Below are 56,680 nucleotides of genomic sequence, written 5' to 3'. Positions count from 1 at the left end.
GTGCTCGCGGTGCTGGGGGCCATCCTCGCGGCGGTGTACTTCGTCATCGGCCGGCGCGTGCGCGAGGCGCTGTCGCTGGGGACGTACGTGGGCGTGGTGTACTCGGTGGCGGCGGTGGCGCTGATGGGGTCGCACCTCTTCGTGGACACGCCGCTCACGGGCTTCACGCCGCGCACCTGGGCCGTGCTCGCGGGGCTGGCGCTGGTGCCGCAGCTCATCGGCCACTCGCTGCTCAATGCCTCCCTGCGCCACCTGTCCACGCCCTTCGTCGCGGTGTCCACCCTGGGTGAGCCGGTGCTGGCCACGCTGTGGGCGGTGCCACTGCTGGGCGAGAAGCCCGACTGGGTGCAGCTCGTCGGCGGGGGCATGGCCCTGGTGGGCGTGGTGCTGATGGCCCGCGAAGAGGCCCTGCGCCAGCCCGCCCCGCCGGACATGGTGCCCGCGGCGGACTGAGGCGCGGGCGCCCGCACGCCTCATTCAACAGGCGTGCGGGCGTCAGTCACTGCCGGCCTTCGACTCCGCCTTTTCCTACTCCAGCGTCAGGGCCGGGGGCTGGGAGAAGCCCCTCATCATGGGCGCGTCCGGTCCGCCGTTGCGCACGCACTCGCCGCTGATGGGCTCGCTGAGGGAACAGCCCGCCGCGGGGTTGCCCCACTTCTGCGTGATGTTGAGCCACTCCAGGCTTCCGCTGTACGTGCCCATCGGCTGCCAGGGGAAGACCACCGGCCGCACCCACCCATCCCAGGGGATGCCGCGGTCCGTGTCGTCGGCGAGGAAGTCCCCGTTGTCGAGGTGCTCGTAAACGTGCCGGGCCGGCTCCTGGTAGAAGCCATGCGAGCCCAGCGCCGCGTAGAGCTCCGGGTGCCAGCCCAGGATGGCCATCCACTTGGACCCGAACAGCTCGGTCTGCCCTCCCGAGTGCTGGCTCATGTACACCTGATGCGGTCGGCCATCGATGAACCGCAGGGTCATGTGCTCCCAGTCGCCCACGTGGTTGCCAAACGTGGAGTAGGCGCCCAGGCATCCGCCCCACTCCGTGTACAGGCCGATGCACACCCGCTTGCCATTGTTGTACGGGTAGAAGGCCCAATAGATGATGTCGGTGATGTGCGTGGGCTGGCCGTTGGACGTGCGCTGGACGACCTCCACGTAGAGCGGCACGTGGACCTGGTCCGGCCGGCGGCCATCGAGGAACGCCGGGTCCGTGCAGGAGTCACAGCCCAGGGCCTGGTTGGTCACCAGGTAGCCGTTGTCCGGGTGCACGTTGGCCAGGAAGTGCTCGACCGAGGAGGGCAGGTAGTACTCCCCGCTGTGCAGCCAGATGCGGGGCGCGAACTGGAGCGCCGTCTGCCCATCGGTGGGCAGCCCCCTCAGCTCCGGATTGGCGGTGGCGCTCTTGTTGAGGACCCAGAAGCGGTTGGGGTCGGCAGCGCCGTAGTGGTTCTGGCCCTTGAAGGTGGACAGGCTCAGCCCCCGGTAGTCTCGGGGATCCGACTGCGACAGGTTCACGTCGAAGTCCGCGCCAGAGCCCGCGTCGTCCCACACATAGTTGGGGGTGCCCGGGAGCACGTACTCGCCCTTCACGCACCGGATGAGGTCGGTGGAGGGCTTGTCGTAGCCCAGCGTGGTGACGGTGCCGATGCAGATGTAGCCCGGGGCAGGCACCGGGTCCCAGAAGGAGACGTCATGGGAGCCCCCCGAGCCCCAGTCGCTCCAGATCCACTGATAGTCGGTCGGACGCGCGAGCACGTCCCCCTCGCCGGAGACCACGAAGCTCATCCGGGGCGCGTCGTCATGCGTGGGCACGGCCACATCTCCGAGTGAGTAGTAGCCCGGATACTGGCTGAGGTCCGCGCGGTAGATGGCCACGTCGCCGTCGGACTCCGTGCCGTAGTCGTCGTAGATCCAGTTGAACCGGGTCGCCGCCTGGACCCGGAGGCGCAGCGGGAAGCGCAGCAGCGCCCCCTCCGCGCTGACCGTGAACTCGGCACGCTGGCCGGCGGTGGCGGTCGCCGCGACCAGCTTGTAGGTCCCCGCTGCCAGCGTACGGGTGATTCGCGCGTGGGTGCCGCCTTCGCTGTTGTCATCCTCCGCGAGCACGGCGCCGTTCGCGTCCAGCAGGTAGAGATAGGCATTGGCGGTCGAGGTGAGCTTGAAGGTCACCTCCTCGCTCATGCCGGTGACGTCCACGAGGAGCTGCCGGTTGGCCGAGGTGGACGGGAGCCGCCCGCCGGAGCTGCTCCAGTGGCCATACAGGACGTTACCGGCGCGCACGCTCGTCCCGGGTTGCTGGGTGGCGAAGACCTGGACCTCGGCGAGGCTCAGGGCATTGGTGCCGTCGAGCTGCACGCGGACGTACCGGGCCGAGCGGTTGATGGCGAAGGTGGACTTCGTCGGCGCGATGCCCATCATGGGGTAGTCCTGCCAGTTCGTCCCGTCGTCGGAGACGCGTACCTTGAAGCTCTGGAGCCGGTCCCAGCAGCAGTCCGTGCGGTTGTAGAGGACCACGGATGAGATGGGGTGCGAGCCCTGGAGGTCGACCTGCCACCAGGGCTGGGCCTCGGTGTTGGTGTGGGTGACCGAGCCGGAGTGGTAGGCGCCGTTGGTGGAGCCGTCCACCGCGAGCGCCGCCCCGCCGCCGCCGAGGGGGTAGTTGCTCGATTGCGTCGCCGGCTTGCCGAGCGCGAGGTTGGGGGCCTGGAAGACCTGGACCTCGGCGAGGCTCAGGGCATTGGTGCCGTCGAGCTGCACGCGGACATACCGGGCCGGGCGGTTGATGGTGAAGGTGGTCTGCGCCGGTGCGATGCCCGTGAAGGGGGAGTCCTGCCAGCTCATCCCGTCCTCGGAGACGCGCACCTTGAAGTTCTGGAGCCGGTCCGAGCAGCAGTCGGTGCGGTTGTAGAGGACCACGGTGGAGATGGCATACGAGCCCTGGAGGTCGACCTGCCACCAGGGTTGGGCCTCGACGTTGGTGTGGGTGACCGAGCCGGCGCCCCAGACGCCGTTGGTGGAGCCATCCACCGCGAGCTCCGCCGGGCCGCCGTGGGGGGAGATGCTCGACTGCATCGCCGGCTTGCCGAGCGCGAGGTTGGGCGGGGTGTTCACGGCCTGCTGCACGCTGGCACCGGGGCCGTCGTCGAGCAGCTCGGCAGAGGTGGGGACCTCCACCTCCGGGGAGCACGCGCCGAGCAGCGCGGCTCCCGCGAGCCATTTGAGCCAGGGGAGTTTGAACATTCGAGTGAGGGGCATGTGACGACCTGTGGTGTGGGGGACGTACGGCCGCTGGTGGCCGGCGAGCTGCCGGCGTGCCGCGACCGCGCGGCGCAGCCCCAGAGCAGCCGGCGTGCCACGGCCTGGCACACGGGACGCACCAGGGACCGGCGCCCCCTGAGGCCGGGGCCGCGGGCCATTTCCACGCGTGGAATCCGACGGGCGACGCGTGGAAGTGCCGTGGGAAGTCTGCTTTGTTCCGGGACGTGTCCTCCCAGCCCCGTCCCCCGGCGTGGGACCACTCCACGGCCGATGTCTCGAGAAGCCCGCTCACCGCGGAGGGCTCCCGGCTCGTCCCCGCGCTGACCCTCGCCGCGCACCCGCAGGCGCACCGCGTCGGTGAGCGGCTGTTGCTGGAGGCTCTGGCCGCGGGCCGCCCGGTGCACCTGTCCCGCAACGAGCCGGACTTCCTGCGGCCCGGGGGGGCGCTCGGCCTGCACCTGGCGGACCCCTTCCTGAGCCGCAAGCCGCTCGTCTTCGCGCCGGGCGCGCAGGAGGGCGGCATCCGGCTGGAGCCGAGCGAGGGTTGCCGCGTGGCCGTCGGCGGCGAGGTGCTGCGCGAGCCCTGGGAGCTGTCGGCCGGTGAGGTGGCCGCGGGCGTGCCGCTGGAGCTGGCCGGGCGCGTGCTGCTGGTGCTGCACCTGGCCGACCCCGCGGCGAGCGAGGCGGAGGACGGGCTGGGCATGGTGGGCAGCAGCGCGGGGCTCCAGCGCGTGCGCCAGCACATCACCCAGGTGGCGGACCTCGACGTGCCGGTGCTCATCCGAGGCGAGACGGGCTCCGGCAAGGAGCTGATTGCCCAGGCCATCCACCGGCACAGCACGCGCAGGGACAAGCCCTTCGTCAGTGTCAATCTGGGCGCCATTCCCCGCGAGCTGGCGGCCGCGGAGCTGTTCGGCGCGCGCAAGGGCGCCTTCACCGGTGCGGTGAGAGACCAGCCCGGCTTCTTCCAGGCCGCCCATGAGGGGACGCTGTTCCTGGACGAGGTGGGCGAGGCGCCCCCCGAGGTGCAGGTGATGCTGCTGCGGGTGCTGGAGACGGGGCAGCTCTACCCCGTGGGCGAGCGCACGCCCGTCACCGTCGACGTGCGGCTCGTCGCCGCGACGGATGCGCACCTGGAGCGGCAGATACAGGAGGGGCGCTTCAAGGAGCCGCTGCTGCACCGGCTGGCCGGCTACTCCATCCGCGTGCCGCCGCTGCGGGAGCGGCGGGAGGACATCGGGCTGCTGTTCCACCACTTCGCCCGCGCGGAGCTGGAGGCGCTGGGGGAGGCCTGGCGCCTCAAGCCCGAGGAGCCCCTCGCCGAGCCCTGGCTCCCGCCGGCGCTGGCCGCGCGCCTGGTGGGCCACCGGTGGTCAGGCAACATCCGCGAGCTGCGCAACATGGTGCGGCAGCTCGTCATCGGCAACCGGGGCCGGCCGTGCCTGCGGCTCGACGCCCAGCTCGAGCAGGAGCTGGCCCTGGCGAAGGCGTCTCGCCCGGGACGCCCCGCCAACGCCCCGCCTCCGGTCGAGGCCCCGGCCGTGCCTCGCCGCAAGCCCTCCGAGATTTCCGAGGCGGAGCTGCTGGCCGCCCTCCAGGAGAACGACTGGGACTTCCAGGCCGCCGCCGACCGGCTCCGCATCCACCGGTCCTCCATCTACGACTTGATAGACAAGAGCCCGAACCTGCGGACCGCCAGCGAGCTGAGCCCGGAGGAAATCACCCGCTGCTTCCACGAGTGCCAGGGGGACCTCGACGCGATGACCCGGCGCCTCCAGGTATCGAAGCGGGCGCTGGGGCGTCGCGTGAAGGAGCTCGGCCTCGCCTAGCGGGCGAAAGGGAGGCGGAATTGCACTTGCAACCCGGAGGTTGAATTGCCGGTATATCCGGTATTCATCATTAAGACTGACCTGGGAGGCAGCGCGATGAATCAGAGAGACGTGGTGCGGAGTCGTGGGCCCGGAGGGGCGCGGCGCGGTGCGTGGCAGGCCCTGGCCCGCTTCGTGTTGCCGGGACTGATGCTGGGGCTGCCGCTCGCCGGGCTCGTGATGGGCGAGCCGTCAGAGGCCGCGCAGGAGCCGCTGCCGCCGGACCCGTGGCCTCTCAAGTGCGAGAGGTACCACGACGTGGTGGTGGTCGACTTCCGCGGGGAGGGAATCGCCTTCCTGCCGGACCGGTGTCTCAATCTGGGGGGCACGGTCCGGTTCATCAACCACTGCAAGGACAAGACCCTCGTCAAGGTGACGGGACATGGGCCGGATCGCGGCCTGTTGTTGCCTGTCCACGGGGAGGACAACCTGGTCCTCAAGAGGCCAGGCGTCTACACAATCACTGTCGCCGATGGGTGTCCCGAGCTGCCCCAGGACTCCAGGACCGGGACGCTGGAGGTGGCAACGGACCCTGGCCCCTGAAGCGTCGGCGTCGCGCTGCGCCGGAGGTTCAGCGCGAGGGCCCGGCTTCTTCACGCAGGCTCGCGCGAAGCCGCAGCGCGTCCGCCCAGCGGGGGCGCGCGGCCAGCACCTCGTCCGCCAGGGCGAGGCCGCGCTCCAGGGCGGGGCGCGGCTCCAGCCCTGACGTCCTCCGCCAGGCGGCCCACTCGCGGCAGAAGTGGCCGAAGGCGACGCGGTAGTCCAGGCGCCGGGGCTCCAGCTCGAGCGCCTTCTCGAAGGCGCGCGCGGCCTCCTCGAAGTCCTCGGGGCGTGCCCGCCGCTGGCGCGCGAGCCAGCGAGCCCGCAGGCCCTGCACCTCGCCCTGGGCGAGCCAGGCCAGGGGTTCCCGGGCGCCGCGCTCGAAGGCCTGGCGCAGGGCCGCCTCGGCCCGGTCGAGGCTCCTGCGCGGCTCCCCCGCATGCTCCAGCTCGAAGGCCGCCCGCCGGGCGTGGACGCGGGCCAGGCTGGCCGGGTAGTGCGCGCCGCCCGGGAGCAACGCGCTGGCCTCCTGGTAGGCCGCTTCGGCCGCCTGGAGGTCGGGGCGTGGGTCTTCCCCGGAGCGCGCGCGGAAGGTGGCGCGCTCGGCGAGGGCCTCGCCGACGTTGTGGTGGCCAAAGCCCTGCTGGGGGGCGACCTCGATGGCCAGCCGCGCGGCCCGCACCGCCTGCTCGAGCAGGGGGAAGGGAGCGTCGCCGTGGTCCCACGCCTCCCGCGCCTGCTCGAGGAGGACCGCGCTCCGGCCGTTGTGGAGCTGCGCAATCCGGGCGTTGATGGCGAGGCCACCGTCGAAGAACTCCAGGGCGGTGGTCAGGTCGGGCCGGGCCTCCTCTCCCTGGCTCCGTCGCCGCCGGGCGAGCTCCAGGTGCAGCGTGCCCCCCAGGAAGTAGGGCACGTAGTTGCGCGGGTTGAGCTTGCGCGAGGTGTCGAGCGCGGCCCGGGCCTGCTCCAGGTCCTCCAGGGGCGCCGTGGCGCGCGACTGCGTGGCGCGGGTGAGGTAGGCGATGCCCAGGTTGATCCACGCGTCCGGCAGCCGCTCGTCGAGCCGGATGGCCTCGCGGTAGGACGCGATGGCCTCTCCGCGAGCAATGCGCGAGTCCTCTCCCTGCTCGTCCTCGTAGTCCGCCTGGATTTTGAAGACGAGGCCGCAGGTGGCGTGGAACTCGTAGTCCTGGTCCGTCGCGGGGATGGACTCCAGCAGCTCCACGGCCTGGCGGAGCGGCGCATGGGGGTCCAGGCCCCGGGCCTGGAGGGAGCGGGCCCGGCGCCACAGGCTGTGGACCTGCTCCATCCGCGCCCTGGGCGGCTCGGGCGTCAGGTGCATGGCGGCGCGCGCGGCCGAGAGGGCCTTCTCGAGGGGCTCCTCCACGTCACCGCCCCGGCTCAGGCGGTACTCCGCCAGCCGGTTGTGGAAGCGCGCTTCCAGGACGCGGGCGAGTCCGAAGTCCGGGTCCGCCTGGAGCGCGCGGGCGACGGCCTCCAGTCCTCGGGTGAAGGGGGGCAGGACGTCCCCCTGGCTGTAGAGCTCCATCACCATCACCGTGTACTCGAGCCTCGCCAGGGACCTGTGGACCTCGGGCACGCTCTCGCCGGTGGCGGCGGCGGCGGTATAGGCGCGGCGGCCGGCCTCGAAGTCGGCCAGCGCGCCCTCGCGGTCGCCCTGGTTCCACCGCCGGGTGGCGCGGGCCTGGAGGATGTCGCCGCGGAGCAGGGGGGCCTCGTGGAACCAGGGGAGGCGGTCCTTCATCGCGTCGAGCCGGGTGAGGGCCTCGTCCAGCCGGTCTTCGTAGAAGGCCAGCAGCGCCGCCACGTACTCGGGGGAGGGCACGTCGGCGCCGTGGCTCTGGCGCAGCCACTCCAGGGCGGGCGCGCGGTACTGGCGCTGGATGTCCTGCTTGCGCGACTCGCGCTGCTCCGGAGCGCGCAGGCGCTCGGCCTCCAGGAGTTGCTCCTGGTACAGGTGCCCCATGACGAGGGCCAGGGACCAGGCGACGCGGGGCTCGCGGAAGCCATGGCTCCAGGCGGCCTCCAGGTGCTCGCGGGCCAGGGGCTCGTCGCCGAGCGCCAGCGCGCCGCGCCCCAGCGCGTAGTGGCCGGGGCCCAGGGCCCGCGCGCCGGCCTCGTGAATCTCGGCCTCCAGCGCGCGCATGTGTCCGCGCAGGGCCTCGCGGTCGGCACGGGTGTCGTGGAGCTGGGAGAGGCCGGAGTAGCGGGCCAGGGCCTCGAGCCGCTCGACGCGCTCGGTGAACCTGCGTGAGAGGTGCTCGCGCAGGCGAGCCTCCTGGCGGGTGAGGGCGACCTGGACGGCGGCGAGCGTCACGGCGAGCAGGGCCAGGGCGGCCACGCCCACCACGATGCGGTGCTTGCGGAGCCTCTTGCGCAGCCGGTAGCCCGGGCCGGTGGGGCGCGCCCGCACGGGCTCGCCGCCGAGGAAGCGGTCCAGGTCCTCGGCCAGGGCGCGCGCCGAGTCGTAGCGGGCATCGCGCTCCTTCTCCAGGCACTTGAGGACGATGGCCTCCAGGTCCACCGGCAGGGCCGGGTCGAGCGCGCGCGGCGGGCGGGGCTCGAGGGTGGAGATGTTGCTGAGCACCTCCAGCCCGTTGTCACCCGGAATGGGCGGCTGGCCCGTCAGGAGGGTGTAGAGCGTGGCGCCCAGGCTGTAGACGTCGGCGCGCCGGTCCAGCCGGGACACCTCGCCTCGGGCCTGCTCGGGGGCCATGTAGTGCGGGGTGCCGAGCACGGCGCCGGTGGCGGTGAGGCCCTGCTCCTTCCAGTCGCGGGCCAGCCCGAAGTCCATGACATAGGGCTTGAGGCGGCCATCCTCGCTGCGCTCGACGAGGATGTTGCCGGGCTTGAGGTCGCGGTGGATGAGTCCGGCCCGGTGGGCGGCGTGGACTCCCTCTGCGGCATCCCGGAGCAGCAGGGCCATCTGCTCCACGGTGAGCTGGCCCGCGAGCTGGTTCAGCGGGAGTCCATCCACGTACTGCATGGCGATGAAGGCGTGTCCCTGGACTTCGCCCACCTCGTACACCTGGCAGACGCGCTCGTGCTCGACACGGGCCTGGGCACGGGCTTCGGAGAGCACGCGCCGGGTGAGCCCGGGGTCTCCATCGCGGACGAACTTGAGGGCGGCATGGCGGCGCAGCCGCGGGTCATAGGCGAGGAAGACCTGGCCCATGCCGCCCTGGCCGAGGAAGCGCACCCCCTGGTAGCGCTCCCAGCCGGGCACGGGGAAGACAGGAGCCTCAGGAGAAGGAGGCCGGGGTGCGGGGAGGCCCTCCAGGGTGGGAGCACCCGCTGCTCCGTCCCCGACGGCCCCGCTCATGGCTCGCACTCCCGTGGACACACCACGGCCTCAATCTACCTGTCTTCGAGCCGGGCGAGGCGACCGGACGAGCGCGCGAGTCCTCCTGTCACGTCACGGCCAGTCCGAGGGCGCTGCGGTGGAGGGGGATTCAGCGCTTCGGCTTGTCCACCGGGCGCTCGGAGCGGTGCTCGTCGTCGGCCGGCGCTTCGCTCCCGGCGATGTCCGCCGTGGTTATCGCCTTGCTGCCAAAGCGCTCGGCAATCTTGTCGAGCGCCGCGTTCAGCTTCGCGGCGCGCGGCGGCGCCGCCGGGAAGAGGCCCAGCTGCGGAGGCACCTCGTCCAACTGCACGCTCACTCCGGTGAGGCGGATGGGCTTGCCCTCATGTGAGCGCTCCATCAGCTCCAGCGCCGTGCGGTAGAGCGTCTGTCCGTCGTCCGTGGCCTCGCGCAGCGTGGTGCGCCGGGTGATGAGCGTGAAGTCCGCGAACTTCAGCTTGAGCTGCACCACGCGGCCCTTCACTCCCGCTCGCCGCAGCCGCCGGCCCACGCGCAGCGCCTGAGAGTGCACGTGGGGCTTCAGCGCGTCCACCCCGGTGAGGTCCTCCTCGAAGGTGTCCTCCGCGCCCACGCTCTTGGCGGCCCGGTCCGGCACCACCTCGCGCACGTCGATGCCCTGGGACAATTCCCACAGGTGCCGTCCGCTGGAGCCGAGTCGCTCCTCCAGCCAGTCCGGCTCGCGCGCCGCCACGTCGCCAATCGTCCGCAGCCCGGCGACCTTGAGTGCCTCTTCCGTCTTCGGCCCCACGCCCCACAGGCGCGACACCGGCAGCGCCGCGAGGAAGGCCACCGTCTCCTCCGGTCGCACCTCACGCTGGCCGTTGGGCTTGGCCAGGTCCGAGGCAATCTTCGCCACGAACTTCACCGTGGCGATGCCCGCCGAGGCCGGCAGCGACAGCTCGTCGGCAATCTCCTTGCGGATGCGCCGGGCGATGTCCGCGGGCGAGCCGAACAGACCCACCGAGGCCGTCACGTCGAGGAAGGCCTCGTCCAGGGACAGCGGCTCGATGAGCGGCGTGTAGCGCTCGAAGATGGCGAAGACGTGCTCGCTGGCCTCGGCGTACGCGGAGAAGCGCGGCTTCACCACGATGGCGTGTGGCGCGGCCTTGAGGGCACGGGCCATGGGCATGGCGCTGCGCACGCCGAAGGGGCGGACCTCGTAGGAGGCGGCGACGACGACGCCCCGCTGTGCATGGCCGCCGACGATGATCGGCTTGCCCCGCAGGGTCGGGTTGTCCCGCTGCTCCACGGACGCATAGAAGGCGTCCATATCCACGTGGATGATGGCTCGCATCGTGTGAGTCACTGTAACGGTCCCCTCTGACGCTCCATGGACGCCGAAATGAAGACCCTGACCGAGTACCTGTGGTTCGAGACGAAGGCGCGGCGCGAGCTGGTGCGCCTCACCGACACGGTGTCAGCGCTGCTCCGCAAGAGCGGTATCCAGGAGGGAATGGTGCTCGTCTCCGCCATGCACATCACCGCGGGCGTGTTCGTCAACGACGACGAGCCCGGCCTCCATGAGGACATCTGGGAGTGGCTCCAGGAGCTCGCGCCCTCCGGTCCCGACTACCGCCACCACCGCACCGGCGAGGACAACGGCGACGCCCACCTGAAGTCGATGCTCGTGCACCACCAGGTCATCATCCCCGTCACCGCGGGGAAGCTGGACCTGGGGCCGTGGCAGCAGGTGTTCTACGCCGAGTTCGACGGACAGCGCCGAAAGCGCGTCATCGTGAAGGTGATGGGCGCGTAGGGCTACACCCTGAAGGGGCGTGTCCGCGAAGAGGACGTGGCAGGTAAGGCGGGGCGGGGAGGGCAGGGCCCCGGGCGGGACACCCTCTGCCGGAAGGAACGTTCATTCCGCCGGAACCCGGGTCCGCCGCGCGGCCCCGGGCGGGACCCCCGCTGTCGGAAGGAACGTTCATTCCACCGGAGCCCGGTGCCGCCGCGAGGCCGCCAGGTCGAACCAGCCCGGAGGGAGCCCGGGGCCACCGCGAGGCCGACGTGTCGAATCAGCCCGGAGGGAGCCCGGTGCCGCCGCGAGGCCGGTGTGCCGGCTCAGCCCTGCTGCTCGCCCGGGGGCAGCGGCAGGCCCAGGCGCTCCAGCTCCGCGCGCAGCTCCGGCGGCAGGGGGCTGTTCACCCTCAACTGCTGCTGCGTCTCCGGGTGGGGCAGCGACAGCGAGCGCGCGTGCAGGAAGAAGCGCCCCAGGCCCGGCGCCTCACGCCCGCCGTACAGCGCGTCCCCGACGATGGGCGCCCCGACGCCCGCCAGGTGCGCGCGCACCTGGTGCAGCACGCCGGTGAGAATCTGCACCTCCACGAGGCTGTAGTCGCCCGTGCGAGCCAGCACCGTGAAGCGGGACACCGCGTCGCGCGCGTCCTCGGCTCCCTGGGGCGCGGGCTCCACGCGGTCCGGGTGACGCGGGTGGTGGCGCAGCGGCACATCGATGTCGCCCTCGTCCGCCAGCGGCCCCGTCACCAACGCCACGTAGCGCTTGTCCACCGTGCGTCCGCCGAAGGCCTCGCGCACCGCGGTCCAGGCCTCGCGCGTGCGCGCCGCCACGACGACGCCGGAGGTCTCCACGTCCAGCCGGTGGCACAGCCCGCCCTCGCGCGGATCCAACGAGGCCTGCGCGCACTCGGGGTAGCGGGCCACCAGCGCGTTGGCCACCGTGCCCGTCTCTCCGGACTGCAGCGGATGCGAGGGCCGGCCCGCGGGCTTGTCCACGAACACCAGCGCCGAGTCCTCGTGCAGTACCACCAGCGGGAAGTCCGCGTCCGGCACCGCCTCGCGCGACTCCTCCTCGACTTCCACGGCGATGCGCTGGCCGGCCTCCAGCGTGAGGCCCTTCTTCGCGGTGCGGCCGTTCACCTTCACCGCGCCGGCTTCGAAGATGCGCTTGAGGCGCGCGCGCGACAGGCCCAGCGCTTCGCCGATGAACAGGTCCACCCGCTGGCCCGCCTTGTCGGCGTCCACGGTGAGGGTGTGCAGCTTGGGAGGATTCACTCGGACAGGGCCTCGTAGACTTCCTCGGCCGTCTGGAACCGGTCGTCCGGCTCCTTGCGGATGAGGCGGTGGGCCACGCGCGCCAGCTGCGGGTCCCCGTGAAGGTTCAGCGCCAGCACCGGTGGCGGCTCCGTCTCCAGCACCTGACGCCAGAGCTCGTGCGGCGTCTTCGCGTCGAAGGGGGGCCGCCCGCTGAGCAGCTCATAGAGGATGACTCCGAGGCTGTACAGGTCGGAGCGTCCGTCCAGCGGCTCGCCCAGAATCTGCTCCGGGGCCATGTACCGGTAGGTGCCCACCAGCTTGCCGGCCTCGGTAATCGCCACGTCGTCCGCGAGGAACTTGGCCAGGCCGAAGTCCATCAGCCGCACCTGCCGGTCCTCGTCCACCATGATGTTGGACGGCTTGAGGTCGCGGTGGACCAGCCCGTGGCCGTGGATGTAGGCCAGCGCCTCGCAGACCTGGAGCATGGCGTCCTTCAGCCGCCCCATGCGCTCGGGCCGGTTGAGCTCCTCCGCGCGGACCACCTGGATGCGGTCCTCCACCTCCGGCTTCCTGGGCGCGGGGGGCGGCGGGGCGAGGGTCTCCAGCGAGTCGTCCGAGTCGTACGCGGCCGAGAGCCCTCCGGACAGGCCGCCGCCTGCATAGCTGGCCAGGTCCTCGCTCGGGGCCTCGTCGGAGAAGGCGGCCAGGCCGAAGACGGCCTCGCCGCTGTGCTCCGACTCGGAGGCGCTCTCGCTGCCGGTGCCGAAGTCGTCATCCTCGGTGCGGCGCACGGACAGGGGGCTGCGCGGGTAGCCAGGGCTGGAGAGCAGGTCCTCCCCGCTCATGTCCAGATAGTGACGGAGGGTGAGCCCCTCGATGAGCTCCATGGCCAGGTACGGCCAGCCCTGGTGGACGCCGGACTCGAAGACCTTCACCACGTTGGGGTGGGACAGGTCCGCGAGCGTCTCGAACTCGCGGGCGAGTCTGCGCGCGGCACGAGCGTCCAGCGCGGGGCCGGCTGAGAGCAGCTTCAGCGCGACCTCGTCGTTGGTTCGGCGGTCCAGGGCCCGGTACACGGTCCCGGCCCCGCCACTGCCAAGCGTCTCCAGGACGCGGTAGGGACCAATGACCTTCGGGGGCATGGATGCGGGGATCCTACGGAGCGCGTCGGGTCAGGGTCAAACGCGTTGTACGCCCGTTTGCCTGGAGTTGGGCAGAGCGAGCCCCGGGTGGGTTTCACTTTTCCGCCAAACCTGGGAGAACCCGGTTCCAAATGCAATTAGGGAAGTACCAGCTCGTTCGGAAGCTCGCCACGGGGGGCATGGCGGAGGTCTATCTCGCGAAGGCCGCCGGGCCGATGGGCTTCGAGAAGACGCTCGTGCTCAAGCGCATCCTCCCTCACCTGGCGGAGGACCCGGCGTTCGTGGAGATGTTCCTCGGCGAGGCCAAGCTGGCGGCCCAGCTCGAGCACCCGAACATCGTCCAGATCTTCGACTTCGGCGAGGCCGAGGGCAGCTTCTTCCTGGCGATGGAACTCATCGACGGGCCCAACCTGCGCAAGCTGGTGAAGCGCGCGCAGGAGACGCCGTTGCCGCCGGCCATCTGCGCGAAGCTGGTGGCGTCCGCGGCGGAGGGGCTCGCGTACGCGCACGAGTTCAGGGATCCGGCCACGGGCGAGCCGCTGGGGCTGATTCACCGCGACGTGAGCCCGGACAACGTCCTGGTGTCGAGGCAGGGCGCGGTGAAGGTGGTGGACTTCGGCATCGCCAAGGTGGCGGGGCAGGGGCACCGCACGCAGACGGGCGTGGTGAAGGGCAAGGTGGCGTACATGCCACCCGAGCAGCTCCAGACGAAGCCGCTGGACCGGCGGGTGGACGTCTATGCGCTCGGGGTGGTGCTGTACGAGCTGCTCACAGGGAAACGGCCGTTCGACGCGACGACGGACGTGAGCATGATGCAGGCGATTCTCTTCGAGCAGTTCATCCCCGCCGCGCAGCGGAGGCCGGACCTGCCGGCGGCGCTGCAGCAGGTGCTGGACAAGGCGCTCACGAAGGACCGGGACAAGCGCTACCCGGACTGCCGCGCACTGCAAGGCGACCTGGAGCGGTTCGTGATGTCCACCGGCGAGTCGGTGGGCGCGTACCAGGTGGCGCAGTTCGTGTCGCAGTGGATGGCGGAGGGTGGCGGCGGGCCCGTGGGCGTGACGCCGCAGGCGGCGGCGGCGCCACGGGTGCAGACGGGAGGGCCGAAGCCGGCGACCGCGAAGTCCATGGTGGCGCCGGTGGAGCCGGCCGTGGAATCCACGTCGCCGACGACGCCGATGCCGATGCCGATGCCTTCCGTGGTGCGGGAGGCGGCGCATCGGAGCGCGGCGGCGCGGCCGACCATCGAGGAGCGTGTGGTGAGCGGCCCCTCGGCGCGACCCACGATCCAGGAGCGGGCGATGCCGGCGCCTGGGCAGGAGCGGGCGCCCTCGCGGTCCAGGTCGGACAGATATGCGGTGCCGGCGCTGGCGGCAGTGGAAGGCCGTTCCACGGATGATGCGCGGAAGGCACAGGAAGCCGCGGTCATGGCGACGCAGCCGCTGCCTGCCCTTCAACCGGCACCGGCTCCCGTGGGCTCCGCCGCGAAGGTGGACGCGGAGGATTTCGTGCACACGCGGAGCGCGGAGCTCTCCGCGCCCCGGCCGGTGCGCAAGGGCTCGCGGAGTACGGTCATCGCGGTGGCGGTGGGCGGGGCGTTGCTCGCGTTGGGCGGTGCCATTGTGGTGTTGGGTTCGGGCTCGGGTGGCGCGGTCCCGGTGGCCGTGAAGCCGTTGCCGGAGCCGGCTGCACCTGTGGAGAAGGTGGCCGCTCCGGTGGTCGCGACTCCGCCTCCGGCGGTGGTCGTGTCACCTGCTCCCGTGGCTCCGTCGTCGGGGAACAGCGTGGCGGAGAGCGCGGTCGCGCAGGCTGGCACTTCCGCTGCTCACGAGGGCAGCAAGCCCGTGACGGCGCCTGTGCCCGTGCCGCCGACCGGCAAGGCTGCGACTCCAGCCGCTCCTGCTCCCGCGCCGGTGGTGATGAGCGTCGAGGAGAAGAAGCCGTCGACCCCGGCGCGTCCTCGGCCGACGGCACGCCCGGCGGCCTCCACTGCCAAGGGCACCTTGGAGTTCCGCATCCGGCCCTATGCTGTCGTATCCCTCAATGGGAAGGTGCTGGGGCAGACGCCGTTCGATGACCCTCACGAGGTGCCCGTGGGCAAACACACCCTGCGGCTCGTGAACAAGGAACTGCAGAAGGACGTCACGAGGACCATCGAGGTGAAGGCGAACCAGCCCACCGTGTTCAAGCTGAACCTGGAAGCGGAGTAGGGCGGTCTTTCGTCGCGGCGCCGCTGAGCCGCGTCACTGGGGCCACTGTGGCCAGTGGAGGATGACTCCGTTCTCGCCCACCACCCAGAGGTCCGCAGGGCTGGTACCGGCGATGTCTTTGAGCCGGAGGCTTGTGTCCTCGAAGACCAACTCCCATTGCTGGCCGTTGTAGCGGTAGATGCGGCCATTGTAGGCGGTGGCGTAGGCCGAGGACGCGCCGAAGGCGACGACGGAGGTCAGAGTCTCGGTGTTGGTGCTGGGAAAGCTCATCTTGCTCCAACTTGTTCCATTCCATCTCAGGACGGAGTTCGACTCGCCGACCGCGAAGGCGACCTTCTCGTTCACGACCCACACGCCATTGAGGCGGGCCAGCCCGGTGATGGACTGCACGTACTCCGTCTGCCACTGACCGCTGGTCGCGTTGAAGCGGTAGATGCGCGGCTCGGGCACCGTTGACCCCGACCCCGGATCGTAACCGCCTACGGCGAAGAGCGCGGCGCGGGAGACTCCGTGGACATCGTGAAGCGGGGCCACGCCCGTGGTGCCGTAGGTCACGGTGCTGCCACCATCCCAGATGAACGTGGAGCCGCTCGACATGACGGGGGAATCCAAGGTGACTCCGTGAAGCTCGAGGCTAGTTCCATTCCTGATGCCGACCAGTCCTCGGACATCACGGTCGATGTCATGCATCTGGCTGCAGTTCGGGTTCGTCCTGTCCTGGTAGACAAGCCTGCCCCCGATGGAACCGAAATAGCTGCGGCCATTGTTGGCCTCGTCTACCCACAAGGTGTTCCAGCCGCTGTTGGTGGGTGTGCAGCCGGTTGTCGTTGTTTGGAAGGTGTTGCTTCCTGGCGTCAGCCTGCCGCGGGCGTCGACTAAACCTACGACTCCCACGCCACCGGGAACCACGCTGAAGACGGATCGCCACTCCTGGGCGCCTGAGCCCACCGTGCGCTGTGCCCAGATGGGTCCACCGGTGGGGCAGACCGCAGCGGCCTCAGGCTGGTTGTCGCAGTTGTTGTCGAGCCCGTCACACAACTCCGGGGCGTTGGGGCGGGTGAAGGGATTGCCGTCATCGCAGTCGCTTCCCTGAGGCGCAAAGCCCGCCTGAGGCGCACAGGTTTGCTGCCTCCCGGAACTCTGGCCATATCCATCTCCGTCATCGTCCGGGTACCAGGCGGGAATCGGCTGGGAGACCACGCAGGTGGTCTCGGTGCCGGCCGAATTGCACCGCATCTCCCCCGCGCACTGGCTGGCTACGTCGGTGCACGGCGTTCCGAGCTGTGGAAAAGTCTCGTCACCCGGTCCGTCGCAGTCGTTGTCCCTTCCATCGCAGAGTTCCGGGGCGCCGGCGTACACGGTGGCGTTTCCGTCGTCGCAGTCATCATGCAGGCCAGTGACGTAGCCAGCCGGCACGCCGGCGCAGAAGGGCACGGCGAAGGCGTCCTGATCACCGTGACCGTCCCGGTCCACATCCGGCCAGGCCAGCGTGTTGGCACCAGTGACGAAGCAGACCACCGCGCCGTTGTCGCCACACTGGCGCGTGCCCTCACAGCTGCCGCCTTCCGTGCAGGTCTGGCCCAGACGGAGCTCCTCCTGGTCCGATTGGCTGTTGCAGTTGTCGTCCACCCCATTGCAGCGCTCTTCCGCCACGCCCGGGTTGATGGTGGGGTTCGTGTCATTGCAGTCAGTGCCGCCGCTGAGTGCTGACACGTAACCGTCCTGGTCCTCGTCCGTCGCGGTCAGTTGCAGTGCGGCAGTGGTCACTCCTCCCTGCCTCAGGATGACTCGCGCCGACTGGAGCACCGCAGGGTTGCCATCCAGCGCGTCGCAGGTGCGCTCAAAGGCGCTGGCCTCCACCTCGACCTCGGTGCCCCACGCCGCCGGTGGGCGCACGGCCACGATGAGCGCGCCACCGGTGGGCTCGCCACGGCCCACCACCTGAGCGGAGAGTTCCTGGCTCGTATGCTCATCGCGAGCCAGCACACGCACGCAGGCAGGACGGAAACCCTGATAGCTGACGGTCAGCTTCACGGCCCGGCATGCCGATGTGTTTTCTCCCAGCACCGCATCGGCCGCGCCCCCCGCGCCCTCGACGGGGTTGAGAGGACTGTCGCACTCTCCATGAAGCTCCTCGAGGCTCGGCACGGTGCAGGACATACCCAGCAGCAACAGGAGGGCGGCGGCTGCGCGAATCATGGTGACACCTCCGCCTCGTGCACTGTCTCTCCGCCGGTGAACCAGGTGATGACTGCGCCTGCGGCGGCGGTGACCGCGACGCCGAAGAGGATGTTGGCCGCGAGCGCCTGTCCCCGCGCCTCATCCAGGCGGGTGAGCTGATCCTCGGTATGGCTGGCGGCGCGCGCGTCCTGAATGTTGCCCTGCGAGCGAAGGCCGAAATAGCTGCCCGCGCCTCCAGCCACCACGCCTGCTCCCAGCAGGATTGTAGGAAGGGAGCGGAAACGGCGGGTTCGCTGCTCGTTCAGCGACGGCACGCCCAGGTCCACTCCAGGGGCAGGTTCGGGAGCTGTGGGATTGGGCGCCGCAACCCGTTCCGGTTCCCGTGTTGGGGGCAGGGTCGGCCTGTCCATGGGAGGAGGGGGGAGTTGCAGGGGCTGCGCCTTCGCGCGGGCCTGAGCCTCTCGCTCGGTGCGCACCTCCGCGCGAACGGCTTCGAAGTCACGCTCCACCTTGGGGGAGACCTTCACCGGAAGGCGTGCATCCAGCTTGAGGGACAGGGCCTCGCGAAAGGCCGTGAGCGACCGAGGACGCTGACCGAGGTCCGCCAGCACGACGCCCTCGTACAGCGCCACCTGGGCCCGCTCGTCGTCCGTCTTCGCCAGCGTCTTCGTCTGTGCCAGCGCGTCGAGGGCCTGTTCGTATTCCAGTTCCTCGTAGAGCCGCGCCGCTGTCTGCAAGCGGTCTTGGAGCGCGTCTTCCTTGGCTGAAGTGTTCAGTACGGCGGGCGCGGAGCGCTGCGCGAACGCTCGCCCCGGCAGCACCAGGACTAGGCCCAGGAGCAGGGTGCGAGCGGAAATTCCCCAGAAATTGACGCTTTCCATGCAATCCAACTCTACCACGCGGGGCGAGGGGCTCAGTGCCCGGGCTCCTCGGGCTCTCATGAGTCTGGATGGCAGTCGCTACTCCAACTCCTTCCGTCTGGCTTTCCGTCGCGAAGCTGTGCGGCCGTGTGTCGCCAGGATTCCGGTTGCCAGCTTCACCAACCGGTTGCGCAGTGCCTCCGGCGCAAGCACTTCGAAGCCGCCGCCCACTTCACAGAGCTGCGACACCGCAATCGTCTCACGCTCGAAGTCCACGGTGACGTTCTTGAAGCCATCCCGCGTCCTCGGTGCCGCCTCGAAGCGCGCGCGGTCGGCGGGAGGCCGTATCCCCTTCAGCGTCTCCTCTGCCTCCGCCGTGAGTCGCAGCGTGACTTCATAGCTCGCCCGCTTCTCCGCGAACCGCTTGCACCACTGCCGCCAGAACGCCGGCAAGTCAAACCGCGCCGGGCGCGTGAAAGTCTCCGACAGCAACCGTACTCCCTCCACCCGTGAGCCCCGGTAGACGCGCGGCTCCTCGCCATTCCCCGCGACGAGGTACCAGCGGTCCGCCTTGATGACGAGCGCGTATGGGTCCACCACGCGCTTGCCGCGCTGGCCCTCGAAGTCCCGGTACGTCAGCGACACCCGGCGGTCCTGCCACACCGCATCTCGCAGCACGGCCAGGTGGGGCACGGGCTCGCGCTCTGCGAACCACGAGGACGCGTCCACATGGAGCCGCTGTCTCGCGTACTCCAGCGCGGGCTGCTGGATGGCCGGCAGCGCCGCCGCCAGCTTCACCATGCCCGTACGCAGTGGCGCCGACAGCCCCAGGTCCTCCAACGCCCCCGGAGCCCCCACCGTCGCCAGCGCATGCAGCTCCGCCCGCGTCAGCCCGGTGAGCTGCGTGCGCCACCCCTCCATCAACGCCACTCCACCGGTCGCTCCACGCGTCGCGTACACCGGCACGCCCGCGCTGGAGAGCGCATCCAGGTCCCGATGAATCGTGCGCTCGGACACCTGGAGCTCACGCGCAAGCTCGCCCGCCGTCATCTTCGGACGGCTCTGGAGCAGCAGGGTCAGACTGACGAGTCGGTCGGCACGCATCTCTCGAATCCAGCGCGGAGTGTACGCCGGGAATCATGACAGCAGATGTCATGATTCCCTCCATAGGGTGCTCGCACCACCATCGCGAACCTCCCGGTTCCCAAGGAGCTTGAGCCCATGAAGCCACTCGAAGGCCGTATCGCACTCGTCGCCGGAGCCACGCGTGGAGCGGGGAGGGGAATCGCCACCATGCTTGGTGAGGCCGGTGCCACCGTGTACTGCACGGGGCGCAGTGCCCGGGGGCGGCCTGCCTCCGGCCCCAATCGCCCGGAGACCATCGACGAAACGGCGGAGCTGGTCGACGCACGCGGCGGCCGTGGCATCGCCGTGCGCGTGGACCACTCCGTGGAGGAAGAAGTCATCGCCCTGGTCGAACGCATCCGCCGCGAGCAGGGCCGGCTGGACATCCTGGTGAATGACATCTGGGGCGGTGAGCAGCTCGTCGAGTTCGGCCCTCCCTTCTGGAAGCAGTCCGCCGCGAAGGGGCAGCTCATGTTCGAGCGCGCCGTCTTCACGCACCTCCTCACGAACCGCCATGCCGTGCCGCTCATGGTGGAGAAGAACCAGGGGCTCATCGTCGAAGTCACCGACGGCAACCACTTCGGCTACCGGGGAAGCCTCTGGTACGACCTGGTGAAGATGACCGTCATCCGCCTGGCCTTCGGCATGTCCCGGGAGCTGCGCCGCACGAAAGTCACCGCGCTCGCCGTGACGCCCGGCTTCCTGCGCTCGGAGGAGATGCTGGAGCACTTCGGCGTGACGGAGGCGAACTGGCGCGACGGCGCGAAGGTGATGCCTGACTTCATCTGCTCGGAGACTCCGTTCTTCGTGGGGCGCGCCGTCGCCGCGCTCGCCGCAGATCCGAACGTGGGCGCGAAGGCCGGCCGTGTCTTCGCCTCCTGGGACCTCGCGCGCGAGTACAACTTCACCGACGTGGACGGCTCGCAGCCGCACTGGGCCGAGCACTTCGCGCGCACCTACGGCAAGCCGTATTCCATCGCCGACGAGGCTGCATATGCCTCGTGGCTCGACAGCTCCATCGAGGTGGTCAAGCCCGACTGGCCCAGCTACTGAACAGGCGCGTGCCTACTCCGCCCCACATCCTCGAAGCCGCTCCGCCGCTCACCCCCACCGAGCGACCGGCCAGGGCCCCCGAGTGACGGTTGGGCCACGCGCCCGTGGACGCAGCGCGGCGGCGTCGATAGGGTGCGCGGCTCAATGGAACGCCCCTCCGCGGTATCCGCCCTCGAGCTTCAGGTGAAGTCCCGGCCTGTGCCTCGTCATGTGGGCATCATCATGGATGGCAACGGCCGCTGGGCGGAGTCCCGGGGCCTGCCGCGGCTGGAGGGCCACCGCGAGGGCAGTGCCAGCGTGCGCGAGGTCACCCGCACCGCGCGCCGTCTGGGCATCCAGGCCCTCACGCTCTACGCCTTCTCCTCCCAGAACTGGGCCCGTCCCGCCGACGAGGTCGCCGGCCTCATGGAGCTGCTCCGCGACTACCTGGAGCGCGAGCGCCCCGAAATCCTCGACAACAGCATCCGCCTCAACGCCGTGGGCGATGTGGAGCGGCTGCCCCGCTACGTGCGCGAGCCGTTGGACAGGCTGATCGCCGACTCGGCGCACAACACCGGCATGGTGCTGTCGCTGGCGCTGTCCTATGGCGGGCGTGAGGAAATCCTCCACGCCGCCACGCGCATGGCCGAGGCCATCGCCAAGGGCGAGCTGACCGCGGGCCGCGTCGAGGAGCAGGACTTCGAGCGGTTCCTCTGGACGAACGGGCTGCCGCCGCTGGACCTGGTGGTGCGCACCAGCGGCGAGCAGCGCGTGTCCAACTTCCTTCTCTGGCAGGTGGCGTACGCGGAGCTGTGCTTCACGGACGCCCTGTGGCCGGACTTCCGCACCGAGGAGTTCCTCCGCTGCGTGTCGCAGTTCCAGCAGCGTGAGCGGCGCTTCGGACTCACTTCCGCCCAGGTGAAGCGGGAGGATCCTCCCCAGCGGGCCAAGGCTTGAACGACAAGAACCGAAACCTCGTCATCCGCGCCGTCTCGGCAGTGACCCTGCTGCCCCTGGTGCTGCTGCTGCTCTACCTGGGCGGCATCTGGAGCGCCGGGCTGCTGGCCCTGGCCGCTGCCGCCTGCGTGGGGGAGTACTACCTCATCGTCCAGAAGCGGCTGACGGTGGCCGCCTGGGTGGGGATGCTCACCGCCGCGGTGCTGCCCTTCCTTCCGCTGAGGGACGCCGCCCGCACGGGCGAGACGGCCTTCTGGCTGACGGTGGCGTTCTCGTTCTTCGCGTGGATCTACCACCTCTTCAAGGGCCCCCTGGCCGAGGCCCCCACGCGCACCGCCCACCTGGTCAACGGTTTCCTGTACGGCGCGGTGGGCCTCACCGCCCTGTCCGCCCTGCGCCTGCTGCCTGACGATGGCCTGGCGTGGGTCATCTGTGCGCTGGTCATCACCTGGGCCAACGACACCGCCGCCTACTTCTTCGGCCGCTTCCTGGGGAAGCACAAGCTCTACCCCGAGGTGAGCCCCAACAAGACGTGGGAGGGGTTCTTCGGGGGCATGGTCGGCTCGGTGGGCGGCATGTTCATCGCCAAGGCGGGCTTCTTCCCCGTCTTCACCGTGTGGGACTGTGTGCTGCTGGGCGTGGCCGGCGGAATCCTCGGCCCCGTCGGGGACTTGTGCGAGTCCATGCTCAAGCGGGCCTACGGCGTGAAGGACTCGGGCTTCCTCATCCCCGGGCACGGCGGCGTCCTGGACCGCATCGATGCGCTGTTGTTCAACGCCCCCCTGGTGTTCGTCTACGTGCAGTTCGTGCGCGGCCTCCTCCCGTAACTCCGCGCACTTCCGCCCGCCTGCCTGCTTGGCGGGCCGCGATGTGCGTTGTCCGTCCGGGCGCCCACGATTACTGTTGCGCCCATGCTCCAGACCGTCCAAAACGCTGGGTTCTTCATCCTGTTGCTGGGCGTGCTCGTCACGGTCCACGAGCTGGGCCACTTCCTGGTGGCGAAGGCCTGTGGGGTGAAGGTCCTCAAGTTCTCCATCGGCTTCGGTCCGAAGCTGATGGGGTTCACCAGGGGCGAGACGGAGTACCAGATTGCCCTGCTGCCCCTGGGCGGCTTCGTGAAGATGGCGGGAGACCTGCCCCACGAGGAGCTCAGCCCGGAGGAGGCCAGCCGCGGGTTCCTCGCGCAGCCCCCCTGGAAGCGCGGGCTCATCGTCCTGGCCGGGCCGGCCTTCAACCTCATCTTCCCGGTCCTCATCTACTTCTTCGTCTACCTGGGCCCGCACCAGGCAACCTCCACCCTGGTGGGCAACGTCAACCCGGGCATGCCCGCCGTCGCCGCCGGCATCCGCCCCGGTGACAGGGTGCTGGCCGTGGATGGCGTGGAGGTGCGCACCTTCGACGACATGCGCGACGCCTTCGTCGGGCGCTTCGAGCGGCCCGTTCCCGTGGTGGTGGACCGGGATGGCAAGCAGCTCACCCTGCAGGTGACGCCGGTGAAGCACGTCGAGTCGTCGCCCATCGACACGGTGGAGCGCGGCCAAATCGGCGTGGAGCCGGTGTCCCGGCCGGCGCTGGTGGGCGTGCCCCGGGGCTCCGTCGCGGAGCAGACCGGCCTGCGCACCTTCGACCGCGTCCTCTCCGTCAATGGGGTGGGCATCAAGGACGAGGCGCGGCTGCACCAGGCGGTGAACAAGCACCCGGAGGGCACGCCGCTGCAGCTCACCGTGCGGCGCCTGGACCCGGTGCAGGCGGGCGCGGTGACGGGGCGCGTTCCCCAGGTGCTCCAGTTCACGGTGCCCAAGCAGGCGGGCGAGGGCATGGCGGCGCTCGGCGCCGAGGGCGTGGACCTCTACCTGGCGACGGTGGCTCCGGGCAGCGCAGCCCAGAAGGCCGGCATCCAGCCGGGGGACCGCGTCGTCTCCATCAACGGGGAGCCGCTGCTGTCCTTCCACCAGCTGGCCACGAAGCTCAACGCGATGAAGGAGCAGCCCTTCACGCTGTCGTGGCGCGGCGCGGGCGGCGAGCGCACGGAGAAGCTGGCGCAGGCGCCGCTGGAGACGGTGGACCGCACAGGCACGCCGACCAAGGCGGTGGCGCTGGGCGTGCTCAACTGGGGGCTGACGGCCGCGGACTCGCCCGTGCTGGACGAGGTGACGGTGCACCTGGGCCCGGGCGCGGCCTTCAAGGAAGCGGCGCTCATCGTCCCGAAAATCGTCGGGCAGATGGTGAAGGTCATCGGCGGGCTCTTCGTGGGCAAAGTGCCGCTGAACACCGTGGGCGGGCCCATCATGATGTACCAGTTGGCGGGCAAGAGCGCCGAGCAGGGCCTGGACAGCTTCCTCCACCTGATGGCCATCATCTCCATCAATCTGGGAGTGATGAACCTGCTGCCCATTCCCGTGCTGGACGGCTTCCACCTGCTGTCCGCCGCGTGGGAGGGAATTCGCCGCCGCCCCATTCCCGTTCGTGTTCGCGAGGTGGCCAACATGGTGGGCCTGGCGCTGCTCATCATGTTGATGCTGCTCGCCGTGTCCAACGACGTCATGCGCTAGAGGTGCCATGCGAGGAAGCGCCGTCGCCTTCATCCTGGGGTTGAGCATGCTCGGCGCATGCGCCCCTCGCGCCGCGAAGCCCCAGCCGCCGGAGACGACGTCCGCGCGGCAGACCCCGACGTCCACCGGCTCGTCGGGCGTGACGAAGCGCGAGCAGATGCCGCGCACCTACGTGGGCGAGGGACTGGCCTCCTTCTACGGCCCGGGCCTGCACGGCCGCCCCACCGCGAGCGGGGAGAAGTTCAACCAGAACGCCCTCACCGCCGCGCACCGCAAGCTGCGCTTCGGCTCCTGCCTGCGCGTGGTGAACATGGAGAACGGCAAGCAGGTGGAGGTCCGGGTGAATGACCGGGGGCCCTTCATCGAGGGGCGCATCATCGACCTGTCCAAGGCCGCCGCGGCGAAGCTGGGCATGCTGGACAAGGGCGTGACGCGGGTGCGGCTGTACCGCTGCGAGACGCCCGTCTCGGAGATTCCCCGGGCATCGTGGGCCGTGCCGGTGTAGGGAGCGGGCCCATGTTCCTCTCGCTGGACACCTCCACGCTGACCCTGTCGCTCGCCCTGGTGGAGCGTGAGCCGTCCGAGCGAGGGCCCTCCGGAAGCCTGCGCGTGCTGGAGCACGTGGTGGTGGGTCCGCCCCAGAAGCAGAGCGAGGCGCTGCCCGGCGTCGTGGGGGAGTTGCTCGCGCGGCATGGCGTGAAGCTGGCGGACCTGGAGGGGCTGGCCGTGGGCCTGGGCCCAGGCTCCTTCACGGGGCTGCGCATCGGCCTGGCCACGGTGAAGTCGCTGGCGTACGCGACGGGACTCAAGGTGGCCGGGGCGTCGTCGCTGGCGGCGGTGGCGCTGGAGGGCCCGGAGGACGTGCCGCTGTACTGCCTGGCCGTGGCGCGCAGGGACGACCTGTACCTGGGCGCGTACGTGCGGCGGGGCGGGACGGTGGAGGCGCTGGAGCCGGAGACGGCCATGTCCCCCCAGGAGGTGGCCGCGCGCCTGGCCGCCGAGCCCCGCGCGCTGGCGCTGGGGCCCGCGCTGACGGACTACCGCGCCGCGCTGGAGTCGCACGGGGTGGCGCCCCAGCGGCTGCTGGCGGGGCCGGCGTTCCCCTCGGCGGTGGAGTTGGCGCGGCTGGTGCGCTTCCCGGAGGAGCGCTCGCTGCAGGCGCTCTTCGCGCTGGAGCCGCACTACGTGCGCGCCTCCGAGCCGGAGCGCAACCCGAAGTTCCCCCCGCTGCCCGGGCCGGCGCCGACGGCGCGTTTGAAGGAAGACTGACGCTCTGCCCTCGCGGCGCTCGCCCGCGCGTGCGCGGTGACGTAAAGGACGCGCCATGAGAGACGACCTGAAGATTGGCGTGGTGGGTGCCACCGGCGTGGTGGGCCGCGAGGCGCTGGCCGCGCTGTACGCGCAGGACGTGCCCGCCGAGCGCGTGCGTGCCTTCGGCTCCGAGCGCTCGAAGGGGCTCGACGTGGAGTACGGCGAGGACTCGCTCGAGGTGGAGCGGGCCACGCCGGAAGCCTTCCGGGGGCTGGGGCTGGTGCTGCTGGCCACGCCGGCCGAGGCGTCGCGCACGCTGGCGCCGGCCGCGCAGGCCGCGGGCGCGTGGGTGGTGGACGCCAGCTCCGCCTTCCGGAGCGACGGCAACGTGCCCCTGGTGCTGCCGGGCTTCAACGCCGAGGCGCTGGGCGCCGGCTTCACCTTCAAGGGCCGCGTGGTGTGCCTGCCGGGCGCCGTCACCTCGGCCGTGGTGCACGTGGTGGAGCCGCTGCGCCGGGCCTTCGGCGTGGTGCGCGCGCAGGTGACGGCGATGATGAGCGTGTCCAGCGCGGGTGTGCGCGGGGTGGCGGAACTGGAGAAGCAGACGGCGGACCTGCTCTCCGGGCGCGAGCCGGAGCCCCAGGCCTTCCCCCACCGCGTGGGCTTCAACCTGGTGCCCCAGGTGGGCGGCTTCATGGTGAACTCGCCCTGGACGGAGGAGGAGGGCGGCTGGACGCTCGAGGCCGCGCGCCTGTTCTCCTCCCGAGGCGAGGTGCCCGTCATCGCCGGCACCGCGGTGCAGGTGCCCACCTTCCACGGCCACGGCATCACCCTCAACGTGCAGCTCAAGAAGGCCGGCCCGGTGGAGCAGGTGCGCGCCGCCCTCAAGACGTCGCCCGCCCTCAAGGTGCTGGACGCCCCCGGCGAGCGCATCTACCCCATGCCCATGCTTGTCATGTCGGACCCCGCCGTGCACGTGGGCCGGGTGCGGGCCTTCCCCCAGGCCCCCGAGTGGGTGACGCTCTTCGCCGCCGTGGACAACGCCAGCCGGGGCGCCGGCCTCAACCTGGTGGAGGCCGGGCTGAAGCTCGCCGAGCGCCCCGCCTGACAAAATGGCAAACCCCCGCTCACGGCCTTGCCTGTTTGGCGGGGCGGGGGGCTCCCCCCGAGGGGAAACAGGCCAGCCAGGAAGGGGTTGTGGGTGGCCTCCCGCTTGCTAGCGTGCGCGTACCCATGCGTTTCCTACTCGTTGGTCTCCTGCTCTTCGCGTCGACCGCCCTGGGGCAGACCCTGACCCTGACGGTCAACAACACTCCCACCACCAACCAGCCCCTCGGCCTCAACAGCTTGGACTGCGACCGGGACCTGGACCTGGACTGGACCTTCGCGGGGGTGGCCTGTGAGCCGCTGCAGCTCTGGGTCACCACGTCCGGCTCCTGTAGGGAAGAGCCCGCGACTGGCGACTACGTGCTGGAGGACGTGCCGGAGGCGAACGTCAGCACCCCGGGCACCGTGGTGCGCTCCATCGACGTGAGCCGCCTGCCCATCTTCTCGGGGACGGATGGCGGCACGGGGACGTGTGAGACCGCCAGCGTGGAGCAGACGATGCGCGTCTGTGGCGCCACCTTCGTGGCCAACGCCCTGAACCCCACCGCCTGCGACGTGTCCGTCAAGGTGAGCACGGCCCCCCTGCTGCGCTTCGACACCAAGGCGCCTCCCAAGCCCGCCATCTCCGCTGTGTCCGCGCGCGACTCGGCGTTGGGCGTCACCGTGACGGCGGAGAGTGACACCACCGTGAAGGTGTCCGCCTATCCGCTGGACGCCGACGGCGGGGTCGGCACCGAGGTGTCCAGCGACGAGACGACGTCTACCGAGGGTACCGCGGAGCTGTTGGGACTGGAGAACGGGGTGACCTATCGCGTCGTCGCGGTGGCGACGGACGTGGCGAAGAACGCCAGCGAGCCGTCGGACCCGAGCGAGGGCACGCCTGTCGCGAGCAATGGCTTCTACGGGGGCTATCTGGGCGCGGGTGGCGACGAGACGGGCGGGTGTGGCGCGACGGGCGGAGGCATCGCGGGTGGCGCGGTGCTGGCCGCCCTGGGGTTCTGGTTGTCGAGGAGGAAGCAGTCATGAGTCGGGCAACGGCCCTCGGTTTCGCGGCGCTCCTGGCCGCGCTTCCCGCATGGGGACAGGATTCAGCGGTGGTGGAGGAGGAAGTGTCGCTGCAGTCGCCGCGCACGGGCGGAGTCGCGTTCCGGCTGGGCGGGTACAGGCCGCTCGTCGACGAGGAGGAGGGGCTCAACGGCACGCCGTACAAGGACACCTTCGGTGATGCCTCGCTGCTGCTGTTCGAGGCGGAGCTGCAGCGCTACTTCTACCAGGGCTTCGGCACGGCGGGCATCGGGCTGTCCGCTGGCTACGGGGAGAAGTTCGCGCCCGCGAGGCTGGCCAGCGGTGCCGCGGCGGGGGAGCAGACGGCCATCAAGGTCATCCCGCTGGGCGTCAACGCCTTCTACAAGTTCGACTACGCCGCCTTCGAGTGGGGAATCCCCCTGGTGCCGTACGGCAAGCTGGGCCTCATCTACACGCCGTGGTGGATTACCAAGGGCAGCTCCACCGAGACGGTGGGCGGCAACAAGGGCTCCGGCGGCAAGTGGGGCTGGGGCGCCACCGGCGGCTTGGCCTTCATGCTCGACGTGCTGGAGCCGCGTTTCGCACGTGACTTCGACTCGGACCTCGGGGTGAACCACAGCTACCTCTTCGCCGAGTACACGTACGCGGATGTGAACAATTTCGGCGCGGGCGGGCTCAACCTGTCGAGCCGGCGCTGGATGTTCGGACTGGCCCTGGACTACTAAGCGGCTCATGCCGCTTGCCCCACGCCCCTCCGTCCCGCTGGTCGCGCTCCTGCTGCTGACTGCCGCCGTGGGCCCTGGGGCCTCCGGCTGCAAGCGGGCGGTGCGGCCGGAGCTGGGTCAGGACCGCACGGTGGAGGCGGGCGTGCCGGTGGAGCTCGGCTCGCGCGAGGAGGGCGCGGAGGCCGTCACCTGGGAGCTGGGTGACGGCACCGCGCTCCAGCAGGCCGCGCGGCTGTCCCATGCCTATGCGCGGCCGGGCGCGTACACCGTGCGCGCGCTGCACAAGGGCGAGGAGGTCGGCCGCGTCCAGCTGTCCGTGGTGCCCCGGCCGGTGCTGCGCGCGGTGCCCGCGGGCGCGCAGACGGCGCTGTGGATGCCCCGGCTGCGCGGCGGCGTGGAGCCGCTGGTGGACTTCTACGAGCGGCTCATCGGCCCGGAGAACGCGCGGCGCTCGCTGGAGGAGGCCCCGTTGGTGTCGCTGGTGCTGCGCGGCCTGGACGGCGGCCCCAGCGTCGTGGACCCCGAAGAGGGCTTCGGCTTCTTCCTGCTGCCGGGCTTCGACGGCGTGGTGGCGCTGCTGGGCATCCAGGAGCCGGCCGAGGCGATGGACGCCGTGGTGCGCGAGCTGGAGGAAGCGGGCCACCGGGTGCTGCCCCAGGAGGACGGCTCGGCGCGGGTGGTGCCCGGGGACGGTGGCCCGCCCCTGCTGCTGTTCGTGGACCGGGGCTACCTCTACCTGGCCGTGCCGGAGAGCCCGGACGCGCCGGAGGAGGGCGAGCCGATGCAGGCGCAGCTCGTGGTGTCCCCGGACCCGGAAGTCGCCCGTCGCGCGGTGATGGGGCTCACCGGGCCCGGTCTGTCCGAGGAGCCGCTGCTGGGCGAGCTGCGCGGGAAGGTGGCCGAGGGCAGCGTGTACCTGTACTCGGGGGCGCGCCCGGAGCCGGAAGAGGAGGAGGGCCCCGTGCGCGGCTTCTTCGCGTCGCTGGGCGTGGGGCCGGAGCAGCTGGAGCTGGATGGCTTCCTCGCCTCGTCCCGTCCGCTGTGGCAGAGCGCGGGCGCTCCGGCGTCGGCCCTGCTGGAGCAGGCGGCATCAGGCCCCATGGCGGCGGCGCAGCTGTCCGTGCCTCCCGAGGAGCTGGCGAAGCTGGCCTTCGGCTCGCCGGGCTCTCCGCGCCGTGAGCGCACGCTCGAGCTGTGGCGTCAGGAGGGCCTGGACGCGGAGGCGCTGCTGAAGGCGCTGCGCGGCGACGTGGCGATGCTGGTGTACTTCGACGCGCCGGCCTTCTTCCGCAACTTCATCCGCAACAAGCGGCCGGAGCCCAAGGGCACCGTGGTGGTGGAGGCGGGCATCACCTCCGCGGAGGCGGTGCGGGGGCTCGTCGACAAGCAGCTCCAGGACCTGTCCCTGGGCTTCACCACGCAGAGCCTGCCGGACGGCGTGCTCTACCGGACGAAGGTACGGGAGCAGCCGGTGGAGCTGCGCATCACCGCGCAGCGGGCCACGCTGCTGGCCGGCGAGCAGCTGGAGGGGCGCCCGCGCGGAGACGTGGGCACGGCGCTGCGCGAGCGCTTCGGCGGCCAGGCGTTCGGCGCGGGGCACGTGTCGGTGATGCTGGACCTGGGGCAGCTGCGCGCGGACCTGCAGGCGCCGGAGGAGGTGCCGGGCGTGCCCTCGGGGCAGCTCGACGCGGCGCAGGCCTTCACCGGGGCGCTGCTGGAGCAGCTCACGCCGCTGGACTCGGCGTTCCTGGACCTCTCGCTGGCGGAGGGCGGGGCCCGGCTCAAGGGGCGCGTCTCCCTGCGCGGCGCGCGGGAGGTCTCGCGTTGAGCGGGAGCGGGAGTGTCACCGTCCTCTTCTTCGCCGCGGCCCGCGAGCGCGCGGGTGGTGCGCGCGCGGTGCTGGAGGTGCCCGAGGGCGCGCTCGTGAGGGACGTGCTGCGGCTGCTCACCGAGCGGCACCCGGCGCTGGCGCCACTGCTGCCGCACCTGCGCGTGGCGGTGGACCAGGAGTTCGTGGGCCCGGAGGCGCCGGTGCGCCCGGGCGCGGAGGTGGCGCTGATTCCGCCGGTGGCGGGTGGCTCGCCCGGGCTGTTCTCCGTGGTGGACCGGCCGCTGCGGCTGGAGGACGTGGTGGAGGCGGTGGGCGGCGAGGCGTACGGCGGGCTGGTGACGTTCAGCGGCTCCGTGCGCAACCAGACGAAGGGCCGGCGCGTGCTGCGGCTGGAGTACGAGGCCTACGCGCCCATGGCGGAGAAGAAGCTGGCGGAGATTGGCGCGGAGGTGGCGTCACAGTGGCCCGGGACGCGGCTGGCCATCGTCCACCGCGTGGGCACGCTGGTGCCGGGGGAGCTGGCCGTGGTCATCGCCGCGGCGGCACCCCACCGGAAGGAGGCCTTCCGCGGCTGTGAGCACGCGATTGAGCGGCTCAAGCAGGACGTGCCCATCTGGAAGAAGGAGTTCTTCGAGGACGGCGAGGTCTGGGTGGGCCTGGGGCCCTGACCTCAGCGCACGCGGAAGAAGCCGGGGAGGTTGGTGTTGGTGCCGCCATCCGCCTGCTGGGCGCGCTCGGTGTCGGTGAGCGGGCGCGCTGGCGTGTCCACACCCAGGGCCTTGCGGCGCTCGGCTTCCTTCTCGGCCGCCATCTTCAGGGCGCGCGCGTTGGCCTCGGCCTTGCGCTCCGGCGTCGGGCCCGCGATGAGGAAGCCCACCGGCAGGCTGAGGAAGAGGGCGCTGACAATCACGAGCCAGCCGAAGTCCTTCCACTGGAGCCGGCCCACGCGCTCCTTCACCACGGAGTCCTGCACCACCAGGGAGAGGTGTCCCTCGGAGAGGCGCAGCGTCATGCCGTCGGCCAGCTCCACGGAGGTGCGGCCATCCTGCCTGCGCAGCGCTGTCTCGGGGATGGTGCCGAAGACGTCACCGCGCACCTTGCGCTCCGTGCGCACGGCGGGGGGCAGATGGATGCGCCAGCCGCGCTCGGTGCGCTCGGCCAGGAGGAAGGGCTCCTCCGGAAGCGTGAAGCCGTAGAGCGGCATCGGGGCCTTCTCGTCCGGAGCGGCGTGGACGCTGGCCTGCTCGGGGCCGTAGCTCCAGGCCTCGGACAGGTTGGTGCCCCAGTACAGCTCGCAGTACAGCCCTCCGCTCGGCTTGGTGCTCGTCACGCGCTGAAGCATAGGTCCCTTCACCGGCCGTCGCCCCTCGAAGTGAGGGGGGACGTCTCGCGGACGACTTCCTTTGCCCGCCAGGCTCCTGGACAGCCGGGGAGGTGCGGAGGTTCCAGGGAAGGGAGCGCCCGCGGCTGACGCTACGGCGGCGGGTCGGCCGCCGTCGCCGGAGGCTGGCTGCCCTGGTCCGGTGTCGAGGCATCCGCTGTCGCGGCGCCACTCGCGACTGTTCCCGCATCCGGGGCGGGGGCCACTGCCTGCGCCGGTGTCGAGGCGTCCGGTGTCGCGACGACGCTCGCGACAGTCCCCGCATCCGAGGTGGGGGCCACCGCTTGCGCTGGTGTCGAGGCATCCGGTGTCGCAGCGACACTCACAGCCGTCCCCGCATCCGAAGCGGGGGCCACCGCCGGCCGCGCGGCCACCCCCGGAGCACCGGGCGCGGGTGCTGCCGGCGCGGTGGCGGTCCCCGGCGTGGTCCTCACTGCGGGCGTGGGGGCTCCGGCCGGCGCCACCGGTACGGCGGGTCCCGAGCCCGCCACCTGTGCCGGCGCGGGGGCCGGGCGCACCGGCAGTGCCCGGCGGATCTCCATGCCCGCGATGGCCAGGATGACCGCGGCGATGGCGAGGAAGCCCACCGTCTGCGCCACCGTCTCCACGCGCGTGGGAAGCTTCCGGCCGCTCGCCGCCTCTACCAGCAGCAGCACCACCCGGCCGCCATCCAGTCCGGGCACGGGGAGCATCGTCAGGAGCGCCAGCGCCACGGACGCTGCCACCAGCGCCCTCAGCACCGAGTCCATCCCCGACGCCCTCGCATCCGAGGACTCCTGCCGCATCAGCGCCCCGGGCCCCTCCATGTCCTCGTGATGCGGCCCGCTCACCAGCCGCACGAGCATTCCCAGGCCCTCGGTGGCCACGCTGCCCGTGTGCGCGAAGGCGTGGCCCAGCGCCTCGCCCGAGCCGTGCGTGCGGTACACGTACTGCTGGCTCACACCGATGCGGCCCGTGCCCCGCTCGTCCGGACGTGGGCGCACCTGCACCGTGCGCTGCTCGCCATGCCGCTCCACGCCCAGCTCCAGCGTGCGGCCCGGCGACTCCGCCACCTTCTCCACGAACTCCGACCAGTTTCGCGGCGGCTGCCCGGCCACGCTGACGATGCGGTCTCCCGGCAGCAATTGCGCTCGCGCCGCCTCCGAGCCGGGCTGCACCGTGCCCACCGTCAGCGGCACCACCACGTGCGTGCCCGACGTGTACAGCGCGAACAGGATGCCCAGCGCCAGCAGGTAGTTGGCCAGCGGCCCCGCCAGGATGATGAGCATGCGCCGCAGCGGGCCCAGCACCCGGAAGCTGCCCGCTTCCTCCGCGTCCGCGCGGTGCGGGTTCAGCCCCTGCACATGCGCCGTGGCCCCCAGCGGAATCGCGGCCACCATGTACTGCGTCCCCCACAGGCGGAAGGACACCAGCGGAGGACCGAAGCCCAGCACGAAGCGCGGCACCCGCACGCCGAGCAGCCGCGCGGCGACGAGGTGCCCCAGCTCGTGCAGGGCCAGCAGCGCCCCGAGGGCGAGCAGGACGAGTGCGTAGTGCATCCGGGCGCGCCGCTCCCTACAGCTTCCGACGCTGCCCGGTCCGCTTGCAGGCCAGGTAGTCGGAGAGGATGGTGCCGTGGTCGAACATGGCCCGCAGTCTAACCGCGCCCGCCACGACGCACTGCACCCAATGCAGGCCGTGGGGTATGGTGCGCGCCGTGTCCACCCCGAGACGCTTCCGCTTCCTCGTTCCCGCCCTGCTCGTGGTCGGCATGGCGGGCTGCCTGCCCTACCCCCAGGAAGAGGGGGACTACGTGCTCACCCCCGTCGAGGTCTTCCGCGACGAGTGTGGGCTCGCGGAGTCCAACCGGGACCAGTTCCAGGGCACCCTCCAGATTACCGGCCGCGTCGTCAGCATGGACCTCGACCTGCTGGACAGCCGCCTCACCGGCTACTTTCTCGAGGGCGGGGACGACTTCTCCATCGACGGCAGCGTGGTGAACGCCGTCGCGACGGTGAATGACCAGGCGTGCCTGCTCGACCAGGTCAACATCCACCTGGAAGGCACCACCCGGTGCGAGACGCAGTTCAACGGCGAGCTGCGCGTGCGCTACGAGGCCCAGCGCCCGGACACGTGCGTGTGTGAGCTGTGGATGCGCTATGAAGCCGTCAAGGATTCGAAGCCCTGTGACTTGTAGGCTTGAGCCCGGGCTCGCGGGTTCCTAGAAGAGAGGGGCGGTTGTCCTTCCTCGGAGGAGCCCATGGCTGAAAAGCAGCATGAGATTCAATCGGTCCTGACGGAGACACGCGTCTTCCCGCCCCCCGAGGCCTTTGCTCGGCAGGCCCACCTGCGCGGCATGGAGGACTACCGGAGGCTCTGGGACGAGGCCGCGAAGGACCCCGACAAGTACTGGGGAGACCGGGCCCGCGAGGAGCTGTTCTGGAAGCAACCCTTCCAGACGGTGCTGGACTGGAAGCCACCGCACGCGCGCTGGTTCGTCGAGGGCCGCACCAACCTGGCCTACAACTGCCTGGACCGGCACCTCGACAAGCGCCGCGACAAGCCCGCCATCCTCTTCGAGGGCGAGCCCGGAGACCGGCGGCGGTTGACGTACGGTGAGCTGGCGGCCGAGGTGAACCGCCTGGCCAACGGGCTCAAGTCCCTGGGCATCCGCAAGGGAGACCGGGTGGGCATCTACCTGCCCATGGTGCCCGAGGCCGCGGTGGCCATGCTGGCGTGTGCCCGCATCGGCGCGGTGCACTCGGTGGTGTTCGGTGGCTTCTCCGCCGAGGCGCTCCAGGAGCGCATGAACGACATGGGCGCCCGCGTGCTGCTCACCGCCGACGGCGGCTGGCGCAAGGGCGCGGTGGTGCCGCTGCTGAAGAACGTGGAGGCGGCGCTCCCCAACATGCCCACCGTGGAGAAGGCGGTGGTGCTGCGGCGCACGGGTGACTCGCTGGCGCTGTCCGGGCCGAAGCTGCTGGCGTGGGACGCGCTGGTGAAGGGCCAGTCCGACGTGTGCGAGCCGGAGTGGGTGGAGAGCGAGCACCCGCTGTTCATCCTCTACACGTCCGGCTCCACCGGGAAGCCCAAGGGCGTGCTGCACACCACGGGCGGCTACGCCGTCATGACGTCGCTCACCACGCGCTGGGTGTTCGATTTGCGCGAGGACGACGTCTACTGGTGCACCGCGGATGTGGGCTGGGTGACGGGGCACAGCTACGTCGTCTACGGCCCGCTGATGAACGGCATCACCACCGTCCTCTACGAGGGCGCGCCCACGCAGCCGGGGCCGGACCGCTTCTGGGAAATCATCGCCCGCTACAAGGCGACCATCCTCTACACCGCGCCCACCGCCATCCGCGCCTTCATGCGCCTGGGGGAAGACCACCCGCGCAAGCACGACCTGTCCTCGCTGCGGCTGCTGGGCAGCGTGGGCGAGCCCATCAACCCCGAGGCGTGGATGTGGTACCGCGAGGTCATCGGCGGCAACCGGTGCCCCGTGGTGGACACGTGGTGGCAGACGGAGACGGGCGCCATCATGATTTCGCCGCTGCCGGGGGCCACGCCCACCAAGCCCGGCTCGGCCACGCTGCCGCTGCCTGGCATCCACGCGGAGATTCTGGACCGGCAGGGCAACCCGGTGCCGAAGGGGCAGGGCGGCCTGCTGTTCGTCACCCGGCCGTGGCCCTCCATGCTGCGCACGGTGTACGGCGACCCCGAGCGCTACGTGCGCACGTACTTCAGCGAGCTGCCCGGGAAGTACTTCACCGGCGACGGCGCTCGCACGGACCTGGACGGCTACTTCTGGCTGATGGGCCGAGTGGACGACGTGGTGAACGTGGCAGGCCACCGCCTGGGCACCGCGGAGGTGGAGAGCGCGCTGGTGGCGCACCCGCGCGTGTCCGAGGCCGCCGTCGTGGGCCGCCCGGACGAGCTGAAGGGCACCGCGCTGGTGGCCTTCGTCACGCTGAAGCAGGGCAACGCGCCCTCCCCCGAGCTGAAGAAGGAGCTGGCCACGCACGTGAGCAAGGAGATTGGCGCCATCGCCCGGCCGGATGAAATCCGCTTCGCCGAGGGGCTGCCCAAGACGCGCTCCGGGAAGATCATGCGCCGGCTGCTGCGCGACGTCGCCGCGGGCAAGCAGTCCACCCAGGACACCACCACCCTGGAGGACCTCAACGTCCTCGCCGCGCTCCGGCAGAACGACGAGTAACGCCGCCTCCGGGGGCGGGGCCGCGCCACCACGCGGCCCTGCCCGAGCGCTTCAACAGGCCCCGGAGTCGCCCAGGAACACGGCGGCCTCGGGGCCTTCGCATGTGCGTTCCAAACGTCACATGTGAGCCAGGAATACCTGAAAGAGTCTCACTCCCGGCGCGCTATTCCTTCTTTTGATTACATTTTGTTTCATCGTAACAAACGAATACAGCAGGACCGACTGAGTAGGTAGGTTGACACTGGAAAGATGCAAGGGCATCAGGGGTCGCGCTTGCCCCCCTGAGCGCTCTACGGCTCGTCTTTCCAGCACCGTCTCCCTTCTTCCCCCCTCTGGACCTGCTTCTTCATGGATTTCCGAGATCAGCTCGACTCCCCCCTCTTCACCCACTTCATCTCACATTACACCCAACCCACTGGGCCGGACCTCCTGGGACGGACGGAAGCCTTCTTCCAGTGGCAGGAGTCGCGGCGACAGGCAGGGCTCTGGCCATACTCCCGGAGCCTGGAGGCAGCTCCCACCGCGGAGTGTGGTGTGCGCTGTGAGAGGGGCATCTCGTACCAGGGTCTGAATTTCGGCTCACAGGACTACCTGGGGCTGTCCACGCACCCCGAGGTGGTGGCCGCGGGGCATCGGGCCATCGAGCAGTACGGACTGCACAGCGCGGGCTCGGCGATGTTCGGGGGGAACACGCCGCCAGCGCTGATGCTGGAGAAGGCGCTCGCCGAGCACCTGCAGATGCCGCACGTGGTGCTGTTCTCCACGGGCTGGAGCGCGGGCTTCGGCGCCATCTCCGGGCTGGTGCGTCCGGATGACCATGTGGTGATGGACGCGCTGTCGCACCAGTCGCTGCAGCAGGGGGCCGCCGCCGCCACGCAGAACGTGAGCCGCGTGCCGCACCTGAACAACCGCGCCATGCGCCGCAAGCTGCAGGAGATTCGCGCCCGCGACACGCGCAACGGCGTGCTGGTCGTCACGGAGGGCCTGTTCTCCATGGACTCGGACGTGCCGCGGCTGGAGGAGCTCCAGTCCATCTGCCACGAGTTCAACGCCACGCTGCTGGTCGACGTGGCCCATGACCTGGGCGCGCTGGGGCCTCGCGGCACGGGCAGCCTGGGCGTGCAGGGGCTGCTGGGGAAGGTGGACCTGGTGGTGGGGACCTTCTCGAAGACGTTCGGCTCCACCGGCGGCTTCATGGCGACGCGCTCGCCCGCGGTGCGCCAGTTCGTGCGAATCATGGGTGGGCCGCACATCTTCTCCAACGCGTTGCTGCCCCTCCAGGCGGCGGTGGTGCTGGAGTCGCTGCGCATCGTCCGCTCGGAAGAGGGCGAGGCGCTGCGCGCGAAGGCGCGGGAGAACAGCCTGGCGCTGCGCGGGGCTTTCCTGGAGCGCGGCATCCAGTGCCTGGGCGAGCCCTCCAACGTGGTGCCCGTGCCGGTGGGAGACCCGAAGGTGGCGCGGCTGGCGTCGAAGCTCGTGCTCGAGCGCGGCGTGTCCGCCAACCTGGTGGAGTACCCGGCGGTGCGCGTGCGCGACTCGCGCTTCCGCGTGCTCGTCATGTCCTCGCACACGCCGGAGCAGGTGCGCCGGGCCGCCGAGGTGATTTCCGGCGCGATTGAAGAGGCCGGCCAGTGGTTGAAGGCCCAGCCGGCCCGGCCGTCCCGCGCCGAGGCCCCGGCCCAGGCGCGGCTCCAGGGCGAGCTGTAGCCAGCGAAGCCGTGCCCCGCCCGTGAAGGGTGGGGCGCGGCGCCGACTACGTGTCGTCGCGGCTGACGTCCTTCAGGTGGGTGATGTCGCCCCAGGTCACCAGCCGGAAGCCGCCGTCGTGGTAGTCGAACTGGTTCCACCCCGCGTTGAGCACGGAGAAGGCGCGCCGCATGCCGTGCGGAACCCCCAGGCTGTGGCGGAACAGCAGGCCCAGGACGCCGCCGTGAGTCACGGCCACCAGCCGCTCACCACGGTGGCGCGCCCCCAGCTCCTCCAGGCACTCCACCGCGTGCCGCAGCCGCTGGGACGTGCTCTCTCCCTCGGGGACGACGTAGTCCGGACCGCCCTCCACGTAGCCCGCGAACGCCTCCGGGTGGCGCTGGGTGGCCTCTTCCCGCGTCAGCCCCTCGAGGATGCCCAGGCCCCGTTCGCGCAGCCGCGTGTCCGGGACGACGGAGTGCCCCGTGCGCGCGGCGATGCGCCGCGCCGTCTCCAGGGCCCGTCCCAGGTCGCTGCTGTAGAGCGCGCTGAAGCTCACCGACGCGAGCCGCGCGGCCAGCGCGTCCGCCTGCCGCAGGCCCTCGCGGCTCAGCGCGCTGTCGCGGTGCCCCTGCAGCCGGTTCTGGGAGTTCCACTCCGTCTCGCCGTGACGGATGAGGATGAATTCAGTCTTCAACGAGAGCGCTCCAGGTGCGTCATGGCTTCTTCCAGCAGGGCGGCCACGCCCCGGCGCACCACGTGCACCACCTTGTGGCTGTAGGCCGGGCCCCCGTGCGTGTAGTGCCCGCTCACCTTGTGGTGCAGCTCCGTGGCACCCCACACCAGCACCAGGTCCGCCCAGTCCAAATCGCTCCGCGCCCGGTCCGACGTGCGCCGCTCGGTGCCGTCCACCATGCGCAAATCAATCTGGTGCCCGAGCTTCTCCTCCAGCTCCTCGCGCACCGCGGGCGAGCCGCCGACAACCACCACCTTGCGCACGCCGTGACGCAGGCAGCTCTCCACGAAGGCGACCTCCGCGCGGCGGTTGGCCGAGCCTCCACACCGCGCGCAGTGGCTCCGGGGCTCCACGCGCAGCGGCTCCCGGCCGCTCGCCTGTGCCACCTTGAGACACGCACCATCGGCGCACACGGGGAAGAAGCGGCCGTCCAGCACCTCGGCCGCCTTGAGCAGCTTGGGCTCGCTCATGCGCTGCTTGCCGGGCCGGGTGAGTCCCACCTCTTCCAGCACCGCGCGGGCACGGACCCGGGCCTCGGGCAGGGTGATGCCTCGCGCCGCCATCCAGCCGTCGATGTCCTGGTCCGAGCTCACGATTTGGTCGTCGTCGCGGTAGGGATAGCGGCGAACAGCTCCGTCTGCACGGCGGAAGGCATGGAGGCAGGCCCCAGCCCGAGCGCCTCGCGCACCGGCGCGAAGCTGCGGCGGTGGATGGGCAGCACGCCCTTCTCCTTCAGCGCCTGCACGTGCTGCGGCGTCGGGTAGCCCTTGTGGGCCGCCAGTCCGTAGCCCGGGTACCGCGTGTCCAGCTCCGCCATCATCCTGTCGCGGGTCGTCTTCGCCAGGATGGAGGCCGCGGCGATGCTCATGGAGAGCGTGTCGCCCTTGATGATGCCGCGCTGCGGGCAGGGGCACTCCGGAATCTTCCGTGCGTCCACCAGCACGAAGTCCGGCTTCAGCCCCAGCCCCTCCACCGCGCGGCGCATGGCCAGCAGGCCCGCGTGGTAGATGTTGATGCGGTCGATTTCCTCCACCTCCGCCCGGCCCACCGCCCACGCCACCGCGTCCCGCTTGATGGCCACGGCCAGCTCCTCGCGCTTCTCCGCGTCGAGAATCTTCTTCGAGTCGTCCAGCCCCTTCAGCCGGTAGCCCTTCGGCAGCACCGCCGCGGCGGCCACCACCGGGCCGGCCAGCGGCGCCATGCCCGCCTCGTCCACGCCCGCCACGTGCGTGAGCCCCTGCTCCCACAGCTCCACCTCGAACTTCAGCAGGTGGCGCAGGCGCTGGCCCTCGGAGCGGTTGCGCTCCTGCCGCCCCCGAATCCGGCGGGCGAGCTCACGCGCCCCGCGCCGCGAGTCCCCGTCGAGGGCCTCCAGCAGTCCAGCAGGCACGGGCTGGGAGTGGGTGACATAGCGCTCCGTCAGCTCGGAGAGCGCGCACAGGAGAAGCTGTTCCACGGTGTCTGCGGACATGGTGATGACCGGGAGCCTACCTTGGAGGTAGCAAGCCAGCATTACCTCGTGGAGTGGGAACCCGCCGCCCGCCTGGACACGTTCCGCAGGCCACGGAGCGGGCGGCGCCCGACTGGCGGCTCGCCCGGTGGACGGAGAAGGCCGGACGCTGGGAGGGCAGGGGGGCGTCGCGCATGACGCAATGCAGTACCCCAGGCGGAGGGGCCAGCACAACCACCCTGGTACGAAGTGCGGCACCGGGCGCGTCTACGGGGCCAGAGGGAGCCGCATCGTGCCGGGCTCCAGCCTGGCGCTTCCCACTCCGGCTGCCCCTACGGGTTCAACTGGAGCCGCAGCGTGCTCGGCTCCGGCGTGCAGTTGCAGGCGTCGCACGTCCATTCGATGCGCTGGGGCGACGACACCTTGGAGCCCGCGCTGGCCACCACGCGCACCGGGCTGGGCGCGAGCGACTCGTTGACGGCGGTGGAGACACCGTCCTCATCCGTGACACCGGTGATGCTCACGTTCGACGCCGTGTTGGTGGCCGTGACGGTGGCCCCCCGCACACGTGCCCCCTCCGCGTTCAGCACCTCCACCCTCAACGCCACCAACTCCGCCTGGCAGTCGTCACCTCCACGCTCCATCCGCGGTGCCTCGTCGCACGCGGCGATGAAGAGGAGACCGACCAGCCATGAGAACCCTCGCACCCGATTCATGATGCCTCCCAAGGTGGTGTCTCAGGAGGCGCACTGCAATGTCCGTGTCAGTCGGATGACGGAGCCACGCGCTCTCGTGCGAAGCGCGCCGCGCTCGAGTCCGGATAGCGGTGCAACACGTAGCGATAGACTTCCTCCGCGCGCCCCACATCCTGCATCCGCTCGCCCAACACGCGCGCCAGAAGTACCAACGCACGGGGCGCGGTGGGGTCATCTGGCGCCACATCTGCCGCGGACTCCAACGCCTGTACCGCCAGTGGGAAGTTTCCTTCCACTGCCGCGGCCTGTCCGACGAACAGGTGGTGCGCCGGAGGGACACGCGCCTTCGGTTGTCCTCTCAACGTCGCATACAGGGCCATGGCCTGGGGGACGTCTCGCGCCTCCACCGCCGAGGCCAGCGCGGTGAGCCCCTCGCTCGCGGCGCGCTGGTCGGCGTCCGGGACATCGACCAGCGTCGCGCCCTCGGGAGCCTCGGGAAACGGCGCGTCGTCGCGCATGGGCGGGGCGGCCAGGCGGGGCCGGGTGCTGCCCAGCACGGGCTCCAGGTAGTCGCGGTCCACGCCGTAGCCCAGCGAGTCGCCCCGCACGTACAGCAGCAACCCCAGCACGTGCGCCGCGGTGAAGGGGACGAGCAGGGTGAGGCCCTCCGCCAGCACGCGCGAGACGATGAACAGGTCCAGCGCCCGCAGTCCGAAGGCCACGGCGTGCAGTGCCAGGTGCGCCGCGCCGAGCAGGGCGAGCACGCCCGCGGTCAGCAGGTAGTCGCGGCCGAGCCCCTGCACCATGCGCAGCACCCTGGGCACGTTGATGATGGCCGTGGGCGGCATGCCCGCCGCGGTGACGAGGAGCGCCTGGGGCAGCCACACCACGCCCAGCACCAGCAGGCCCCAGAGCACGGGGTCTCCCAGTAGCCCCTGGGGCGTGACGTCCCCCGTCAGGATGAGGCCGAGCGTGCTCCAGCCGGTGCTGCCCGGGCGCAGGAAGCCGACGTAGAGGATGGCCGGCACCCAGACGAGGGTGGCGGCCGTCAGCCCGCGGAGGCCGGGGAGGATGCCGTCGCGGAAGAACTCGATGAACTCCGGCGTGTCCAGCTCCAGCTCCCCCCGGGACGTGTCGCGCACCAGGGTGAAGAAGGTCGCCCAGAACATGCTGCCGTACAGCGCCAGGGGCAGCACCTTCAGGAAGACGATGACCATCTCCGTCATCCACGACAGGAACGCCAGGGTGAGGCTCACGGCCATCAGCACCTGGAACCCGGAGGAGGTGAAGACGTAGCGCCACGCGTCCTTCAGCCGCCCGGCCAGGGGCGTGCGTCGGCGGTGGGCGAGGATGGGCGAGGCGCCGCTCCCACAGAGGCCACACCCCACCAACTCCACCGTCTGCGCGCGCCGGCCCACGGCGCAGTCCGGGCACAGCGCCGCGTCGCAGCGCTGACAGCGCCAGCCGGCGGGAGCGCGTGGGTGACTCTTGCAGAAGGGCGGCGGCGAGTCCGCGTCCAGGACGTCCGGGGGCAGGGCGTTCATCGCCCCGAAGCCTATGACGGGCCGGGGGCCTCGTCCCAGGGGGCGCCGAGCCACGCCTGGTATGCCGCCTTCTGTGCGTCCGTGGGACGCTCCACCCGGGACAGCCACACGGCATCCGCGGGCTTCTGCCCCAGCACCACCGGCACCTCCAGCAGCCTGTCGCGGCGGAACACAGTCACCCGCACCGTCTCCCCCGGCCTGCGGTCCTCGCAGCGGCTGAGCAGGCCGGCGCCGTCCACCTTCCACCCGTCCAGCGCCAACACGTCGTCCTCCACGTAGAGGCCGGCCTCCTGCGCGGGCGAGCCCTCCAGCACCGTGGCCACCGTGGAGTTGCCCTTGGTGGTGAGGCCCAGCCAGCCCCGGGGCCGGGCCTCGCCGGCCTTGCCCTTGGGCGGCGGGGTGCCGCCCTTGTCGCTGGTGGACTCGCGCGGGCGGAAGCTCGGCTCCAGGCCCACGTGCGAGAAGGCGGAGTAGTCCAGCTCCTCCGTGGTGCGCAGCGCGCGGTCGAAGAAGGGCGTGAGGTCCGTGCCCGCCACCTCGCTCGCCGCCGCCTCCACGCCGTCCTCGGGGACGCCGGAGCCGTCGCCGTGACGCTCCCACAGCAGGCGCATCACGTCGTCCAGGCTCTTCGCGTCACCGGTGGCACGGCGGATTTCGAGGTCCAGCAGCGCGGAGACCACCTCGCCCTTGAGGTAGTAGGAGATGGCGCTGTTGGGCGAGTGCTCGTCCGGGCGGTAGTGCTTCACCCAGGCCACCAGCGACGCCTCGGCCAGCGTCTGCACCCGGCGCCCCGGGGTGGCGTGCAGGTGGGTGAGCGTCTCGCCCAGCCGGGTGACGTAGCGCTGCGCGGACATCAGCCCCGCGCGGCGCACGAAGAGGTTGTCGTAGTACGCGGTGGAGCCCTCGAAGGCCCACAGCAGCGAGGTGTAGTTCTCCTGCGAGTAGTCGAAGGGCACCAGCGCCCGGGGCTTCACCCGCTTGATGTTCCACAGGTGGAAGTACTCATGCGCCGCCAGGGTGAGCAGGTCTTCCCAGCCGCGCGAGCTGGCCAGCCCCGCGCGGGGGAAGAGCAGGGCGGTGCTGGCCTGGTGCTCCAGCCCGCCCCGGCCCTTGTCCGTCAGGTACAGCAGGAAGAGGTAACGGGGGACGGGCAGCCCGCCGTACATGCGCGCCTGGGCCTCGCAGATGCGCTGCAGGTCCGCGCACAGCCGCTCCGTGTCCTGCACGGTATCGCCCCACACCACCACCTCGTGCGGGACGCCCGCGGCGGTGAAGGTGAGGGGCGTGTGGGGCCCCACCTCGAAGGGGCTGTCCACCAGCGTGTCGTAGTCCTGCGCGACGAAGGACTCCTCGCGCTGCCCCAGCGCGCAGAAGGCGCGCCAGCCCGGCGGAGCCTCCACGCGGACGTGGTGCTCCAGGCCGAGCGTGGCCTGCGTGTAGAGGAACACGCAGGCGCCGTTGATGAAGGCGTGCGTGCCGTCCAGGTGGCTGGTGCGCACCGTCAGCTCGTTCGCATAGACGCGGTAGCGCAGGGTGACGGCCTGCCCGTCCGCCTGCACGCGCCAGGTGCGCTTGTCCGTGCGCCGCACCGGCAGCGGCGCGCCGTCCGGGCCTGACGCGGTCAGGTCCTGCACATGCCGGGCGAACTCGCGTACCAGGTAGCTGCCCGGCGTCCACACCGGGAGCATGGCGTCGAGCTCGACGGGACCCTCGGGGAAGGTCGCCTCGACCTCCAGGAGGTGCGAGTGCGGCCGGGACATGGAAACGCGGTAGCGGACGGCTTGGGGCATGACCGGTGGCTTTCTCCTTGGAGGCTACTTCGCGCGGACGAGCACGGCGCCGAAGAAGCCGTCGGTGCCGTGCGTGTGCGGCGCCAGTCGCAGGAACGGGCCGGGGCCCAGCTTCGGTCCCAGCTCGGGGCCCAGCAGCTCCGCCACCGGGCGCACGGTGAAGTCGGGGTGCTTGGACAGGAAGTCCTCGATGACGTTTTCGTTCTCGTCGCGCAGCACGCTGCACGTGCCGTAGATGAGGCGGCCGCCCGGCTTCACCAGCATGGCGAAGCGCGCCAGCAGGGCCTTCTGCCGGCCCACGTGCATCTCCAAATCCTCGGGCGTGAGGCGGTAGCGCGCGTCCGGCTTGCGGCGGAAGGTGCCGGTGCCGCTGCACGGCGCGTCCACCAGCACGCGGTCAGCCTTGCCCTTGAGGGGCTCCAGCGCGGCGTCCGCTTCCGGGCCCTCGTGGGGGATGAGCTGGGTGCGCACGTTGTGCACGCCCGCGCGGCGCGCGCGCTTCTTGAGGTCCTCCATGCGCCGCTCGTCCACGTCGAGCGCGTGCAGGTCTCCCCGGTTCTTCATCTGCGCGGCCAGTTGCAGCGTCTTGCCGCCCGCGCCCGCGCAGGCGTCCACCACGCGCGTGGGCGGAGCGTCCACCAGCATGCCGAGCAGCTGGCTGCCCTCGTCCTGGAGCTCCAGGAAGCCCTCGCGGAAGCTCTCCAGCGAGAAGACGTTGAGGCGCGACTCCAGGAGCAGGCCCATGGGCGACAGCGGGGTGGGGTTGGTGTCCACGCCCTCGGCCTTCAGGCGCTTCGCCAGCGCTTCGCGGTCCTCCTTGAGGAGGTTGGCGCGGGCGGTGAGGGGCGCGCGCTCGTTCATCGCCTCGACGGCGCGGGCGGCGTCACGGCCGAACTGCTTGCGGAACAGCTCGGCGAGGAAGTCGGGCAGCGAGGCGGCGATGGGGAAGCGCTCGCGCTCCGGCAGGGCCTCCAGCGCGGCGGCGGCGTCGGGCAGGGCGCTCAGGGCCTCGGCGTCCGCGCCCGTCAGGGCGCTGGTGTGCGTCACCATGCCCACGGGCTCGCCGTAGAGGATGCGCGAGGTGGCCAGCCGCAGCACGTCCTGGCGCGTCTTGTCGAGCGCGTCGAAGCGCGGGTGCGCGCGGTACAGGAGGAAGTCCACCGTGCGCTGGCGGCGCAGCAGGCCGTAGACGCGCTCGGCCACGGCGCGGCGCTCGTTGGAATAGAGGTTCTTCTTGTGGCGCAGGACGAAGTCGAGGGCCCGGTCCGACAGGCGGCCCTCGTGACGGACGGCGCCGTAGGCTTCGAGGCACGCCTGGAGGACGAGGTCCTCGCGCACGGGGCGCTCGTAGCGTTCGGGGTTCTTCGCGCGCTGGGCGGGGGAGACCCGCACGGGGCGCTCGCCGTCTTTACCGCGCTTGGCGTGGCCGAAGCGGCCGGTGCCGTCCGAGCGCCAGGCGCGTTCGGTGCGGCCGGCGCCGGGGCCTTCCGGGCGCTGGGCACGCTCGCCGCCGCGCGCGTCCTCGGTGCGTCGAGGCCGCTCCGCGCGCTCGCCACCACGTGCTTCCTCGGTGCGTCGAGGCCGCTCGGCGCGCTCACCACCGCGCGTGTCATCAGCGCGTCGCGGACGCTCCGTGCGCTCGGCTTTGCGCGGCGAGTCGGCGCGCTGGGGGCGCTCGGAACGCTCAGTGCGCTCGGTGCGGCGCGGGTCCTCGGAGCGTCGGGGACGCTCGGTGGACTCGGGCTGTTTCCCGGACCTGTCGGCGGAGAACTTCTTCGGGGCCGGCCGGGAGACCGGGCGGGACTTGCGTTTGATGGCCATGGCGGAATGGGCCTTTGCATCCCCCGGGCCGGCTTGACAAGCCCCGAAAGCAAACCCGGGGGCCGGTGGACGTAGGTCCACCGAGCCACCCGGGCGGGGCCGCGGCCTCCCGGAGGGGCGCGGGACCCCTCGTTCCCGAGGGGCATGGGCCCCTTGTCCGATGTTCCGGACAAGGGAGCGGGGCTTCAGGCGCCTACTTGCGGCGCCGCCGCATCAGCCCGGCCACCAGCAGGCCCAGGGCCGGGAAGAGGGCGGCGGTGGGGCTCGCGGTGCAGCCGCCCCCGGACTGGCCACCCGTCGCTTCCGAGTCGTCTCCCGAGGGGTTCCCAGGCAGCCCGGGCCGCGTGTCGGGGTCCGCCGGAGTCGACGGGTCCCCCGGAGTCGAGGGGTCCTCCGGGTCCACCGGCGTCTCCTCATCCGTGTTCCCCGAGCCCGTCACCTGCACCACGGCGGTGGCCGACTGGAGCTGCGTGCCGTGCGTGGCCGTGGCCGTCACCGTGTAGCTGCCGGCCTTCGCGTAGGTGTGCTCCACCGACGTGCCCTCGGCCGAGCCGCCATCACCGAAGTCCCAGGTCACCTTCGAGCCCGCCACGCCCGGGGTGGCGAGGAAGAGCGCCTTGTGCGGGGCCACGCCCCGCTCGCCCTCCACCGTCACCGTCAGCGTGCCCGTGGGTGGCGGCTCCAGCGGGGGCAGCTCCTTGCGCAGGGTGAAGGTGTCCAGCACCTTGCCGTCCGTCTCCACCAGCTCCGCGGTGAGCGTGCCGTCGACGACCTTCACGTCCAGGAAGCCATGCGCCTGGTCGTCGCGGATGACGCTCCACGCCGGCTTCGAGGTGGCGAAGGGACGCAGGGACGCGCCGCCGCCGCCCACCACGAGGTAGGGGATGCCCGTCTTGCCCGCGCCCGCCACGGCGTCGCCCTGCATCGGCTTGCTGCGCTCGTAGTTGTGGTCATGCCCGGTGAGCACCAGGTCCACGCCGTACTTCTCGAAGAGGGGCGCGAAGTTGCGGCGCATGGCGAGCTGCGAGCCGTGCTCGCCGCTGGACCAGGGCGGGTGGTGGAAGAAGACCACCTTCCACGGCTGCGTGGTGCCGGCCAGGTCCTTCTCCAGCCACGCCTTCTGCGCGGCCAGCGCGCAGCGGTCCGACGAGGCCAGGCCGATGGCGCAGTTGGAGTCCAGCGCCACGAAGTGCACGTGGCCCCAGTCGAACGAGTAGTAGCGCTCGCTGTTCGCCGGGTTGTTGGACGGCAGGTAGAGGTTGTCCAGGTACGGCTGCCCCTGGTTCGTCACGTACTCGTGGTTGCCGAGCGACGCGAAGAGGGGCACCTCGGACAGCAGCTCCGCCATGGGAGCGAAGAGGTTGTTCTGGATTTCCGACTCGGTGCCGGACGAGTAGGCGTTGTCGCCCAGCGCCACGAACAGCTCGGGGCGGGCCTTGAGCATGGCCGCGGCCACCTGCTTCTGGTCCGAGCCGCCCGTGCCGAAGTCGCCCACGGCGGTGAAGTGCACGCTGCGCGTGCCGGGCGTGGGCGCGGTGCGGAAGCGCCTGGCCGGCGTCGCCTTGCCACAGGCGTCCACCACATAGGTGTACTCGGTGGCGGGCTTGAGGCCCGTCAGGACCACCGCGTGCACGCGCCCCTTGGCCGTGGAGGGCGTGGACTGGTCGGTCGCTCCCTCGCCAAACAGGACGGTAGGCGCGCAGTCGGCCGCGAGCCGGAAGGCCACGGTGGCCGTGTCCGGTCCTACCTTCTGGAGGTAGGGGTCTCGGGGCAGCACGCCCGCGCAGGCGACGCCCGTCACGAGCGTCAGCACCGCCACGAGCGGCGCGAGAGTGAAGGTTGAAGTCCGGTGCATGAAGCCTCCTCCCGAACGAGCTCGGGACCGAGGCCCAACCGTCTATTCTCCAACCTTCATCCAGCCATCGACACGTCAGGGCAGGCGACGGAGCGGGCGCTCCCGCCTCCGCCGCCTCCCCGGACAGGCGCTACTTCTTCTTCACGTCATACGAGGACAGCTCTTCAATCCGCTCGCCCTCCTCGCGAATCTTCCCCACGCCGGGCGCGAGCCAGTAGATGCGGACCTTGTCCTGCTTCACCTCGCCCGCGTCGTTGAGCTTGTCGCGCTGGACCTTGATGACGTCGGTGAAGGTGCCCGCCTTCGTCTGGAGCGTCAGGCCCTTCTCCACCACGCGCCAGTTGTAGGTGGGGTCCGAGTCCTCCTTCGTCCCGTCACCCAGCACCGTCTGCTCCAGCACCGCGCTCTGGTAGCTCCAGGGCAGCGTCTCCGGCACGCGGGCCATGGACTTCACGGTGGCGGGGGACCAGGTCGTGGTGCGCACCCGGTCACCGTCCTTGTGGTCCTCCTCGCGCAGCCGCACCACCAGGCCGTTGGTCAGCTCGAGCTGCCACGAATACTCCTCGTAGACCACGCCGCTCAGGGAGCGGTCCTGCCGGCTGTGCATCAGCACCGCCGTCATCTTCCCCTGCGTCTCCGGCACCTCGCGGGGACCCAGCACCGTCACCGTCTTCTGGAACTCGCCATGGACGGGGTCCTTGATGTCGTAGACCCACCTGGAGCCCGTCGTCATCGGCCACAGCGAGGTCTCATCCCCGGTGTCCTGGTCGTCGGGGTTCTGGTCGTCCGGGTCCACGGCGTCGCCCGGCAGGTCGATGCTCCCGTCCGGATTGCCGATGGGCGACTGCTGTCCATCCCCCGGCGGCAGACTGCCACCCCCACCACACGCCACCAGCACCCAACCCGCCGCGAGCGCGGCCACCCAACTGCGCGTCATACCATGTCCTCCCGTGCCCCTTTGGGGCTCACCGCTGTCCACCGCAGCCCCCGCAGGGGTGCCCCCTCCGTCCGGCCCAGCGCCGCCGCCAGGGAGCCTGGCTCCGGCTCCTCCACTTCCAGCTCCACGCGCCGACCGTCGAAGTCGAGCGCGCAGCTCTTCACCAGCACGTTCCGCTCCCGCAGCGCCTGCCGCAGCGTGGCCTCGGCGCCCACCAGGTCATCCGCCTGCGCGGACACCAGCATCCGCTGCTTGGGCGCGCTCTTCTCCTCGCGGTTGAACAGGTCCAGCACCCACAGCAGCGCGGCCACGAAGAGCGTGCCCATGCCCGCCAATCCCAGTGCCCCGTGGCCACACGCCATGCCCAGGCCAATCATGAGGAAGAGGATGGCCGCGTCGCGCGGGTCCTTCAGCCCGGAGCGGAAGCGCACGAAGCCGCCCAGGCCCACGAGGCCGAAGGCCTTGGCCACGCTGTCGCCGATGACGGCGGTGATGACCGCCGCCGCGGCGCACAGCAGCACCTGCGTCTGAATCATCTCGGCCTTCGGCAGCGAGCGCTTCATCAGCAGCCGCCAGGGCCGCAGCGACAGCACCGCGCCGATGAGGGCCGCCGCCAGCATCCGGGGAAGCATGGCGGCGACGGGCACCGAGCCCAGCTCCGACTTCGCGCTTTGGAGAATCGTCGAGAAGGGGTCCATGTATGCCTATCCCTGGAGCGCCAGCTGCGGGGAGACCTCCGCCTCCGGGCGGGGCGCGCGGGTGTGCGTGACGGCGTACCGCGCCGTGGCGATGACGGCGTACGCGTTGCGCAGCACCGGCAGCCGGCCCGGGTTCTCCTCGAGCACGCGGTCGATGAGCGTCCGGGCGTGTGGCCCCAGCGGCAGTCCCTTCAGCGACGACACCACGGTGGACGGCCAGCGGCCCAGGTGCGCCACGCGCAGCTGCCATGCACGCGAGTCATCCAGCCCGTCCACCGAGTCCAGCGCCTCCTTCGTCAGCGGCGCGCCCTTCTCGCGCAGCGCCCAGGCCTCCTCGGTGGTGAGGCCGGTGAGCGAGCGCAGCACCAGCTTCAGCGCCTTGCCCGCCAGCGCCTCGCGCAGGCCTCGGGCCACCGGAGTGGACACCCCGGTGGTGCTGCGCAGCACCGCCAGCCGGTCATGCGCGAGCAGCACCTCGCGCAGCGCGTCCGCGCGCCCCGTGGTGAGCCCGCCCAGGCTGCGCGCCACGTCCGCGTACAGCTTGCGCTGCATGCCCGCCTCGCGCACAACCCAGGACTCGTCACCGTCCACGCCGGCCAGCCCGGACAGCACGTCCGCCAGCCGGCCATCCCGCATGCCGCGCTCGCGCAGCGCCCACGCCTGGGGCGAGCTGTCACCCTTGAGGCCCGCCAGCACCTCCACCGGGGCCTGCGCGTACAGGCGCTCGCGCAGCATCATCGCCCGCGGGCCCGTCAGGCCGCCCAGGCTGGTGGCCACCTCCGCGGGCGCCACCGGCGCCAGCACGTCGCGCAGCGTCCACGCCGCGTCGTCGTCCAGCCCGCCCAGGCCGCGCGCGGTGAGGGCCGGGAAGCGCTCCATGTACGCCAGGCGCCGCTGGTGCGCGGAAGGCCCGGGCAGGCCGCCCACCATCCACGCCGCCAGCGCGGGCTCGCGCACCTCCACCGAGTCGAGCGCCTGGAAGAAGCGCTCCTCCGCGTTCTCCACCGTCGTCGCTCCGGAGGGCAGGGCGGCCGGCGCGGGGACGATGCGCTGCACCGGCACCTCACGCCCCTCCAGCCGCGCCACCACCGCGTCCACCAGCCGCTGCTCCAGCACGCGCAGCGGCACGTCGTTGTTCTCCAGGATGAGCCAGCGCTGCGGATCCTTGCGCGCCATCTCCAGGAAGGACTCCCGCACCCGCACCGCCAGCCCCGCTCCGGCCAGCCCCTTGCGGCTGTCGCCGTCGCTGACCCGGGCGCTCTGCAGCTTGCCCAGGCGCTTGCGCCAGCGCGCCAGGTCCGGGTCCACGTCCACCAGGACCACCAGGTCCGGCCACAGCCCCTGCGAGGCCAGCTCGCACGCCGGCAGCAGCTCCGACATGGGCAGCCCGCGCCCGCCGCCGCTCAGCGCCAGCTGCGAGTACAGGTAGCGGTCGGTGATGCACACCTCGCCCCGCCGCAGCGCGGGAGCCACCACTTCGTCCAACTGCTGCGCGTCACGCGCCAGGTTGAGGAAGAACTCGGTGCGTGGAGACATCTCCAGCAGCCGTGAGTCACGCGTCAGCTCCCGGACGCGCCGCGCCGCGGGCGCCTGCAGCTCGCCCCCCTCTCGCGCATGCGCCACCCGGTAGCCGAGCCGCTTGAGCCGCGCGGCCAGCAGGTTGGAGAGCGTTGTCTTGCCACTGCCGTCAATCCCCTCGAAGTCGATGAACACGGTGCCCTATCCCCCTGCGACCCCATCCGTGACGAAGGCGTGCACCCTCGCCATCCCTTCCGCGAACTTGCTGTATGCCGGCGCTCCGCCCGGATTGAGCGACGCCAGCCACTCGGGCAGCACGTGCCCGAGATGCTTCACTTCCACCACGACGCGGTGGTCCATCCACTGGGGCGGCCCCAGCCGCTCCGCCGTCAGCGCCAGCTGCGACATCGCCAGCTCCGGCGTAATCGCGTGGTAGGCGATGTCCCGGTCCACCGTCACCCGCCACGACTGCGTGGCCTGGTACACGTGCCGCTTGTAGGTGACGGCCAGCACCGGGATGAGGCTGCCCCCGGCGATGAGCGGCAGCAGGCCCGCGCCGCCGCGCAGCACCCGGCCCAGGTCCGCGCGCGGCACCCACACCCGCCGCTTCTGCGTCAGGCCCCGCCGCTCGCGCTTCACCTCCACCACCACCCGCTGCACGCCGCCGGCACCCAGGTCCGGCGAGTACTCCTTGGTCCGGACCTTCAGGCAGTCATCCGGCGTGCGCAGCGCGCGCGACGCCAGCGGACAGCCCGGCCGGTCGAAATAGACAGAGACGATGCGCGTGGGCGGAGGCAGGTGCCCCCCCAGCTCCTGCGACAGCAGCCCGCACAGGGCCTGCGTCGCTTCCTCTTCCAGCACCAGCTTGAACTCACGCCGGAGCTTGGTGACTTCCCCCTCGGCGAACGAGAGCATGGTCTTCCTCTCCGTGCTCAGAAACGGGTGGCGAGCTGCAGCGAGTACTCGAGCGCGGCGGCCTCGTCCCCGGGACGCAGCGCGCGCTCCGCCTGGAACTGCGCCTTGAAGCGGTCTCCCAGCAGGACATTGAGGCCGCCCACCATCGCGTGGCCCTTGCCCTCCACGTCCCCGCGAAGCTGGAGCGCCTCGACGCCCGCCATCGGCTGGATTGCCCACTCTTCACTGCCCACGGGCAGCGTGTAGTGCGCCAGCAGCAGCTGCGCGGTGAAGGGGCCCAGCGGCAGCCGGCCGGTGACGGCCTCGCCGGTCAGCGCCAGCCCGCCCAGCCGAAGCCCCACGTCGCCGGCCACCGCGTGCTTGCGCGCCATGTCCATCGCCTCCGCCACGTAGGTGCTCACGCCCACGGTGAGGGCCTTGAAAGGACGCAGGCTCAGCCGCGCGGAGGCGTCCTCCTTCATGCGGACTCCCGCCTCGTCCTTGCCGCCCTCGAACACGCCAGCGGACAGCTTGAGGCCCCAGACGTCCTTCAGCCGCACCTCGCCCATCAGCCCCAGCCTGCGGCCGCCGAGCTGGTGCACCTCGGTGAGGTAGTCCTCCACCAGCCCGCGGCCCTGCATGGGCAAATCCCACGAGGACTCCAGCGAGCGCTGGAGAAAGGGCGACTTGAACTGGCCGCCGTAGATACGGAAGCGCTTCGCGTCGTCCGCGAGCCGCACGAAGGCGTCCTTCAGAACCGAGTCATCCGCCAGGTCCGCCGTCACCTCCGCCTCGAGGTTGGACAGCGACGTGCTCACGCCCACGCGGGCGGAGGGGATGCTCAGCGAGCGCGCGTACTTCTGGCGCTCGTCCGCGCGAGCCCTCGCGTACACCCGGCCGACGACGCGCAGGGCCTGCCGGTCCTCCGCGGCCGTGTCGTCCACCGCGTCGGGGTTCTCACCCAGCGAGTCGTCCTGGGCCTCACCCGGCTTCACCTTCTTCTTCTTCTTGCCCGGCTGCTCCGCCGCGGGCGCCGACTTACCCGGCACCGGGCCCACGGGCGACAGCTGCTCCTCGGACACGCCCTTCGCTGGGATTGCTTCCGCCAGCGCCCCCTCCATCACCTCGTCCGAGTCGTCGCCCGTGGGCCCCTCCGCGGCCGCGCTGGCCGGCACATCGCCCTCGAGCCCCTCCACGCCATCCACCACCCCACCCGAGAGCGTGTCCTCCGCCGCCTCCGTGCTGGAGGCCTCTACCTCCGGGGCCGGAGTTCCAGCGCTCGCGAGCGCCGGCATGCCCAGAAGGACCGCGGCGAGAAGGCCCCGCCTCGCCCGTTCATCGAACCCCCACCCGCCCATGTCCCTCGCCTCCCCGCCGCAGTCGGAGGGCCTCTGTGCAACACCGGTGCCCGTCGGGAGGACGTCGGGTGTTGGACGGAAATCGCGCCCGTGAGGCCGAAAACGCCCGTCACGAGGTCGTCACCGGGCCACGAGAGGGAAAGAGAGTTCCACTCTCCAGGCAGGCGGGCCTGTACGAATGTCCGCCGGTTGGAAGGACTTACCGGGTGGAGGACGGATCCGCCGGAGGCTCGGACGCCGCGTCGGAGCCCGACGCGGCGGGCGCTTCGGACGGTGCTGCCGGCGTCGTCGCGGCGGGCGCTTCGGACGGTGCTGCCGGCGTCGTCGCGGCGGCGGGCTCGGACGGAGTCTCGGGCGCCAGCGGGGACGCGGGCGATCCGGCCGAAGCCAGCGGCGCGGTGCCGGGGGAGGGAGGCGTCTCCGACGCGAGCGGCGGGGGAGGGGTGGCGGTGGACGCTTCCGGCGTGGAGCTCGCGGTGGCGCTCGTGACAGGCGGCGCGGATCCGGCCGTGCCAGCCGCCGGGCCCGACTCCGAGGCCTGGGCCCGGATGCGGCGCAGCACGCCGCGCATGCCGAGCACCAGCGCCGTGCCGGCCGCGACGGTGATCAGCCCCCAGCCCAGGCCGCGCGGCAGGGGTTGATCCGCCACGGAGAGCTGCGCGGTCAGCACCTTCAGATGCGTGTGGCGGTAGCGCACCTCCAGCTCCCAGAGGCCGGAGGCATCCGGGGTGAGCTCGGTGTGCCAATTGACCCCCTGCCGCGTCAGGGTCCGCGTCACCAGGGCGGGGGCGCCAACCTGGTGGAAGGTCAGGGTGAGGGGGCCGTCGAACTCGGCGCCCTGGAAGTTCCCCACATGGAGCGACACGGTGAGGGGCTGGCCCTCCCGGGGGAAGGCGGGGTGGATGGTGCCCTGGAGGCGCTCCTCCGCGTCCGACCAGCGGAGCTCGAGCATGTCGCCCCGGCGCTCCACGCGGATCTGATCGATAGAGGGGGCGGCGGTCGCGCTACTGGCCACCAGCAGGCAGGCAACCAGTGCCCACCCGGAAAACCTCGTACCCCTCCTTTGCCTCGGAGCGGTCTGTCCTCTAAGATGCCGTGCCCTGACGCATTCCACCTGAGCTGCTCCCTGCGGCCAGAGTCCCGGGATGAACCCTCAATCATTCGGGAAATATCAGCTTCTGAAGAAGCTCGCCACGGGCGGCATGGCCGAGGTGTGGCTTGCGCGCCAGATGGGCATCGAGGGGTTCCAGAAGAACCTCGTCGTCAAGCGCATCCTTCCGCACCTCGCGGAGGACCGTGAGTTCGTGGAGATGTTCCGGAACGAGGCGCTGATTGCCGCGCGCTTCAACCACCCGAACATCGCCCAGGTCTACGAGTTCGGCGAGGCCAACGGCACCTACTACATCGCCATGGAGTTCATCCATGGCGAGGACCTGGGCCGGGTCATGCGCAAGGCGGCGGGCTCCGGGCAGTGGGTGGCCCGGCCACTGGCCATCCGCATCGTCGCCGCCGCCTGCGAGGGCCTGCACTACGCCCACAGCCGCACGGACGACGCTGGCCGGCCGCTGCGCGTGGTGCACCGCGACATCTCCCCGCAGAACATCCTCATCAGCTTCGACGGCTCGGTGAAGCTGGTGGACTTCGGCATCGCCAAGGCCGCCGACCAGGCGTCGCTGACGAAGTCGGGCGCCATCAAGGGCAAGTTCGCGTACATGGCCCCGGAGCAGGCCTCCGGCAAGCCGCTGGACGGGCGCGCGGACATCTTCGCCATCGGCCTGGTGCTCTACGAATTGCTCACCGGCGTGAGGCCCCTCAAGCGGGACTCCGAGCTGGCGACGCTGCAGGCCGCCATGGAGTGCGCCATCGCCGCGCCCTCGCAGGTGGCGGACGTACCCGAGGAGATGGACCCGGTGGTGATGCGGGCCATCGCCAAGAACGCGGACGACCGCTACCGCGACGCGCGCCAGTTCCAGGTGGCGCTGGAGGAAATCCTCGTCGGCCAGCGCTGGGTGGCCGGCTCGGTGCAGATCTCCGAGCTGATGGAGACGCTCTTCGCGGACCGGCTGGCCGAGGAGAAGGCCCAGGGCCAGGTCGTCCTGATGGGCGAGGAGTCCAACAACTCCGGCACGCCCCAGCCGCCGCCTCCGCCCCAGGAGAAGGGCCGCAGCCGGTCCTCCGCCGCGGCGGACATGAGCTGGGAGGCGCCCCCGGGCGAGCCCTCGAACCGCGGCGAGCGCCCGCGCGCCTCGGCCGCGCGCCCCTCCGCGCCCCCGCGCCGCGCCGCCTCGGTGGCCGCGCCCGTGGTGGAGGAGGACCCGAACGAGTGGGATGCCCCCTCCGGCACGGACGAGATGCCCGCCCGGCGCCGCACGTCGGACGCGGTGCGCCGGCCGTCCAACCCCAATGCCACGCAGGTGGCGCGCACCAACTCCCGCTCGGACCTGAGCCGCACGCCCACGGGTGAGGTACCCCTGCCGCGCCGCTCCAACACGCGCGCCCCGGCGCTGCCGGACTCGGAGCCGCCGCCGCCACCGTCCCGCTCGCGCGCCAACCTGCCGGCCGTGGACGAGGAGGAGGACGACGAGCGCACCATGCTCCCGCCGCCTCCGGAGCCCGCCCCGCCGCCGCGCCGCCGCACCGGCATGCAGTCCTCGGTGCAGCCTGCCTCGGAGCCGCCGCGTCGGCGCACCTCCAGCCGCGTGGACAGCCGCGCGGAGATGCCCGACCCGCCGCCGCCGCCGCGCCGCTCCTCGGTCTCCGCTCCGGCGATGCGCCGGGACGACGACGAGGCGGTGGACCGCGCCATCGAAGCGTCGTCCCAGCGCGCGCGCCGGGCCATCGCCACGCGCAACGTGGCCACGGTGGGCTTCATCGTGGGCCTGCTCGCGGTGATTGGCATCTTCCACAAGCCCATCCTCGCGGTGCTCAACGGCCGGGCGGCGGATGGGCAGGGTGTGATGCTCACCATCAACACCAATGAGCGGGTGAAGGTGTCCGTCCGCCACACCGAGCGGTGCGGCAGCGCCCAGCCCGTGACGGAGCTGGGCTCCTCGCCGATGACGATGGTGTCGGGCGCGCACCTCCAGGACACGCTCATCCTGGAGAACGAGCAGCGGGGCATCTACAAGGAGGACAGCGAGAGCCTCGCGTACGGAGAGCCCGGCCAGGTCAAGGTCATCCCCTACGAGTTCCGAAGTGGCCACCTCCAGCTGACGCTGAAGCCCGAAGGGCTGCGCGGCATCACCGTGCGGCGCAACGGCCAGGACGTGGGGACCTACTCGGGGAGCAAGGGCCTGAAGATGGAGCTGATGGAGGGCCGCCACAAGCTGGAGCTCAACGGCGGCCCGCTGAAGGAGCCCTTCCTCTTCGAGGTCGACATCAAGCCCGGCGTCATCAACAAGGACACGCAGGACCTCAGCGCCTTCGTGGGCTAGCGCGGGCCTCTCAGTAGAGGGGCAGGGTGGGGTCCACCTGCCGCGAGTACAGGTCGATGCCGCCCTTGAGCGACACGGCGTCCAGTCCCCTCGAGAGCAGGTACGCCGCGCCGTCCAGGCTGCGCACGCCGTGGTGGCAGTAGACGACCACGGGCCGGCCTCGCAGGGCCTCCAGCTCGTCGGCGCGCTCGTCCAACTCCGGCAGGGGGATGAGCACCGAGTCCGGGAGCGCCACCCAGGCGTGCTCGTCCGGGAAGCGCACGTCCAGCAGGGCGGGGCGGGACTCGGCGGGGCCAGCGAGCAGCTCGGCGAGGCGGGTGGGGGAGATTTCGGGAATCGGCATCACAGGCCTCAGGCGGCGGTGGGGGCGGAGCAGAACGCCTCGTAGTCGATGAGCTCCACCTTCGCGCCCGGCGCGCACACCGGGCAGGTCGGGTCCTTGCGCAGCTTCAGCTCCTGGAAGCGCGTGCCCAGCGCGTCGAAGGTGAGCAGCCGGCCGGTGAGCGGCTCGCCCCGGCCGAGGATGAGCTTGAGGGCCTCGTTGGCCTGGAGCAGGCCGATGAGGCCGGGCAGCACGCCCAGCACCCCGGCCTCCGCGCAGGACGGGGCCAGCTCCGGCGGCGGCGGGGCGGGGTAGAGGCAGCGGTAGCAGG

Annotated in this window: 46 protein-coding genes (2 of these 46 running past the window's edge); 20 read left to right on the top strand and 26 right to left on the bottom strand. The window is 71.3% G+C overall.

Annotated elements, in window-relative coordinates:
* Positions 1 to 453, top strand: partial view of a DMT family transporter gene (locus G4D85_RS29665; protein ID WP_164017377.1) — the 3' portion only. It extends 423 nt beyond the left edge of the window; only the last 453 of its 876 coding nucleotides appear in the window; its start codon lies beyond the left edge, outside the window; the stop codon is at positions 451 to 453.
* Positions 454 to 528: 75 nt separating this feature from the next.
* Here G4D85_RS29665 and G4D85_RS29660 read toward each other — a convergent pair whose 3' ends face one another.
* The gene (locus G4D85_RS29660; protein ID WP_205525767.1) at positions 529 to 3,249 is read right to left on the bottom strand and encodes a galactose-binding domain-containing protein; all 2,721 of its coding nucleotides are present in this window, start codon (positions 3,247 to 3,249) and stop codon (positions 529 to 531) included.
* Between the two features lie 227 nt (positions 3,250 to 3,476).
* On the opposite strand from G4D85_RS29660, the gene G4D85_RS29655 reads away from it, so the two are divergent.
* The gene (locus G4D85_RS29655) at positions 3,477 to 5,081 is read left to right on the top strand and encodes a sigma 54-interacting transcriptional regulator (protein WP_164017375.1); all 1,605 of its coding nucleotides are present in this window, start codon (positions 3,477 to 3,479) and stop codon (positions 5,079 to 5,081) included.
* 96 nt (positions 5,082 to 5,177) lie between these two features.
* A complete protein-coding gene (locus tag G4D85_RS29650) occupies positions 5,178 to 5,663 on the top strand; it encodes a hypothetical protein (RefSeq protein WP_164017374.1) in 486 nt (161 codons plus the stop codon).
* Between the two features lie 28 nt (positions 5,664 to 5,691).
* On the opposite strand, the gene G4D85_RS29645 is transcribed toward G4D85_RS29650, so the two are convergent.
* Both G4D85_RS29645 and dinB read right to left on the bottom strand, forming a co-directional pair.
* A complete protein-coding gene (locus G4D85_RS29645; protein ID WP_164017373.1) occupies positions 5,692 to 9,003 on the bottom strand; it encodes a protein kinase domain-containing protein in 3,312 nt (1,103 codons plus the stop codon).
* A 130-nt stretch (positions 9,004 to 9,133) separates the two neighbouring features.
* Positions 9,134 to 10,336 carry a DNA polymerase IV gene (dinB, locus tag G4D85_RS29640; protein ID WP_164017372.1) on the bottom strand — a complete coding sequence of 401 codons (1,203 nt, stop codon included), beginning with the start codon at positions 10,334 to 10,336 and terminating at the stop codon, positions 9,134 to 9,136.
* A 48-nt stretch (positions 10,337 to 10,384) separates the two neighbouring features.
* On the opposite strand from dinB, the gene G4D85_RS29635 reads away from it, so the two are divergent.
* Positions 10,385 to 10,798 (top strand): secondary thiamine-phosphate synthase enzyme YjbQ, encoded by a 414-nt coding sequence (locus G4D85_RS29635; RefSeq protein WP_164017371.1) that lies wholly within the window; start codon positions 10,385 to 10,387, stop codon positions 10,796 to 10,798.
* A gap of 305 nt (positions 10,799 to 11,103) precedes the next feature.
* Here G4D85_RS29635 and G4D85_RS29630 read toward each other — a convergent pair whose 3' ends face one another.
* Complete coding sequence (locus G4D85_RS29630) at positions 11,104 to 12,054, bottom strand: RluA family pseudouridine synthase (RefSeq protein WP_164017370.1); 951 nt, start codon at positions 12,052 to 12,054, stop codon at positions 11,104 to 11,106.
* Complete coding sequence (locus tag G4D85_RS29625) at positions 12,051 to 13,178, bottom strand: serine/threonine-protein kinase (RefSeq protein ID WP_164017369.1); 1,128 nt, start codon at positions 13,176 to 13,178, stop codon at positions 12,051 to 12,053. The genes G4D85_RS29630 and G4D85_RS29625 overlap by 4 nt, the downstream gene beginning before the upstream one ends.
* Before the next feature lie 131 nt (positions 13,179 to 13,309).
* Here G4D85_RS29625 and G4D85_RS29620 point away from each other — a divergent pair, with 131 nt between their 5' ends.
* Positions 13,310 to 15,388 (top strand): serine/threonine-protein kinase, encoded by a 2,079-nt coding sequence (locus tag G4D85_RS29620; RefSeq protein WP_164017368.1) that lies wholly within the window; start codon positions 13,310 to 13,312, stop codon positions 15,386 to 15,388.
* A gap of 33 nt (positions 15,389 to 15,421) precedes the next feature.
* Here the strand turns inward: G4D85_RS29620 and G4D85_RS29615 are convergent, their stop codons facing one another.
* From G4D85_RS29615 to G4D85_RS29605, 3 genes are all read right to left on the bottom strand, one after another.
* A complete protein-coding gene (locus tag G4D85_RS29615) occupies positions 15,422 to 17,587 on the bottom strand; it encodes a putative metal-binding motif-containing protein (protein WP_164017367.1) in 2,166 nt (721 codons plus the stop codon).
* A complete protein-coding gene (locus G4D85_RS29610) occupies positions 17,584 to 18,450 on the bottom strand; it encodes a tetratricopeptide repeat protein (RefSeq protein WP_164017366.1) in 867 nt (288 codons plus the stop codon). Before G4D85_RS29610 ends, G4D85_RS29615 begins: the two co-directional genes overlap by 4 nt.
* Positions 18,451 to 18,528: 78 nt before the next feature.
* A complete protein-coding gene (locus tag G4D85_RS29605) occupies positions 18,529 to 19,533 on the bottom strand; it encodes a helix-turn-helix transcriptional regulator (RefSeq protein WP_164017365.1) in 1,005 nt (334 codons plus the stop codon).
* 117 nt (positions 19,534 to 19,650) lie between these two features.
* Here G4D85_RS29605 and G4D85_RS29600 point away from each other — a divergent pair, with 117 nt between their 5' ends.
* The 11 genes from G4D85_RS29600 to G4D85_RS50380 all read left to right on the top strand — a co-directional run bounded on the left by G4D85_RS29600 (position 19,651) and on the right by G4D85_RS50380 (position 30,703).
* Positions 19,651 to 20,607 carry an SDR family oxidoreductase gene (locus G4D85_RS29600; protein ID WP_164017364.1) on the top strand — a complete coding sequence of 319 codons (957 nt, stop codon included), beginning with the start codon at positions 19,651 to 19,653 and terminating at the stop codon, positions 20,605 to 20,607.
* Between the two features lie 144 nt (positions 20,608 to 20,751).
* Positions 20,752 to 21,543 carry an isoprenyl transferase gene (locus G4D85_RS29595; protein ID WP_164017363.1) on the top strand — a complete coding sequence of 264 codons (792 nt, stop codon included), beginning with the start codon at positions 20,752 to 20,754 and terminating at the stop codon, positions 21,541 to 21,543.
* The gene (locus tag G4D85_RS29590; protein ID WP_164017362.1) at positions 21,540 to 22,370 is read left to right on the top strand and encodes a phosphatidate cytidylyltransferase; all 831 of its coding nucleotides are present in this window, start codon (positions 21,540 to 21,542) and stop codon (positions 22,368 to 22,370) included. The genes G4D85_RS29595 and G4D85_RS29590 overlap by 4 nt, the downstream gene beginning before the upstream one ends.
* Positions 22,371 to 22,454: 84 nt before the next feature.
* The gene (rseP, locus tag G4D85_RS29585) at positions 22,455 to 24,095 is read left to right on the top strand and encodes an RIP metalloprotease RseP (protein ID WP_205525766.1); all 1,641 of its coding nucleotides are present in this window, start codon (positions 22,455 to 22,457) and stop codon (positions 24,093 to 24,095) included.
* A gap of 7 nt (positions 24,096 to 24,102) precedes the next feature.
* Positions 24,103 to 24,600: a septal ring lytic transglycosylase RlpA family protein gene (locus G4D85_RS29580; RefSeq protein ID WP_164017360.1), complete on the top strand. Its 498-nt coding sequence runs from the start codon at positions 24,103 to 24,105 to the stop codon at positions 24,598 to 24,600.
* A gap of 11 nt (positions 24,601 to 24,611) precedes the next feature.
* Positions 24,612 to 25,364 carry a tRNA (adenosine(37)-N6)-threonylcarbamoyltransferase complex dimerization subunit type 1 TsaB gene (gene tsaB / locus G4D85_RS29575; RefSeq protein WP_164017359.1) on the top strand — a complete coding sequence of 251 codons (753 nt, stop codon included), beginning with the start codon at positions 24,612 to 24,614 and terminating at the stop codon, positions 25,362 to 25,364.
* 55 nt (positions 25,365 to 25,419) lie between these two features.
* Positions 25,420 to 26,454 (top strand): aspartate-semialdehyde dehydrogenase, encoded by a 1,035-nt coding sequence (locus G4D85_RS29570; protein ID WP_164017358.1) that lies wholly within the window; start codon positions 25,420 to 25,422, stop codon positions 26,452 to 26,454.
* A 125-nt stretch (positions 26,455 to 26,579) separates the two neighbouring features.
* The gene (locus G4D85_RS29565) at positions 26,580 to 27,479 is read left to right on the top strand and encodes an MXAN_2561 family MXYO-CTERM-anchored protein (RefSeq protein WP_164017357.1); all 900 of its coding nucleotides are present in this window, start codon (positions 26,580 to 26,582) and stop codon (positions 27,477 to 27,479) included.
* Positions 27,476 to 28,204 (top strand): MXAN_2562 family outer membrane beta-barrel protein, encoded by a 729-nt coding sequence (locus G4D85_RS29560; RefSeq protein ID WP_164017356.1) that lies wholly within the window; start codon positions 27,476 to 27,478, stop codon positions 28,202 to 28,204. The genes G4D85_RS29565 and G4D85_RS29560 overlap by 4 nt, the downstream gene beginning before the upstream one ends.
* A gap of 7 nt (positions 28,205 to 28,211) precedes the next feature.
* Positions 28,212 to 30,032 carry a PKD domain-containing protein gene (locus tag G4D85_RS29555; protein ID WP_164017355.1) on the top strand — a complete coding sequence of 607 codons (1,821 nt, stop codon included), beginning with the start codon at positions 28,212 to 28,214 and terminating at the stop codon, positions 30,030 to 30,032.
* Positions 30,029 to 30,703 (top strand): molybdenum cofactor biosynthesis protein, encoded by a 675-nt coding sequence (locus tag G4D85_RS50380; RefSeq protein ID WP_164017354.1) that lies wholly within the window; start codon positions 30,029 to 30,031, stop codon positions 30,701 to 30,703. Before G4D85_RS29555 ends, G4D85_RS50380 begins: the two co-directional genes overlap by 4 nt.
* A 2-nt stretch (positions 30,704 to 30,705) precedes the next feature.
* On the opposite strand, the gene G4D85_RS29545 is transcribed toward G4D85_RS50380, so the two are convergent.
* Together G4D85_RS29545 and G4D85_RS29540 are read right to left on the bottom strand one after the other, a co-directional pair.
* Positions 30,706 to 31,377 (bottom strand): hypothetical protein, encoded by a 672-nt coding sequence (locus G4D85_RS29545; protein ID WP_164017353.1) that lies wholly within the window; start codon positions 31,375 to 31,377, stop codon positions 30,706 to 30,708.
* A gap of 131 nt (positions 31,378 to 31,508) precedes the next feature.
* Positions 31,509 to 32,954 carry a M50 family metallopeptidase gene (locus tag G4D85_RS29540; RefSeq protein ID WP_164017352.1) on the bottom strand — a complete coding sequence of 482 codons (1,446 nt, stop codon included), beginning with the start codon at positions 32,952 to 32,954 and terminating at the stop codon, positions 31,509 to 31,511.
* Positions 32,955 to 33,112: 158 nt separating this feature from the next.
* Here G4D85_RS29540 and G4D85_RS29535 point away from each other — a divergent pair, with 158 nt between their 5' ends.
* From G4D85_RS29535 to G4D85_RS29525, 3 genes are all read left to right on the top strand, one after another.
* Positions 33,113 to 33,592 (top strand): hypothetical protein, encoded by a 480-nt coding sequence (locus G4D85_RS29535; RefSeq protein WP_240359563.1) that lies wholly within the window; start codon positions 33,113 to 33,115, stop codon positions 33,590 to 33,592.
* 63 nt (positions 33,593 to 33,655) lie between these two features.
* Positions 33,656 to 35,611: an acetate--CoA ligase gene (acs, locus tag G4D85_RS29530; RefSeq protein ID WP_164017351.1), complete on the top strand. Its 1,956-nt coding sequence runs from the start codon at positions 33,656 to 33,658 to the stop codon at positions 35,609 to 35,611.
* A gap of 534 nt (positions 35,612 to 36,145) precedes the next feature.
* Positions 36,146 to 37,318 (top strand): aminotransferase class I/II-fold pyridoxal phosphate-dependent enzyme, encoded by a 1,173-nt coding sequence (locus G4D85_RS29525; protein ID WP_240359562.1) that lies wholly within the window; start codon positions 36,146 to 36,148, stop codon positions 37,316 to 37,318.
* Positions 37,319 to 37,364: 46 nt separating this feature from the next.
* Here G4D85_RS29525 and G4D85_RS29520 read toward each other — a convergent pair whose 3' ends face one another.
* The 14 genes from G4D85_RS29520 to G4D85_RS29455 all read right to left on the bottom strand — a co-directional run bounded on the left by G4D85_RS29520 (position 37,365) and on the right by G4D85_RS29455 (position 53,545).
* Entirely contained in the window at positions 37,365 to 37,994 is a 630-nt protein-coding gene (locus G4D85_RS29520) for a histidine phosphatase family protein (protein ID WP_164017349.1), read from the bottom strand.
* A complete protein-coding gene (locus G4D85_RS29515) occupies positions 37,991 to 38,626 on the bottom strand; it encodes a hypothetical protein (protein ID WP_164017348.1) in 636 nt (211 codons plus the stop codon). The genes G4D85_RS29520 and G4D85_RS29515 overlap by 4 nt, the downstream gene beginning before the upstream one ends.
* Positions 38,623 to 39,504 (bottom strand): ribonuclease HII, encoded by an 882-nt coding sequence (locus tag G4D85_RS29510; protein ID WP_164017347.1) that lies wholly within the window; start codon positions 39,502 to 39,504, stop codon positions 38,623 to 38,625. Before G4D85_RS29510 ends, G4D85_RS29515 begins: the two co-directional genes overlap by 4 nt.
* Positions 39,505 to 39,815: 311 nt before the next feature.
* Positions 39,816 to 40,199, bottom strand: coding sequence for a carboxypeptidase-like regulatory domain-containing protein (locus tag G4D85_RS29505; RefSeq protein ID WP_164017346.1), 384 nt, complete (start codon positions 40,197 to 40,199; stop codon positions 39,816 to 39,818).
* A gap of 47 nt (positions 40,200 to 40,246) precedes the next feature.
* Positions 40,247 to 41,722 carry a B-box zinc finger protein gene (locus G4D85_RS29500; RefSeq protein ID WP_164017345.1) on the bottom strand — a complete coding sequence of 492 codons (1,476 nt, stop codon included), beginning with the start codon at positions 41,720 to 41,722 and terminating at the stop codon, positions 40,247 to 40,249.
* Positions 41,723 to 41,733: 11 nt separating this feature from the next.
* Positions 41,734 to 43,512 (bottom strand): M61 family metallopeptidase, encoded by a 1,779-nt coding sequence (locus G4D85_RS29495; RefSeq protein ID WP_164017344.1) that lies wholly within the window; start codon positions 43,510 to 43,512, stop codon positions 41,734 to 41,736.
* A gap of 24 nt (positions 43,513 to 43,536) precedes the next feature.
* Complete coding sequence (locus tag G4D85_RS29490; RefSeq protein WP_164017406.1) at positions 43,537 to 44,904, bottom strand: RsmB/NOP family class I SAM-dependent RNA methyltransferase; 1,368 nt, start codon at positions 44,902 to 44,904, stop codon at positions 43,537 to 43,539.
* A 622-nt stretch (positions 44,905 to 45,526) separates the two neighbouring features.
* On the bottom strand, positions 45,527 to 47,188 hold the full coding sequence (locus tag G4D85_RS29485) for a metallophosphoesterase (protein ID WP_164017343.1): 1,662 nt from the start codon (positions 47,186 to 47,188) through the stop codon (positions 45,527 to 45,529).
* 130 nt (positions 47,189 to 47,318) lie between these two features.
* On the bottom strand, positions 47,319 to 48,125 hold the full coding sequence (locus G4D85_RS29480; RefSeq protein WP_164017342.1) for a hypothetical protein: 807 nt from the start codon (positions 48,123 to 48,125) through the stop codon (positions 47,319 to 47,321).
* On the bottom strand, positions 48,122 to 48,823 hold the full coding sequence (locus G4D85_RS29475; RefSeq protein ID WP_164017341.1) for a DUF4956 domain-containing protein: 702 nt from the start codon (positions 48,821 to 48,823) through the stop codon (positions 48,122 to 48,124). The genes G4D85_RS29480 and G4D85_RS29475 overlap by 4 nt, the downstream gene beginning before the upstream one ends.
* Positions 48,824 to 48,829: 6 nt before the next feature.
* A complete protein-coding gene (gene tmk, locus G4D85_RS29470) occupies positions 48,830 to 50,536 on the bottom strand; it encodes a dTMP kinase (RefSeq protein WP_164017340.1) in 1,707 nt (568 codons plus the stop codon).
* Between the two features lie 6 nt (positions 50,537 to 50,542).
* Complete coding sequence (locus G4D85_RS29465; RefSeq protein WP_164017339.1) at positions 50,543 to 51,256, bottom strand: VTC domain-containing protein; 714 nt, start codon at positions 51,254 to 51,256, stop codon at positions 50,543 to 50,545.
* A 17-nt stretch (positions 51,257 to 51,273) separates the two neighbouring features.
* Entirely contained in the window at positions 51,274 to 52,530 is a 1,257-nt protein-coding gene (locus tag G4D85_RS29460) for a hypothetical protein (protein WP_420821730.1), read from the bottom strand.
* Positions 52,531 to 52,792: 262 nt separating this feature from the next.
* On the bottom strand, positions 52,793 to 53,545 hold the full coding sequence (locus tag G4D85_RS29455) for a superantigen-like protein SSL4 (protein WP_205525765.1): 753 nt from the start codon (positions 53,543 to 53,545) through the stop codon (positions 52,793 to 52,795).
* A 193-nt stretch (positions 53,546 to 53,738) separates the two neighbouring features.
* Between G4D85_RS29455 and G4D85_RS29450 the strand changes: the two genes are divergently transcribed.
* Complete coding sequence (locus G4D85_RS29450; protein ID WP_164017337.1) at positions 53,739 to 56,027, top strand: serine/threonine protein kinase; 2,289 nt, start codon at positions 53,739 to 53,741, stop codon at positions 56,025 to 56,027.
* A 10-nt stretch (positions 56,028 to 56,037) separates the two neighbouring features.
* Here G4D85_RS29450 and G4D85_RS29445 read toward each other — a convergent pair whose 3' ends face one another.
* Both G4D85_RS29445 and moeB read right to left on the bottom strand, forming a co-directional pair.
* Complete coding sequence (locus G4D85_RS29445) at positions 56,038 to 56,370, bottom strand: rhodanese-like domain-containing protein (protein WP_164017336.1); 333 nt, start codon at positions 56,368 to 56,370, stop codon at positions 56,038 to 56,040.
* Positions 56,371 to 56,378: 8 nt separating this feature from the next.
* A protein-coding gene (gene moeB, locus G4D85_RS29440) for a molybdopterin-synthase adenylyltransferase MoeB (protein ID WP_164017335.1) crosses the window boundary here: on the bottom strand, positions 56,379 to 56,680 show its 3' end. It continues 865 nt past the right edge of the window; the window shows 302 of its 1,167 coding nt (coding positions 866-1,167); its start codon lies beyond the right edge, outside the window — the gene reads right to left on this strand; it ends in the stop codon at positions 56,379 to 56,381.

The organism is Pyxidicoccus trucidator, assembly GCF_010894435.1.
GTDB lineage: Bacteria > Myxococcota > Myxococcia > Myxococcales > Myxococcaceae > Myxococcus > Myxococcus trucidator.
This window is presented reverse-complemented; position numbering and strand designations above follow the sequence as displayed.

What these genes read in the sequence shown, in the direction of transcription:
- G4D85_RS29570 (WP_164017358.1), top strand. Translation starts at nt 25,420, where the DNA reads ATGAGAGACGACCTGAAGATTGGCGTGGTGGGTGCCACCGGCGTGGTG.
- G4D85_RS29620 (WP_164017368.1), top strand. Translation starts at nt 13,310, where the DNA reads ATGCAATTAGGGAAGTACCAGCTCGTTCGGAAGCTCGCCACGGGGGGC.
- G4D85_RS29465 (WP_164017339.1), bottom strand. Translation starts at nt 51,256, where the DNA reads ATGCTCTCGTTCGCCGAGGGGGAAGTCACCAAGCTCCGGCGTGAGTTC.
- G4D85_RS29495 (WP_164017344.1), bottom strand. Translation starts at nt 43,512, where the DNA reads ATGCCCCAAGCCGTCCGCTACCGCGTTTCCATGTCCCGGCCGCACTCG.
- G4D85_RS29560 (WP_164017356.1), top strand. Translation starts at nt 27,476, where the DNA reads ATGAGTCGGGCAACGGCCCTCGGTTTCGCGGCGCTCCTGGCCGCGCTT.
- G4D85_RS29510 (WP_164017347.1), bottom strand. Translation starts at nt 39,504, where the DNA reads ATGTCCGCAGACACCGTGGAACAGCTTCTCCTGTGCGCGCTCTCCGAG.
- G4D85_RS29580 (WP_164017360.1), top strand. Translation starts at nt 24,103, where the DNA reads ATGCGAGGAAGCGCCGTCGCCTTCATCCTGGGGTTGAGCATGCTCGGC.
- tsaB (WP_164017359.1), top strand. Translation starts at nt 24,612, where the DNA reads ATGTTCCTCTCGCTGGACACCTCCACGCTGACCCTGTCGCTCGCCCTG.
- G4D85_RS29485 (WP_164017343.1), bottom strand. Translation starts at nt 47,188, where the DNA reads ATGCACCGGACTTCAACCTTCACTCTCGCGCCGCTCGTGGCGGTGCTG.
- G4D85_RS29605 (WP_164017365.1), bottom strand. Translation starts at nt 19,533, where the DNA reads ATGCGTGCCGACCGACTCGTCAGTCTGACCCTGCTGCTCCAGAGCCGT.
- G4D85_RS29610 (WP_164017366.1), bottom strand. Translation starts at nt 18,450, where the DNA reads ATGGAAAGCGTCAATTTCTGGGGAATTTCCGCTCGCACCCTGCTCCTG.
- G4D85_RS29595 (WP_164017363.1), top strand. Translation starts at nt 20,752, where the DNA reads ATGGAACGCCCCTCCGCGGTATCCGCCCTCGAGCTTCAGGTGAAGTCC.
- acs (WP_164017351.1), top strand. Translation starts at nt 33,656, where the DNA reads ATGGCTGAAAAGCAGCATGAGATTCAATCGGTCCTGACGGAGACACGC.
- G4D85_RS29505 (WP_164017346.1), bottom strand. Translation starts at nt 40,199, where the DNA reads ATGAATCGGGTGCGAGGGTTCTCATGGCTGGTCGGTCTCCTCTTCATC.
- G4D85_RS29445 (WP_164017336.1), bottom strand. Translation starts at nt 56,370, where the DNA reads ATGCCGATTCCCGAAATCTCCCCCACCCGCCTCGCCGAGCTGCTCGCT.
- G4D85_RS29455 (WP_205525765.1), bottom strand. Translation starts at nt 53,545, where the DNA reads ATGCTCGAGCTCCGCTGGTCGGACGCGGAGGAGCGCCTCCAGGGCACC.
- G4D85_RS29475 (WP_164017341.1), bottom strand. Translation starts at nt 48,823, where the DNA reads ATGGACCCCTTCTCGACGATTCTCCAAAGCGCGAAGTCGGAGCTGGGC.
- G4D85_RS29565 (WP_164017357.1), top strand. Translation starts at nt 26,580, where the DNA reads ATGCGTTTCCTACTCGTTGGTCTCCTGCTCTTCGCGTCGACCGCCCTG.
- G4D85_RS29635 (WP_164017371.1), top strand. Translation starts at nt 10,385, where the DNA reads ATGAAGACCCTGACCGAGTACCTGTGGTTCGAGACGAAGGCGCGGCGC.
- G4D85_RS29625 (WP_164017369.1), bottom strand. Translation starts at nt 13,178, where the DNA reads ATGCCCCCGAAGGTCATTGGTCCCTACCGCGTCCTGGAGACGCTTGGC.
- G4D85_RS29645 (WP_164017373.1), bottom strand. Translation starts at nt 9,003, where the DNA reads ATGAGCGGGGCCGTCGGGGACGGAGCAGCGGGTGCTCCCACCCTGGAG.
- G4D85_RS29650 (WP_164017374.1), top strand. Translation starts at nt 5,178, where the DNA reads ATGAATCAGAGAGACGTGGTGCGGAGTCGTGGGCCCGGAGGGGCGCGG.
- G4D85_RS29450 (WP_164017337.1), top strand. Translation starts at nt 53,739, where the DNA reads ATGAACCCTCAATCATTCGGGAAATATCAGCTTCTGAAGAAGCTCGCC.
- G4D85_RS29460 (WP_420821730.1), bottom strand. Translation starts at nt 52,530, where the DNA reads ATGCCGGCGCTCGCGAGCGCTGGAACTCCGGCCCCGGAGGTAGAGGCC.
- G4D85_RS29480 (WP_164017342.1), bottom strand. Translation starts at nt 48,125, where the DNA reads ATGACGCGCAGTTGGGTGGCCGCGCTCGCGGCGGGTTGGGTGCTGGTG.
- rseP (WP_205525766.1), top strand. Translation starts at nt 22,455, where the DNA reads ATGCTCCAGACCGTCCAAAACGCTGGGTTCTTCATCCTGTTGCTGGGC.
- G4D85_RS29545 (WP_164017353.1), bottom strand. Translation starts at nt 31,377, where the DNA reads ATGCTTCAGCGCGTGACGAGCACCAAGCCGAGCGGAGGGCTGTACTGC.
- G4D85_RS29500 (WP_164017345.1), bottom strand. Translation starts at nt 41,722, where the DNA reads ATGAACGCCCTGCCCCCGGACGTCCTGGACGCGGACTCGCCGCCGCCC.
- G4D85_RS29615 (WP_164017367.1), bottom strand. Translation starts at nt 17,587, where the DNA reads ATGATTCGCGCAGCCGCCGCCCTCCTGTTGCTGCTGGGTATGTCCTGC.
- dinB (WP_164017372.1), bottom strand. Translation starts at nt 10,336, where the DNA reads ATGCGAGCCATCATCCACGTGGATATGGACGCCTTCTATGCGTCCGTG.
- G4D85_RS29540 (WP_164017352.1), bottom strand. Translation starts at nt 32,954, where the DNA reads ATGCACTACGCACTCGTCCTGCTCGCCCTCGGGGCGCTGCTGGCCCTG.
- G4D85_RS29660 (WP_205525767.1), bottom strand. Translation starts at nt 3,249, where the DNA reads ATGCCCCTCACTCGAATGTTCAAACTCCCCTGGCTCAAATGGCTCGCG.
- G4D85_RS29600 (WP_164017364.1), top strand. Translation starts at nt 19,651, where the DNA reads ATGAAGCCACTCGAAGGCCGTATCGCACTCGTCGCCGGAGCCACGCGT.
- G4D85_RS29555 (WP_164017355.1), top strand. Translation starts at nt 28,212, where the DNA reads ATGCCGCTTGCCCCACGCCCCTCCGTCCCGCTGGTCGCGCTCCTGCTG.